This window comes from Streptomyces sp. GESEQ-4, assembly GCF_017948455.1.
Taxonomy (GTDB): domain Bacteria; phylum Actinomycetota; class Actinomycetes; order Streptomycetales; family Streptomycetaceae; genus Streptomyces.
Genome location: NZ_JAFFSU010000007.1, coordinates 227,395 through 284,609 on the forward strand (window position 1 = coordinate 227,395; position 57,215 = coordinate 284,609).

Here is a 57,215-nt window from a genome sequence, read left to right on the forward strand (position 1 = left end):
GACGACCAGACCAAGGACGTCCTCGCCCGCTGGGAAGACACCCTCAACCGGCTCGAGAACGACCCCATGAGCCTCGCCGGCGAACTCGACTGGGTCGCCAAACGAGAACTCATGGAGGGCTACCGACGCCGGGACGACCTGGACTGGGACGCGGCGAGGCTGCATTTGGTCGACCTCCAGTACGCCGACGTACGAGAGGAGAAGGGCCTCTACAACCGCCTCGTCGCCCGTGGCCGCATGAAGCGTCTCCTGGACGAGCCGGACATCGAGCGGGCCCGCACCAAGCCGCCGGAGGACACGCGGGCGTACTTCCGCGGCCGGTGCCTGGAGCAGTACGCGGACGACGTCGCCGCGGCCTCCTGGGACTCCGTGATCTTCGACCTTCCCGGGCGGGACTCGTTGCAACGCGTCCCAACCCTGGAACCACTTCGCGGAACGCGTAATCACGTCAAGGAACTCCTGGACCGTTGCCGCACGGCAGAAGACCTGGTCAGGGTCCTCTCCGGCGGCTGAACGAACACCCGGGCAGAAACGGCCCGGCAGGGTGGAAACCCCGGCGTCCGGGAATCATCGAGGTGGTCCCCGGACGTTGAGGAAACTGCGGGGCCGATGTCGGACCCTGCTTGTAGGGTCTGATCAAGAACGTCGAACCGAGCGGGGTGAGGGTTATGGCGACCAAGGACACCGGCGGCGGCCAGCAGAAGGCGACGCGCTCCACCGAGGAGGTCGAGGAGGCGCCCGAGGCGCAGGCATCCGAAGACCTCAAGGAGCGCCAGGAGAAGCTGAGCGACGACGTGGACTCCGTCCTGGACGAAATCGATGATGTGCTCGAAGAGAATGCAGAGGACTTCGTGCGCTCATTCGTCCAGAAGGGCGGCGAGTAGCCTTCGAATCGAAGGTTTCGGCGGTGCTCGGCTTGCGAAGCGAAGAAGCTGTGAAGCGCTGCGTGCGGTGCGGTGAGTACAGGCCGCGCGCAGCCTTCGCTCGCAAGCGGTCAAACCTTGATGGCTTGCAGCGCCACTGCCGGGACTGTGTAACCCGCTGTCGCTGCCCACTGGGCACAAGCATCTGTTGCGCAAGTACGGCCTGACGGAGGTCGAGCGTAACGAGCTGATCGCCTCCCAAGGAGGGGTCTGCTGTGTATGCCTTTCTGCTCCTGCTGCGCATGTGGATCACTGCCATAAGACGGGTAGGGTCCGAGGCGTACTGTGCTTCAACTGCAATTCCGGCCTCGGCCTGTTGAGGGACGATCCCGAAGCGATGTACCGAGCTGCCGACTACCTGGAAGGAAACGCGTGGAAGCCAACACTCGTAGCACCGGGCGTCTACCGGCTGCCTTCCTGACGCCTGGGTCGTCGTCCTTCATGGACTTCTTGTCCGAGCATCAGCCGGACATCCTGCCCGGTAACCGGCAACTGCCGCCCACGCAGGGCGTGATCGAGGCGCCGCACGGCACGACGATCGTGGCGGCCACGTTCCCCGGGGGCGTCGTGCTGGCCGGTGACCGTCGGGCCACGATGGGTAACGTCATCGCGCAGCGGGACATCGAGAAGGTGTTCCCGGCGGATGAGTACTCGGCCGTCGGGATTGCCGGCACGGCGGGCCTCGCCGTCGAGATGGTGAAGCTGTTCCAGCTGGAGCTGGAGCACTTCGAGAAGGTCGAGGGCGCGCAGCTCTCGCTGGAGGGCAAGGCGAACCGCCTGTCGACCATGATCCGGTCGAACCTCGGTATGGCCATGCAGGGGCTGGCTGTGGTGCCGCTCTTCGCTGGTTACGACGTGGATCGCGGCAAGGGGCGGATCTTCTCGTACGACGTCACTGGCGGCCGTTCCGAGGAGCACGGCTTCGCTGCCACCGGTTCGGGTTCGATCTTTGCGCGTGGTGCCATGAAGAAGCTCTTCCGGAGCGATCTGGCCGAGGACGAGGCCACGACTCTTGTGGTGCAGGCCCTGTACGACGCGGCAGACGACGACTCGGCGACCGGTGGTCCGGATGTAGCGCGCCGGATCTACCCGATCGTCACTGTGATCACCGAGGACGGTTTCCGTCGGCTGACGGAGGAGGAGTCCTCCGAGATCGCCCGCTCGATTCTGGAGCGGCGTCTGGAGCAGCCGGACGGCCCGCGGGCCGCGCTGCTGTAGGCGGCGGGCTCTTGTTGCAAGGTGGTCCAGTGACTTCGACAGAAAGGGATGGGTAGCCGGTGTCGACGCCGTTCTATGTCTCACCTCAGCAGGCGATGACCGACCGTGCGGAGTTCGCCCGGAAGGGCATCGCGCGTGGCCGCAGCCTGGTCGTGTTGCAGTATGCCGATGGCATCGTGTTCATCGGGGAGAATCCGTCCCGAGCGCTGCACAAGTTCAGCGAGATCTATGACCGGATCGGGTTTGCGGCGGCCGGTAAGTACAACGAGTACGAGAACCTCAGGATCGGTGGCGTGCGCTATGCCGACCTGCGTGGTTACACCTATGACCGTGATGACGTGACCGCTCGTGGCCTGGCCAATGTGTACGCACAGACGCTGGGCACGATCTTCTCGAGTGCGGCCGAGAAGCCGTACGAGGTGGAGCTGGTCGTCGCCGAGGTGGGGGAGACGCCGGAGGGCGATCAGATTTACCGGTTGCCGCATGACGGGTCGATCGTCGACGAGCATGGTTCGGTCGCGGTCGGTGGCAATGCGGAGCAGATCAGTAGTTATCTCGATCAGCGTCACCAGGACGGTATGTCTCTGGCGGGGGCGCTGAAGCTGGCCGTGCAGGCGCTGTCCCGGGACACCAACGGTACGCAGCGGGAGATTCCGGCGGAGCGGCTGGAGGTCGCGGTGCTGGACCGTACGCGTCCGCAGGCGCGGAAGTTCAGGCGGATCACGGGTCCGCAGCTGGGCCGGCTGCTGGAGGCGGACGGTGCGGAGACCGCGGCGGAGGCCGAGAGTTCCGAGGACGAGGAGTAGGTCCGCCCATGTAGGCCCGCTGCTCGCTGTGCCTTGCCTTGTGTGCCCCGGCCGCTGTCGTGCGGACGGGGCACAGGCGTGTCAGGGGGCGCTGGGCGGCGCTGTGGAGCCTCGTACGACGAGTTCGACGGGGATGTCGCCCGCGTCCGGTGTGCGGCCGTCCAGGACCGCCAGCAGCGCTTGCATGCCGCGTTCGCCGAACAGCTCGGCGTCCAGGCGTACGGTCGTCAGCTCGGGGTCGATGGCGGTGGCGAGGGCGAGGTCGTCGAGGCCGGTGACGGAGATGTCGTCGGGGATGCGCAGGCCCAGGCGGCGTACGGCCTTGTAGGCGCCGGCGGCGAGTTTGTCGTCGTCGCAGACCAGTGCGGTGGGCCGGGGGGCGCCGGGGGCGGAGAGCGCGGTTTCGGCGGCGATGCGGGCGTCTTCGATGGAGATGGGCGCGTGGGTCGTGCGTACGGAGGTGCCGGGGACCTCGCCGACTCGTGCGGCCAGTTCTCGTTCGCGTACTTCGAAGGTCCAGGAGGGGATGTCCGCCGCGAGGTGGAGGAAGTGGCGGTGGCCGAGGCCGAGGAGGTGTTCGGCGACTTGGCGGACGCCGTCGGTGATGTCGAGGTTGACGGTGGCGGCGCCGCGGCTGCCGTTCGGGTCGCTGTCGAGCATGACGAGGGGGAGTTGGTCGCCGCGGATGGCGGTGAGGGCGTCGGCGGCCATGGAGGAGGCGATGACGCCGTCGAGGGCGGCCTGGGCGGAGGCGAAGGGGTCGCGGGCCGGGCCGATGCCTTCGGGGGAGGGGTAGAGGACGACGCCGAAGCCGTGTTCGGCGGCGATGCGGGCCGCTCCGGTGTAGACGCCGGCGAAGAACTCGGTCGTCAGTGCGGGGACCACGAGCAGGACGGTGCGGGTGTGGCCGAGGCGGAGGTTGCGGGCGGCGAGGTTGGGGCGGTAGCCGAGGTCGCGTGCGGCTTGTCGTACGCGTTCGGCGGTGGTTTCCGAGACCCGGCCGCGCCATTTGTCGCCGAGGACGAGGGAGACGGCGGCCTGGGAGACTCCGGCGGCCTGGGCGACGTCGCGGCTGGTTGGGCGGGTGCTGCCTTGTGCCACCGTGCGACCTGCTCTTTCGTCTGGACGGGTGGACAGCGCACATGGTACGTATGACTGGGCACGTTATACGTAAAACTTCAGTGGGGTCGGCGAGCGGAAGGGCGGGACAAGGCCGTGGGATACCTGGAGATCCTCAGGGCGAGGCACGCCACCCGGCTGCTGGTCGGCACGCTCGTGGGCCGGCTGCCGAACGCGACCGGCGCGATCGCGATCGTGCTGTTCGTGCGGGCGGAGGGCGGCACGTACAGCCTCGCGGGGGCGCTGGCGGCCGTGTACGGGGTCGCGAACGCGGTGGGGCAGCCGGTGCTGGGACGGCTGGTGGACCTTTACGGGCAGCCGCGTATACAGCTGCCGGCCGCGGTGCTGTCGGCGCTGGCGATGGCGGTGTTCGCCTTCGCGGGCACCGGCCCGTTGCCGCTCGCCTGCGCGGCCGTGGCGGCTGCCGGGCTCTTCACGCCGCCTCTGGAGGGCGGTCTGCGGGCGCTGTGGCCGAGCGTGCTCCGTAAGGAGGGCCAGGTGCACACGGCGTACGCGATGGACGCGGTCGCGCAGGAAGTCATGTTCACCGTGGGGCCGTTGCTGGTGACCGTGTGTGTGTCGCTGTGGTCGGCGCAGACCGCGCTGCTGGTGCTGAACGTCATCGGGGTCCTCGGCGCGCTGTCCGTGGTCGTGTCGCCCCCATCGCGCGCGTGGCGTTCGGCGCCGCGTGAGGCGCACTGGCTGGGTGCGTTGCGTTCGCCGGGGCTGCTGGCGCTGCTGGGGGCGTTTCTGTTCGTCGGTATCGCGCTGGGTTCCATCACGGTGGCGGGGGTGTCGTACGCGGACGACAACGGCGGTGACGCGGTGTACGGCTGGCTGATGGCGGGGCTGGGGCTGGGTGCGCTGGTCGGCGGCACCGTGTACGGGGCACGGCAGTGGACCGGTGAGCCGGCGCGGCGACTGTGTGGGCTGGTGGCTCTTCTCGCGGTGTGTTATCTGCCGCTGATGCTCATGCCGGGCGCGGTCGCCATGACGTTGCTCAGTGTGCTGTCCGGGGTGTTCCTCGCGCCGTGCATCGCGTGTGCGTTCGTGCTCGTGGACCGGCATGCGCCGAGGGGGACGGTCACGGAGGCGTTCTCGTGGCTGGTGACGACGTTCACGGTCGGGGCGTCGGTCGGAACGGGCCTCACGGGTCCGGTCATCGAGGGCGGCGGGGCGCTGTGGGGCTTCGCCGTGCCAGGCGCCGCGGGCGGGGTGTCGCTGCTGGTTGTGCTGGTCACCCTGCGGGTGCTGGCGGCGCCCGGAGGGCGGGCCGTGGTGGCGGCCGCATCGGAAAATGATCGCAACCGTGCGGTCGAACCCCGTTTCAGCTCAGGGGATCGGGCGTAATGTTCACTCATGGACCGCCGCATTTTCGGGCTGGAGAACGAGTACGGCGTCACGTGTACGTTCAGGGGACAGCGACGCCTGTCTCCCGACGAGGTGGCGCGGTACCTCTTCCGCCGTGTCGTGTCATGGGGCCGCAGCAGCAATGTCTTTCTGCGAAACGGCGCCCGCCTCTATCTCGACGTGGGCTCACATCCGGAATACGCGACACCCGAGTGTGACAACGTGACCGAGCTGGTCACCCACGACAAGGCCGGCGAGCGCATTCTCGAAGGACTCCTGGTGGACGCCGAACGACGCCTGCACGAGGAAGGAATCGCGGGCGACGTCTACCTCTTCAAGAACAACACCGACTCGGCAGGCAACTCCTACGGCTGCCACGAGAACTATCTGGTGGCGCGGCACGGGGAGTTCTCCCGGCTCGCGGACATTCTGATTCCGTTCCTTGTCACCCGCCAGCTGCTGTGCGGTGCGGGCAAGGTGTTGCAGACCCCGCGTGGCGCCGTGTACTGCGTCAGCCAGCGGGCCGAGCACATCTGGGAGGGCGTGTCCTCGGCGACGACGCGTTCCCGGCCCATCATCAACACCCGCGACGAACCGCACGCGGACGCCGAGCGCTACCGCCGCCTGCATGTCATCGTGGGCGACTCGAACATGTCCGAGACGACCATGCTGCTGAAGGTCGGCGCGACCGACCTGGTGCTGCGCATGATCGAGGCGGGCACGGTGATGCGGGACCTGACCCTGGAGAACCCGATCCGGGCGATCCGCGAGGTCAGCCATGACATCACGGGCCGGCGCAAGGTGCGTCTGGCCAGCGGGCGCGAGGCCTCGGCGCTGGAAGTGCAGCGTGAGTACTACGAGAAGGCCGTGGACTTCTGCGAGCGCCGCGGGATCCGTACCGGCACCGTGGAGCAGGTCCTGGAGCTGTGGGGCCGCACCCTGGACTCGATCGAGGCCGAGGACCTCGACCGGATCGGCACCGAGATCGACTGGGTGATGAAGTACAAGCTCATCGAGCGGTACCGCGCCAAGCACAACATGACCATGTCGCATCCGCGCGTGGCGCAGATAGACCTCGCCTACCACGACATCCATCGCAGGCGAGGTCTTTACTACCTGCTGGAGAAAAAGGGGCAAGCCGCCCGGATCTGCAACGACTTGAAGATCTTCGAGGGCAAGTCGGTTCCGCCGCAGACCACTCGGGCCCGGCTGCGCGGTGACTTCATCCGCAGGGCTCAGGAACAGCGCCGTGACTTCACGGTCGACTGGGTGCACCTGAAGCTCAACGACCAGGCACAGCGCACCGTGTTGTGCAAGGACCCGTTCCGTTCCGTGGACGACCGGGTGGAGAAGCTCATCGCCGGAATGTGAGCATCGCGGTTCGGCTTGATCGCCGGAACGCAACGCGGGCGCCGTACGTTTTCCGTACGGCGCCCTTCTCACGCCGTAGAGTTGCGCGCACGCCATCAACAAGATCGACCGATTACGAGGCCCCCACCGTGCGCCGACGCTCACTGCTCATCGCTGTTCCCGCTGGACTGGTCACGCTCGCCGGATGCGGCGACGACGACTCGGCCGACTCGGCCCAGGCCTCCGACAGCGCGTCGCCCTCGGCCTCGGCATCCTCGGCGCCGCCACCGAAGCTCGTCGACGGCCCGCTGCCGGCGATCACGGCGGGCACGAAGTTCGAACAGAAGCCGACTGTCGCCAAGGGCAGCGGGGACCCGTCGAAGGATCTCGCGGTGAAGACGCTCATCGCGGGCAGCGGCCAGACCGTCGCGGAGAACGACTACGTCCAGGCCCACTACCTGGGTCAGATCTGGGACACGGCGAAGGTCTTCGACAACTCCTACGACCGCAAGACCCCGCTGATCATCCAGCTCGCCCCGGGCAGCATCATCGACGGCTGGCGGTATGCGCTGGCCGGCAAGAAGGCCGGGAGCCGCGTCCAGATGGCGGTTCCCCCGACGTGGGGGTACGGCACGCAGGGCAACCCGCAGGGGGGCATCAAGGGCACGGACACGCTGGTGTTCGTCGTCGATGTGCAGGACACGTTCAACGGCAAGAGCTCCGCCAAGGGCAGCACGGTCGCGCAGGACAACATCGACCTGCCCAAGGTGAGCGCCAACACCGACGGCAAGGCGCCCTCCATCGAGATGCCCAAGTCCGATGCGCCGAAGAAGCTGGTGGCGAACTACGTCCTCGAGGGCGATGGCGCCGAGGTCGCCGCCCAGGACACCGTGCTGGTGCAGTACAAGGGCGTGGTGTGGGACGGCGGCAAGGAGTTCGACTCGACGTACAGCCGCAAGTCGCTCACGTCGTTCTCGCTGCAGCAGGTCGTCCCGGGGTGGGCGCAGGGTCTGACGGGCAAGAAGGTCGGCAGCCGGGTACTGATCGTCATTCCGCCGGACCTGGGGTACGGCGACAAGCCGCCGGCCGGCAGCGGTATCGAGAAGGACTCCACGCTGGTCTTCTCGGTCGACATCCTGGCGAAGATGTGACGTCACCGAGATGTAAGACTGTGACCGTTCGCCTTTCCGCAGACAAGCAGGAGCTAGAGACGTGAGCATCGACAAGCCCGAGATCGACTTCCCGGGCGGCGAGCCCCCGGCGGACCTGGAGATCAAGGACATCTGGGAGGGCGACGGCGCGGTGGCGCAGGCGGGTCAGACCGTCACGGTCCACTACGTGGGTGTCGCCTTCAGCACCGGCGAGGAGTTCGACGCCAGCTGGAACCGTGGCACGCCCTTCCGTTTCCCGCTGGGCGGCGGCCGGGTCATCAAGGGCTGGGACCAGGGCGTGCAGGGCATGAAGGTCGGCGGCCGGCGTCAGCTGACCATCCCGGCCCACCTCGCCTACGGCAATCAGAGCCCCACCCCGGCGATCAAGCCCGGTGAGACGCTGATCTTCGTGGTCGACCTCCTCGGGGTCTGATCGACGTACGACCACACCCGATCACCTGGGGTCCATGCCTGCGCGGGCATGGGCCCTCGGCTTTTGCCGCGCCACCACTGAGCGGTACGGTCGTCGTTCGTAAGCACCATAGGGAGGCGAAGGGCGTCGATGGCCATTGCCAAGGCCGAGCGGCTGATGAACCTGGCGCTGTGTCTGCTGGGGACGCGGCGGCCGCTCAGCAAGCGCGAGCTGCGTGAGTCCATCGAGGCCTATCTGGAAGCCGGGTCGGACGACTCCTTCAACCGGATGTTCGAGCGCGACAAGGACGATCTGCGCGAACTCGGCCTGGTCATCGAGACGGTGGAGAATCTCGACGGTGAGGTCGGCTATCTGGCCCGCCGCGACAGCAACCGCCTCCCGCCCGTCACCCTCGACGCCGAGGAGGCCGCCGCCCTGGGGCTGGCCGCCAAGGTGTGGCAGCAGGCGCGGCTCGCGGGCGCGGCCAGCGGCGCGCTGCAGAAGCTGCGCGCGGCCGGGCTGCTCGAGGACATGGACCCGTACGAGGCGCACGGCGCGCTGGAGCCGCGGATTCCGGTGCACGAGGCGGCGTTCGAGCCGTTGATGCTGGCCTGCCGCGACCGCCGGCCGGTCGCTTTCGACTACCGCAAGGCCACCGCCGCCCATCCCGAACCCCGGCATGTGGAGCCGTGGGCGCTGGAGTGCTGGCGCGGCCACTGGTACCTGGCGGGCTGGGACCGTGACCGCGGTGCCGAGCGGGTGTTCCGGCTGTCCCGCATCACCGGCCGGGTGCGCACCCGCAGCGGCCGGTTCACCGTGGAGGTCCCCGATGTCGTCACCGTCCGGGAGACCGTCGCGAGCTGGGCGGGGGAGACCGCCGACCGCAGTGCGCTGATCCGGCTGCGTACGGACGCGGGGTACCCGTTGCGGGCGAAGGCCACGTCGGTGCGGGAACTGGGCGACGGCTGGGACGAGTTGGAGATCCCGTACGGGCACGGTCTGGACGCCTGGCTGGTGGAGTTCGGGCCGGACGTGGTGGTCCTGGAGCCGGCCGAGCTGCGCGCCGACGTGGTGGACCGGCTGCGTGCCGTGGCCAAGGGCTGAGGGGGAGCGAGAAAGACAGTGGCCGGCAAACCGATCAGGCCTGTGAACGCCATCGACCAGACTCGCCGGATGCTCTCCCTGGTGACGTACCTGAGGGAGCGCCCCGGCGCCCGGCTCGAGGACGTCGCCCGCGCTTTCGGGATCACCGAGGACGAGCTGGTCTCCGACCTCGATGTGCTGCCCATGTGCGGCACCAGCTTCCGCGGCGGCGATCTGCTCGACATCGACACCGACGGCGAGCGGATCTGGTGGCACAACCCCGCCGCCCTCGGGGCGGAGACGGCGGATCCGCTCAGGCTCGCCGCCGACGAGGCGACCGCGCTGCTGGTGGCGGCCCGTGCCGTTGCCACGCTGCCCGGTCTGCGGGAGAGCGACCGGCAGGCGCTGCTGCGGGCCACCGCCAAGGTGGAGGCCGCGGCCGGTGAGGCGGCCGGCGCCAGCGCCCGGCTGTCGGTGACCTTCGAATCGGAGGGCGGCGTCTTCGCGGACGTCGACCGGGCGATCTCCGAGCGCCGCCGTCTGTGGATCCGCTACTACTCGCCCGCCCGGGACGAGGTCACCGAGCGCGAGATCGACCCCATCCGCCTGGTCAGCGTGGGCCACACCTATGTGGAGGCCTGGTGCCGCCGCTCCGAGGCACGCCGCACCTTCCGTCTCGACCGGGTCGCCGAGATCAAGATCCTGGACGAGCCGTCTGCGCCCCCCGAGGTGGAGCTGCGAGACCTGTCGGAGGGTCTGGTGCAGCCCGCCGCCGAGGACCCGGAGGTCGTCGTCGAGGTCGGCCCGGGCGGGCGCTGGGTCGCCGAGTACTACCCGCACGACAGCGCGGATGAGCTTCCCGACGGCGGGCTGCGTATCACTCTGCGCACCCCCGACCCGGCGTCGCTGCGCCGCCTGGCGCTCCGGCTCGGGCGCGACGGCCGGATCGTGTCACCGCGCGAGCTGGCCGACAGCGCCCGGCACGCGGCCCGTGAGGCGCTGGCGGCGTACGACGGCATCGAGGCGCAGGCTCCCGGGGAGCACGGGGTGCGAGGCGGGCGGGACGACGGGCCGGAGTGAGCCGCACCGGGCGTGCCGGAGGCGAACGACCAGGAGAAGAGGAGCAGGGGCTTTGAGCGAGTCCGCGTCCGGGGTGCAGGGAATGTCGGTGGCGTCGGCGTTCGCCGGCATGAGAAGCGTGACTCCCGTGGTGTTCAGGGCGGGCTGCCCGGACTGCCGGGGCCGCTTCGAACTCACCGCGAACGCCCTGCGCCTGGCCATCGGCGCGAGCAGCCGCACCACCTTCTACTCCTTCACCTGCCCCGACTGCGGCGCGTCCGTGCGCAAGCCGGCGGGGGAGCGCATCGTCGAGCTGCTCACCGGTGGCGGGGTCAGCACACTGCGGCTGCACTCGACCCTCTAGGCTCGGCGTCATGTTCTGGCCGATGTTCGCCGTCGCTGTGGGTTTTGCCTCTCTCGCCGTCCTCGGCGTGCTCGCGGTGCGGGTCTTCCTGGAGGCACAGCGCCTGGGCAGGCAGGTTTCGGACTCGGCGGCTCGTATCAACCGGGCCGCGGAGGAGCTGGAGCGTGCGTCTTTGAGCGCGGCGCGCACTGTGGACTCGCTGTAAGTCCGGCTGAGGATGCCCTGTGAGTCCTGCGTCTGATGCGCTTTGGGCTGCTTCGCCCTGTCACCCTGGTGGCTCCGGCAGGTACGCTGCTGGTCGCGGCCCGGAAAACGAGGCTCGGGTCGCGGACCGGGAGTACGCACAGGGATTGCCACCCGTTTACCCCTGAGCGTTACGATCGCTGTCAAGCACGATCGATCGGATGAGTGTTCGACCGATCGGACAGCACCCCACCCCAGCCGCCTCGGTGAGAAGGTAAAGACTTATGTTCGGAAGGCTCGGAGCCCCCGAGATCATTCTCATCCTCGTCGTCATCATCCTGCTGTTCGGCGCGAAGAAGCTTCCGGACATGGCGCGCTCGCTCGGCAAGTCCGCGCGCATCCTCAAGAGCGAGGCCAAGGCGATGAAGACGGAGGGCCAGGACAACGCCTCCGCTCCCGCGGCCCCGCCGCAGACCGACGAGCAGCCCCCCGCTCAGCGCACCATCCAGGCCGCCCCCGGCGACGTGACCAGCTCACGGCCGGTCACCGAGCCGACGGACACGTCCAAGCGCTGACGCAGGGCCGGTGACCACCGGCCCGCTGCACGAGATGGGAATGTGGGTTGCTGAAGTCTGCCCGCAAGCAGGAGAGGGATCCCGAGGGGCGGATGCCCCTCGCGGAGCACCTTCGCGAGCTTCGCAACCGGCTCGCGAAGGCGCTGTTGGCCATCGTCGCCATCACGGTCGTCGCCGCCTTCTTCTACAACGACATCATCAACATCCTCACCAAGCCGATCCTCGACTCGGTCGGCTGTGGCAAGACGTTCGAGCAACTGGCGAACACGTCCAAGTCCACCGAGCCGTGCGCGCAGATCACCATCAACGGTCTGCTCACTCCCTTCACGCTCGCGCTGAAGGTGTCGTTGATGGCCGGTGTCGTTCTGGCCTCGCCGGTCTGGCTGTTCCAGCTGTGGGCCTTCGTCGCGCCCGGTCTGCACCGGCACGAGAAGAAGTACGCCTACGCGTTCGTCGGCATGGGCGCTCCGCTCTTCCTCTTCGGCGCCTACTTCGCCTACTCGGTGCTGCCCACCACGGCGGAGGTGCTGCTCCAGTTCAGCCCGGAGAACACCGACAACCTCCTGCCGCTGGACGACCTGCTCGATCTGGTCACCCGCATGGTGATCGTCTTCGGCCTCTCCTTCGAGCTGCCCCTGCTGCTGATCTTCCTCAACCTGACCGGGGCGATCACCGGCAAGCGCATGCTCGGCTGGTGGCGAGCGATGATCATGGGCATCACGGTCTTCGCGGCGGTCGCGACGCCCAGCACCGACCCGCTGACGATGCTCGCGCTCGCCGGACCGATCTGGATCCTGTACTTCGCCGCGACCGCCTTCTCGTTGATCAACGACAAGCGCCGGCGTCGCCGCGATGCCCTGGGCCCCGCCGACGACGAGGCCTCCGACCTGGACCTCACCCCCGAGGACATCGGCGAGGTCGAGACGGTCTCCGCCAACCGCGCGCTGCCGGAGCAGGCGGGCACGGACCGGGTCAACGGATACGACGACGTGACGTAGCCGCCTCCACGAACAGAACACACAGGGCGCCCCCATCACTACGCGTGGTGGGGGCGCCCCGCGTTCGCGGCAGGCCCCGAGGGCAGGGACTGCGCAGATCCGGATATTGATCGTCCTGTTGTCAGTGGGGCCCGGTACGCTCGAAAGCACGATGACAGAGGACCTCTCACCGGCCGAGCGGTATGCGGCGGCGCGTAAGCGCGCTGTCGAGCAGGCCACCGCGCTCGCCTCCTTCCGCGAGATGTACGACTTCGGCCTCGACCCCTTCCAGATCGAGGCCTGCGAGGCGCTCGAATCGGGGAAGGGCGTGCTGGTGGCCGCGCCCACCGGCTCCGGCAAGACGATCGTGGGCGAGTTCGCCGTCCACCTCGCCCTGATGCAGGGCAAGAAGTGCTTCTACACCACCCCCATCAAGGCGCTGTCGAACCAGAAGTACGCCGACCTGTGCCGCCGTTACGGCACGGGCATGGTCGGTCTCCTCACCGGTGACAACAGCGTCAACTCCGACGCCCCAGTGGTCGTGATGACCACCGAGGTGCTGCGGAACATGCTGTACGCCGGATCGCAGACCCTCCTCGGACTCGGCTATGTGGTCATGGACGAGGTGCACTACCTCTCCGACCGGTTCCGGGGCGCCGTATGGGAAGAGGTGATCATTCACCTCCCCGAGTCGGTGACCCTGGTGTCGCTGTCGGCGACTGTGTCGAACGCCGAGGAGTTCGGCGACTGGCTCGACACGGTCCGCGGTGACACCGAGGTGATCGTCTCCGAGCACCGGCCCGTGCCGCTGTTCCAGCATGTCCTCGCCGGACGCCGGATGTACGACCTGTTCGAGGAGGGCGAGGGCCACAAGAAGGCCGTCAACCCGGACCTCACCCGGCTCGCGCGCATGGAGGCGACCAGACCGTCGTACCAGGACCGCAGACGCGGGCGGGCCATGCGGGAGGCCGATCGGGAGCGGGAGCGCAGATCCAGGTCGCGGGTGTGGACACCCGGACGGCCCGAGGTTATCGAGCGGCTCGAGGCCGAGGGGCTGCTGCCCGCCATCACCTTCATCTTCAGCCGCGCCGCCTGCGAGTCCGCCGTTCAGCAGTGCCTGTACGCCGGGCTGCGGCTCAATGACGACGAGGCACGGGAGCGGGTCCGCTCCCTGGTCGAGGAGCGCACGGCCTCGATTCCCACCGAAGACCTGCATGTGCTCGGGTACTACGAGTGGCTGGAGGGACTGGAGCGCGGGATCGCGGCCCACCACGCGGGCATGCTGCCGACGTTCAAGGAGGTCGTCGAGGAGCTGTTCGTCCGCGGCCTCGTCAAGGCCGTGTTCGCCACCGAGACGCTGGCACTGGGCATCAACATGCCCGCCCGGTCCGTGGTGCTGGAGAAGCTCGTCAAGTGGAACGGCGAGCAGCATGCCGACATCACCCCCGGTGAGTACACCCAGTTGACCGGTCGTGCCGGGCGCCGCGGCATCGATGTCGAAGGACATGCCGTGGTGCTGTGGCAGCGCGGGATGAGCCCGGAGCACCTGGCGGGACTGGCCGGTACGCGCACGTATCCGCTGCGGTCCAGCTTCAAGCCGTCGTACAACATGGCCGTCAACCTCGTCGAGCAGTTCGGGCGGCACCGTTCGCGGGAGCTGCTGGAGACGTCCTTCGCGCAGTTCCAGGCCGACAAGTCGGTCGTGGGGATCTCGCGGCAGGTGCAGCGCAACGAGGAGGGGCTCGCGGGCTACAAGGAGTCCATGACCTGCCACCTCGGGGACTTCGAGGAGTATGCGCGGCTGCGGCGTGAGCTCAAGGACCGGGAGACCGAACTGGCCAAGCAGGGCGCGGCGGAGCGGCGTGCCGAGGCCGCCGTCGCGCTGGAGAAGCTCAAGCCGGGTGACGTCATCCATGTGCCGACCGGCAAGTACGCGGGGCTGGCACTGGTGCTGGATCCGGGACTGCCGGCCGGGCGGTCCAACGGCCACCGCGGCTTCGAGCACCACGACGGGCCGCGCCCGCTGGTCCTGACCGCCGAGCGGCAGGTCAAGCGGCTGGCGTCGATGGACTTCCCGGTGCCCGTCGAGGCGTTGGAGCGGATGCGGATCCCGAAGTCCTTCAATCCGCGCTCACCGCAGTCGCGTCGCGACCTCGCCTCCGCGCTGCGGACCAAGGCCGGGCACATCCCCCCGGAGCGGCATCGCAAGAAGCGGTCGCAGGCCGCCGACGACCGGGAGATCGCCCGGCTGCGGACGGCGATCCGGGCGCATCCGTGCCATGGGTGCAACGACCGTGAGGATCACGCGCGTTGGGCCGAGCGGTATCACCGGCTGATGAGGGACACCTCGCAGCTGGAGCGGCGCATCGAGGGCCGCACCAACACGATCGCCCGTACGTTCGACCGGATCGTCGCGTTGCTGACCGAGCTGGACTATCTGCGCGGTGACGAGGTCACCGAGCACGGCAAACGGCTCGCCCGGCTGTACGGCGAGCTGGATCTGCTCTCGAGTGAATGCCTGCGTGAGGGGGTGTGGGAGGGGCTCGGTCCCGCCGAACTCGCCGCCTGTGTCTCGGCGTTGGTGTACGAGGCGCGGGTCGGGGACGATGCGATGGCGCCCAAGCTGCCGTCCGGGAAGGCGAAGGCCGCGCTCGGTGAGATGGTGCGGATCTGGGGGCGGCTGGACGCGCTGGAGGAGGAGTTCCGGATCACCCAGTCCGAGGGTGTCGGGCAGCGTGAGCCGGATCTCGGGTTTGCTTGGGCCGCGTACATGTGGGCGTCCGGGAAGGGCCTCGATGAGGTGCTGCGTGAGGCGGAGATGCCGGCGGGGGACTTTGTGCGGTGGTGCAAGCAGGTGATCGATGTGCTGGGGCAGATCTCTGCGGCGTCTGCGGCGGAGGGGTCGACCGTGGCGAAGAATGCGCGTAAGGCGGTTGATGGGTTGCTGCGGGGGGTTGTGGCTTATTCGTCGGTCGGGTAGCGGGGGTGCGCCGTAGGGGTTGCCTTGGTTTGCCGGGTGCGGGTCGTCTGTGGCTTGTCGCGCAGTTCCCCGCGCCCCTGTCGGGGCGCTGCCGAACCGCCCTACGTGCTGAGATACGCGCGCCAGCCGCCGTACGACGTGATGTCCGCCGCCCCGTCCAGTGCTCCCGGTTCGCACAGGAAACCGGGGACGTGGGTGCCGTCGGCCAGTTCGACGGTGCCGAGGGTCATCGGGCGGGGGAGTGTGGCCAGCAGGCGGCCCAGGCCTTCGGCCGGGAGGCGCCATACCTCGGCCTCGATGGCGGCGCCGGTTTCGCCGGCGTGGACGAGGCCCGGCTTGGGTGGGGTGGTGGCGAGTGCGTGCAGGCGGTAGACGGGGGCGGTGGTGGTCGTACGGTCCAAACGGGCGCCCAGCGCGAGGAGTTGCGGGTTGAGGGGTTGGCCCGACAGATGGGCGCCGACGACCGCGAGCCTGGTCTCCGGCTGCAGCAGCCCGGCGATCCGGGTCAGCCGCTCGTCGGTGAACGCCGGGCCGATCAGCATCACGCCGAAGGGGAGGCCGTTCACCTCGCCCGCCGGGACGGCCACCGCCGCCAGGTCGAACAGGTTGGTGGAGTTGGTGAAGCGGCCCAGGCGGGCGTTGGCGCCCAGAGGATCGGCGGCGACCTCGCCGAGGGTGGGGTGGCCGGGTGTGGTGGGCAGCAACAGGGCGTCGGCGTCGGCGAGTTCGGCTTCGGCGCGGGCGCGCAGGGCGGCGAGCCGCTCCTGGTCGGCGTAGAGCTGGTGGGCCGGGATGTCGCGGGCGCGGGTGATGATGCCGGTGACGGTGGGGTCGAGGCCGGCGCCGCCTTCGGAGAGCGACTTGTCGATAAAACTCCCCACGGCGGTGTAGCGCTCGGCCACGAAGGCACCCTCGTAGAGCATCGCGGCGGCATCCGTGAACGGGGTGAGGTCGATCGTCCGCACCTCCGCACCCGCCTCGGTGACCTGCCGTACCGCCGCCTCGTACGCCTCCGCCCAGCCCGGATCCAGCGCGCCGAGCTGCCGCGGCGAGGCGACCGCGATCCGCCAGGGGCCCGGCGGGCGTTGGGGGAGCTGCTGGTCCACCGTGACCATGTACGACATCGCCTGCTCCGCTTCCGGGAGCGTCCGCGCGAGCACAGTCACGCAGTCGAGCGAGGCACAGGCCGGGACGACCCCCTCCGTCGGGACCAGGCCACGGGTGGGCTTGAGGCCGACGATGCCGTTGAAGGCGGCCGGCACCCGGCCCGAGCCCGCGGTGTCCGTGCCGAGTGCGAAGTCGACCAGGCCCAGCGCCACGGCGACCGCCGATCCGGAACTGGAACCGCCGCTGATCCGCGCCGGGTCGTACGCGTTGCGCACGGCGCCGTAGGGGGAGCGCGTGCCGACGAGACCCGTCGCGAACTGGTCCAGGTTCGTGGTGCCCAGCACCAGCGCACCGGCCGCACGCAGCCGGGCGACCACCGGAGCGTCCGCCTCCGGCCGGTAGGCGTACGACGGACAGCCCGCCGTGGTCGGCAGCCCCGCCACGTCGATGTTGCCCTTGGCGGCGAACAGCCGCCCCGCGAGGGGGAGCCGCTCACCGCGGGCCACGCGTTCGTCGAGCGCCGCGGCCTCCGCCTCGACCTCCTCCCGCGGCCGCAGGTCGATCCACACCTCGGGACGGTCCACGGCCTCGATACGGGCGTAGGCGGCACGGACACGGGACACGACGGTCGACATTGCTTGTGCTCCTCAGTTTGCTGCGGGCGCGAGGACGACCAGGGCCGTCCCCGCCTCCACCTGGTCCCCCGGCCCGACCAGGATCTCGGTCACCACGCCGTCGGCCGGTGCGTGGACCTTGGACTCCATCTTCATCGCCTCCAGTGCGAGCAGTGGCTGCCCGGCGGTCACCTCGTCTCCCGGCCCGACGCTCAACTGCCATACGGACGCGGCGAATTCGGCCTCTATGAGACGGCCGCCCGCAGGCACCCGCACCTCGGCCGCCGGTGCCGCGGGCGCCGTCAGGGTCTCCGCCCGCGTGAACTCGCCCGCCGCCTCCCACGCGTCCCGCTCCGCCGCGAACGCGGCACCCTGCCGGGCCCGGAACTCGGCGATGGAAGCGGCGTTCTCGGCGAGGAAAGCCTGGTACTCGGCGAGGGAGAAGGTGCCCTCCTCGATGCGGGGCACAAAGCGCCCGGACTTGATGTCGGCGCGCAGCTCCAGCAGTTCCTCGGCACCCACCGGATACCACTTGATCCGGTCGAAGAACCGCAGCAGCCACGGCGACCCCGGCTCGAACGCCCCGCGCTGCTGCCACGGCGACCACACCTGGGTCGTACGGCCAACGAACTGATAGCCGCCCGGGCCCTCCATGCCGTAGATACACAGATACGCGCCGCCGATGCCGACCGAGTTCTCGGCCGTCCAGGTGCGTGCCGGGTTGTATTTCGTCGTCACCAGCCGGTGCCGTGGGTCGAGCGGGGTCGCCACGGGTGCGCCCAGATAGACGTCTCCCAGGCCGAGTACGAGGTACTCCGCGTCGAACACCGTGCGGTACACGTCCGCCACCGAGTCGAGTCCGTTGACGCGGCGGATGAACTCGATGTTCCACGGACACCAGGGCGCGTCGTCGCGCACGCCCGCCATATAGCGGGCGATGGCCTCGCGCGTCGCCGGATCGTCCCAGGAGAGGGGGAGGTGGACGGTGCGGGAGGGGACGACGAGTTCGTCGGAGGGCGGGAGCGAGGAGACCGTTTCCCTTACGGCGGCGAGGAGTTCGTGCTGGGGGAGCCGCCGCGGGTCCGTCCGGATCTGGAGGGAGCGGATGCCCGGTGTGAGGTCCGTGATCCCGTCGAGGGATTCCTCGGCGATCGCTTCCATCAGCGCGTGGACGCGCATGCGCAGGGCGAGGTCCAGCTGCATCGGCCCGAATTCGATCAGCAGGCTGTCGTCGCCGCTCCGGTGGTAGGTCACGTCGTGGTCCCGCGCCAGCACCCCACCGTCCACGATCTCCGCCCGACTCGCCCCGTCCACATCCACCGGCACGAACCGCACCGTATCGCCCGGCCGCAGCTGCCCCAGCTTCCACCGCTCCGCGCTCAGCACCACGGCCGGGCACACGAACCCGCCGAGCGAAGGCCCGTCCGGACCCAGCAGCACCGGCATGTCGCCCGTGTAGTCGACGGAGCCGACGGAGTACGGCGTGTCATGGATGTTGGACGGATGCAGGCCCGCCTCACCGCCGTCCGTGCGGGCCCAGCGCGGCTTCGGACCGACCAGCCGCACACCCGTCCGCGCCGAATTGAAGTGCACCTTCCAGTCGGCCGCGTAGAAGTCCCGGATGTCCTGCTCGGTGAAGAACTCCGGTGCCGCATGGGGGCCTTCGACCGCGCCGACGTGCCATACGGTGCCGAAGTCGGGGCGGTCGTCGAGCGGTACGGGCGTGCCGTCCGCGCCCGTCCCCCCGTGCAGCACATCGCCCGTCCGCAGCTCCCGTCCCCCGTGCCCGCCGAACCGGCCCAGCGTGAAGGTGCTCGCGCTGCCCAGGAACCCGGGCACGTCGAGTCCGCCCGCGAAGAGTACGTACGTCCGCAGTCCGTGCTCCGTCGGCGTCCCGACCTCCAGTACGGCCCCCGCCGGCACTGTCACCGGCTCCCACTGCGCGACCGGCGCGCCGTCGACGGTCACCGGCGCGGGAGCACCCGTCACGCACACCGTCGTCGGCCGCGTGACCCTCAACGCCGGTCCCTGGAGGGTGCATTCGAGTCCGGGCGCCCCCTCGGGATTGCCCAGCGCCCGGTTGCCCAGCCGGAACGAGCGGTCGTCCATCGGCCCGCTGGGCGGCACGCCGACCTGCCAGTACCCGGTGCGGCCCGGCCAGTCCTGCACCGTGGTGAGCAGTCCGCCGGAGACGACCTCGATGCGCGGGGTCGGATCGCCCACCCGCGTGAGGGTGGCCGTCGAGTGCAGGGCCGCACCGAACTCCCGGTCCGTGAGCGCCGCCCGCACCAGCCCCAGGTTCGTCTCGATGCCGTCGATCCGCGTGCGGGCCAGCGCCGCGTCGAGCCGCCGCAGCGCGTGCTCCCGGTCCGGGCCGTACGCGACGACCTTCGCGAGCAGTGGGTCGTACGACGTCGTCACCTCCGTGCCCGTCTCCACCCAGCCGTCGACCCGGACGCCCGGCGGGAACTCGACCCGAGTCAACAGGCCCGCGCCTGGCCGGTGTTCACGGCTCGGATCCTCCGCGTACAGGCGGGCCTCGACGGCGTGACCGTGCGGCGGACCCGGGTCGCGTACGACGTCGGTCTCGCCGCGGGCCAGCCGCAGCATCCAGGCGACCAGGTCGACGCCGTAGATCTCCTCGGTGACCGGGTGTTCGACCTGGAGGCGCGTGTTGACCTCCAGGAAGCAGGCCTCCTCGCGGGCGGCGTCGTAGACGAACTCGACGGTTCCGGCGGAGCGGTAGCCGACCGAGGCGCACAAGTCACGTGCGGATGAGACGAGTTGGTCCCGCACATGATCCGGCAGCCCGGGCGCCGGCGCCTCCTCCAGCACCTTCTGGTTGCGCCGCTGGAGCGAGCAGTCCCGGTCGCCGAAGGTGACGACCTTCCCCGTGCCGTCGCCGAAGACCTGCACCTCGACATGGCGGGCGTTCTCGACGAGCCGTTCCAGGAAGACACCGGCCGAAGAGAAGGACGCGGCGGCGACGCGCTGCACTCGTTCCCAGGCCTCGGTCAGTTCATCGGCGGAGCGACAGGCCGACATGCCGATACCGCCGCCCCCGCCGGTCGCCTTGAGCATGACCGGATAGCCGATCGCCCGGGCCGCGTCCAGGGCCTCCTCGACCGAGCCAAGGAGCCCCGTGCCCGGCGCCAGCGGCACCCCCGCGGACCGCGCCGCCGCCCGTGCCGTGTGCTTCGCACCGAACAGCTCCAGCTGCTCCGGCGTCGGGCCCACGAACACGATCCCGGCGTCCTCGCAGCGCCGCGCGAAGGCCGCGTCCTCGGACAGGAAGCCGTACCCGGGATGGATCGCGCCCGCGCCGGTGTCCTTGGCGGCGTTCAGCACCAGGTCCACATCGAGGTACGACTCCTTCGCGGGCGCGGGGCCCAGCCGTACCGCCTCGTCGGCGAGCCGGACGTGCGGCGCCGAGCGGTCCGGGTCGGAGTACACGGCGATGGTGCGCAGCCCCAGTTCGCGGGCCGTGCGGATGATCCGTACGGCGATCTCGCCGCGGTTGGCGACCAGCAGCGTCTCGAAGCTCACGCGCTCTCCCCGATCGTCATCTCCACCGCCGTCGGATCGAAGCCGTTGCAAGGGTTGTTGATCTGCGGGCAGTTGGAGACGAGGACCAGCACATCGCGTTCGGCGCGAAGGGTGAGGGAGAGGCCGGGGGCCGAGATGCCGTCGACGATGCCGAGGGTGCCGTCCTTCTCGACCGGCACGTTCATGTACCAGTTGATGTTGGAGACCAGATCTCGCTTGCCCAGCCCGTACTTCGAGCCCTCCGCCAGGAAGTTGTCCACGCACGCGTGCTGCGACCAGGTGTGGTGGCCGTACCGGAGGGTGTTCGACTCCTTGGAGCAGGCGCCGCCGACCGTGTCGTGCCGGCCGACGTCGTCGGCGACCACCGTCATCAGCGGCGTGTGCTCGTTGGACATCAGCACACTGCCGGTGGTGAGGAAGAGGGCGCCCTGCGCTTGGATCGTGTCGGGCGCGCTGTAGCGGACCGACGTGTCCTGGGCGTCGTACACCAGGAAGTCGACGGCCTGGTTGCCGTGCAGGTCGGTGATGGTGAGTGTCTGGCCGGAGCGGACGACCGACGACCAGGCGGCGCGTGCGGGAACGACGGTCTTCATGCGAGCCCCCTCGCGGCGAGGAATTCGGCGGTGTTGAGGAAGGCGCGGTGGCCCTCGGGGGAGGCGTCCCACAGCGGGTCGCCGGCCTCGGTCGGCTCGCCGCGCCAGGCGAGGACCTCCAGCGGGGTGCTGACGTAGTCGTCCCGTGGGTCGACCGGATGGGGCACGTTGGCGATGAGCACGGTGACGTCCTGCTCGGCGCGCAGTGTCACACTGCCGCCGGGGCCGGCCGAGCCGGTGAAGTCCAACGCGCCGTCCTCGCGCACCTCCACGCCCTGGAAGAACGACAGCGACGGCGGCAGGTCGCGCGGTGCGAGGCCGTGCTTCGCGGCGGCCAGCTTGAACAGCTCACGTCCGGCCGGCGAGCCGGACTGCGGGGCGCCGTCGCCGTACCGCTCGATGTTGCGTACGAGGGTGGAGGTGCCGCAGAGCGCGTCGTGCCGCCCGGAGGTGTCGGCGATCAGCGAGGCGAGGACACGACCCTGGTCGGAGAGGAGCAGCAGGCCCTCGCCGAGGTAGGCGTTCCACTGGACCTTGACCGTGTCGGCGACGTTCAGCCGCTCCCACGGCCGGTCGGCGACGTACAGCAGCAGATGCGCGCAGGCGTCGCCGCGCAGATCGGTCAGCCGCAGCTCGGTGCCGCGGGCCAGCACCCGGTGCGTGTAGTTGCCGCCCGCCACCGTCTCCGCCCACACCAGCCGGCCCGCTTCCTGGGGCGGCTCGGGCCAGTCGGTGGCCGGGACGACGGGCATGGCCTCGGTGCGCGTGCCCTCCTGGGCGCGTGCGTGCGCACGGGCTCCGTACGTGGTCGCTGTTGCCTTCCCTGGTGTCATCGCGGACCTCCGGCTCCGGTGTCTTTGATTTCTGTCGCCCGACAGAAATTAGGCACGGGGCGCATCACCGGCATTGCCCGGATGCTGCCGCCCGGTTACCGATTCCTCACAGAGATCGCGACCTGCGTCAATATGCGAGGATCGACGGATGGGCACGAGCAGGGGACGACGCGTCGGCAGACCGCGGGCCGAGCGGCGGCCCGACAGCGGGCTCGAGCCGCGTGACGAACTCCTCGCCGCCGCCGCCGAGTTGTTCACCACCCGCGGCTACGCGGCCACCACGACCCGGGCCGTCGCCGAGCGCGCGGGCATGCGGCAGGCGTCCATGTACCACTACGTCTCCGGCAAGGAAGAGCTGCTCGCCGCGCTCCTGGAGTCCACGGTCACCCCGTCGCTGGCCTACGCGCGGGAACTGCTCGCCGACGACACCGCCCCGGCCGAGGACCGGCTCTGGGAGCTGTGCCGCGCCGACGTGGAGCTGCTGTGCGGCGGCCCGCACAATCTCGGCGGCCTGTACCTGCTGCCGGAGGTGCGGGCCGAGCGGTTCGCCGGTTTCCATGCCGTGCGTGCGCATCTGAAGGACGCCTACCGGCAGTTGCTCGCCGCCACGGCCGTCGGCGGCCAACTCGCCAAGAGCGAGCTCGAATTGCGGACGGATCTGCTGTTCGGGCTGATCGAGGGCGTCATCCTGGTCCACCGCTCCGAACCCGAGCGCCCTGTCTCGGTGTTCGCCGAGGCCACGGCGGACGCGGCGCTGCGGATCGCCGGGATCTGAGCGCCGCCCACGGAAGCCGATCTTCACCCGTCACGGGGAGTGTTCTTCGTACGGCCGTACGCCGTGACACAGCGTGTGCGAAAGATCTCTGAGCGTGTAAATGAGGCCGAGATTACTCCTGCCTCACGCCCCATTTCAGGTGCTTGCTGAATATGACACAGCGATGATCCGGTCGGACTAAGCTCGCCCGCAGCGCACCGAGTTGGCACATATTCGTGCGCTTGTTCCCAAACATGCAGAAGATCCCGACACCTCCAAGACGTACCCCCCGCAAGCTCCCCCGACACCCCGCCGATTCGTTTCAGAGGGCCTACATGGTGAGCGTTCACACTCCTCCCGCCTCTCCACCTCGTCGACGTGAACTGCCGTACAAGCGCCTGCTGTTGCTGCCCGCCATAGCAATGGCCGCGGCGACCGGAGCCGCCGTCGCCCTGGTGACCGGCCCGGCCCGGCCGGCCATCGGCCTGTGCGGCACCGTCGCCACACTGCTGGTGCTCGGAACGGCAGCCGAAGCAGTGCGCCGCGGCCGCATCCTGCGGGACGTGCACGCGGAGCACGCCCGTCACGGCGCGTATCTGGAACAGCGCATCGCCTCCCACGACGACGAGGTGCGCCGCCTCGCGAAGGAGATCGTGCCCGCCGCCATCTACCGGCTGCGCTGTGGCAACGCCGTCTTCGAGGTGATGCGCGACCTCGGCAAGATCGACCCGTCCTACCGCGAACTCCCCGAATCACAGCGGCTGTTGATCAAGTCGATGCTCGAGGTCGTCGACTACGAGGAATCCCTGCGCGACTCCGCCCAGCGCTCCTTCGTCGACATCGCCCGCCGCGTCCAGGCCATCGTCCACCAGCAGAACAAGGAACTGCGGGAGATGGAGGAGGACCACGGCCGCAACCCCGAGGTCTTCGACGACCTGCTGCGCATCGACCACGGCACCGCACTGATCGGCCGGCTCGCCGACTCCATCTCCGTCCTCGGCGGTGGCCGCCCCGGCCGCCAGTGGCCCGAGCCCGTGCCGCTGTACAGCGTGCTGCGCGGCGCCATGTCCCGCATCCTCGAGTACCGGCGCATCTCGCTGGACTCCATCGCCAAGGTCAACATCCGCGGCATCTCCATCGAACCGGTCATCCACGCGGCGGCCGAACTCCTCGACAACGCCACCCGCTACTCGCCGCCCCAGACCAAGGTGCACGTCAACGCCGTCGAGGTGCAGACCGGCGTCGCCATCGAGATCGAGGACGCCGGCGTCAGCCTCAGCGAGGAGTCCCGCGCCCGGGTCGAGGGCATGCTGGAACGCGCCAAGACCGCCAGCGACCTCCAGGACCTCAGCGAGAGCCCACGCCTCGGCTTCGCCGTCGTCGGCCGGCTCTGCTCGCGGTACGACATGCAGGTCTCGCTGCGTACCTCGGCCTACGGCGGAGTCCGCGCCGTCATGATCGTCCCGCGCGAGATGATCACCGACGAGATCGCCACCGCCTACGCGCACGGCATCGGCGCGGCCGGCGCGCCCAAGCCCGAACTCGGCGCGATCGAAGGGCCCAAGCGCAAGGAGAAGCGGCGCCGCCCCACCAGCCCCAAGATCCCCGCGTCGGTCTCCATGGAGGACGACGTCCCCGTGGTCACCGAGTGGACCGCCCAGGGCCTGCCGCAGCGCCGCCGCCGGGTCCAGATCCCGCTCAGCGAGCGCCTCGCCCAGCAGGCCGCCTTCGAGCGCGCCGAGGCCGCAGCCCGCGAGGCCGGCCAGCCCACCGTCTGGTCCAGGGAGCCCGAGCCCGAACCGGAAGAGAAGGACGAGCCCGCACCCGGGCAGTGGGTGGAGGCGTTCTGGAACGGCCTCAAGCGCGACCAGGACCCCACCGCACCCACCCAGCCGAACAACGAGCCGGCCCATGCCCCGGCCGACGACGAGGGAGACCTCAAGTGATCCAATCGCGCGCCAACTTCGACTGGATGCTCAAGGATCTCGCCGACGGAGTACCGGGCATCGAGATGATCGTGGTCCTCTCCGCCGACGGCCTGCGCATCGCCCGCCACGGCGGCGACCCGGACGCGGCCGACCGCGTCGCCGCCGCCTGCGCGGGCCTGCAGAGCCTGGCGAGTGCGGTCGCCCAGGAGATCCCGGACAGCGACGGCAAGATGAAGATGGTCCTCATCGAGATCAACGGCGGCTACTTCTATCTGATGGCCGCAGGACCCAACGCCTATCTCGCGGTGCTGTCCGACACGTTCGCCGAGCCCGGACTGATGAGCAACCGCATGAGCGACCTGGTCATCCGCATCGGCGCCCATCTCACCAGTCCGCCCAGGCGCAACGGGCAGACCGTATGACTCCTCCGCAACGCCGGCGGCGATTCCCCACAGCGGCAGCACCACCCCCGCCCCTGCCCCCGATGCCCAAGGGCGGCGAGGGGAAAGGGCCCAAGAAGATCGAGCGGCTGTATGTGATCTCCGGCCAGGACGGCGCCCGCGCCGACCTCGACCTGGTCACGTTGATCGTGGCGTGCGCCGACCCGCCGCTCTCCGCCACGCCCGAGCAGACGGCGCTGCTCCGGCTGTGTACCGCCCCGCTGTCCGTGGCCGAGCTCTCGGCCTACCTCAGCCTGCCGTTCAGCGTGATGACGGTGCTGGTCACCGAGATGCTGGCGGCCGACCTGGTACAGGCGCGCGCCCCGATCGCGCGGCAGTCGATCGCCGACCGGAACCTCCTCGAAGCGGTGATGCATGGACTTCAAAAGCTCTGACACGGTCCCGGGCCCACGCACCGCGGACCACCTGCCGCACACGGCCCAGGCCGCGGTGAAGATCGTGATCGTCGGCGGCTTCGGCGTCGGCAAGACGACCATGGTCGGTTCCGTCAGCGAGATCAGACCGCTGACCACCGAGGAGACCATGACGCAGGCCGGTATCGGAGTCGACGACAACTACGGCTCCGACACCAAGACGGCCACCACCGTGGCCATGGACTTCGGCCGCATCAGCATCACCGACCAACTGGTGCTGTACCTCTTCGGCACCCCCGGCCAGGAACGCTTCTGGTTCCTCTGGAACGGCCTGTTCGAAGGCGCGCTGGGCGCCGTCGTGCTCATCGACACCCGTCGGCTCGAGGTCAGCTTCGACGTCATAGGGCGTCTCGAGGAGCGCGGCGTGCCCTTCGTCGTCGCCGTCAACTCCTTCCCGGACGCGCCCCGTTACCCCATGGCGGATCTGCGTGCCGCGCTCGACCTGCCCGACGAGATCCCCATCGTGGAGTGCGACGCACGCCGCCGGGCCTCCAGCCGGGACACCCTCATGACCCTGATGCGCTTCCTGCACTCGCTCGCGATGACGGGCGCGCTCACCTGACCGTCGTATGCGCCACTCCCCAACACATCGGAACCTTTTTCGGAGCGACCCCTGTGACGCCTGAACCCCACTCCCGGACCGGCACGCACGACCCGATCACCGGCCCGCCCCCGGGCTGCCCCGCCCACGGCACCGGTCCCCGGGGACTGCACCGGCTCTACGGTCCCGAGGCGGCGGACCTGAGTGATCTTTACGAGCAACTGCGCGACGAGCACGGCACGGTGGCACCCGTGCTGCTCCACGACGACGTGCCGATGTGGATCGTCCTCGGTCACACCGAGAACCTGCACATGGTGCGTACGCCCTCACAGTTCTGCCGGGACAGCCGCATCTGGACCCCGCTCGTGGAGGGCATGATCAAGCCCGACCACCCGCTGATGCCGCACATCGCCTGGCAGCCCATCTGCGCCCACGCCGAGGGCGAGGAGCACCAGCGGCTGCGCAGCGCGGTCACCGGCGCCATGTCGACCATCGACCACCGCGGCATCCGCCGGCAGATCAACCGCTACACCCAGCGCCTGGTCAACGAGTTCTGCGAGAAGGGCAAGGCCGACCTGGTCAGCCAGTTCTCCGAGCACCTGCCGATGGCCGTGATGTGCGAAGTCCTCGGCATGGCCGAGGAGTACGACGACACGATGGTGCAGGCCGCCCGTGACGCGCTCAAGGGCACCGAGACCGCGATCGCCAGCCACGCCTACGTCATGGACGCGCTGAGCCGGCTCACCATCGCCCGCCGTGCCCAGCCGCAGGAGGACTTCGCCAGCCACCTCATCACCCACCCGGCCCGGCTGACCGACGACGAGGTCCGCGAACACCTGCGGCTCGTGCTCTTCGCCGCCTACGAGGCCACCGTCAACCTGCTGTCCAACGCGCTGCGCATGGTCATCACCGACCCGCGCTTCCTCGCCCAGCTCAACGGCGGTCAGATGACCGTGCCGGAGGCGGTCGAGCAGTCCCTGTGGGACGAGCCGCCGTTCAGCACCGTCCTCGGCTACTTCGCCAAGCACGACACGGAGTTGGGCGGCAAGCGCATCCGCAAGGGCGACGGACTGCTCTTCGCCCCCGCCCCGGGCAACGTCGACCCGCGGGTACGCCCCGACCTGTCCGCCAACATGCAGGGCAACCGCTCCCACCTCGCCTTCGGCGGCGGCCCGCACGAGTGTCCCGGCCAGGACCTCGGCCGCGCCATCGCCGACGTCGGCGTGGACGCGCTGCTGATGCGGCTGCCGGACGTCCGACTCGACTGCGAGGAGGACGAGTTGCAGTGGACGGAGTCGATCGCCTCCCGCCACCTCGTGGAACTCCCGGTCCGCTTCGAGCCCAAGCCGCAACAGGACGTGATGCAGAAGCCGAGCCACGCGCCCATTCCGCAACAGCGGGACACGTGGCAGATCGGCACGGCGCCGCCTGCGCCCGCACCGGCACCGGTCGTCCCGCCCCCCGCCCCGGAACCCCTGCCGGTGCCTCCGCTCCCCGCCGAGCCAGCCCCTCGCCCCAGCGCCTGGCGTCGCTTCTTGCGCTGGTGGCGCGGCGACTGATCGGGCGGCGTTCGGGTTTGCTCGGGCTGCGTGCGGGCTGCGGGGCGGTGGGGGCTGGTCGCGCCCACGCGGCGGAGCCGCATATCGATACAGCCCCGCGCCCCTTCGGGGCGCTGCCGAACCGTGCCTCAAGCGGAGCACCACGTGCCGTAGGAAGCCCACGCCTCCAGCACCCGCCCACTGCGAAACGCATGCTCGACCCCCGTGACCGGATCGGTGAACTCCAGTGACCGCGCCAGGAGTTGGAGCGGGCGCCGGAAGTCATCGGCCGGCACGGGGGCGGTCACCTTCGGGTAGAGCGGATCGCCCAGGATCGGCACCCCGAGCGCGCTCATGTGGACGCGAAGCTGATGCGTCTGCCCGGTGCTGGGCGTGAGCCGGTACCGCCCCAGCCCGTCCGCACGCCGGTCGAGCAGCTCGACACGGCTGACGGCGTTCACCTCGCCCTCGACCTCCCGCGCGGCCGGTACCCCGCGCTCCTTGAGGATCCGGCTGCGTACGGTCCGGGGGAGGGCGAGCCCCGCATCGTACGGCGCCACGGCCTCGTACTCCTTGTGCACCCGCCTGTCGCGGAACAGCGTCTGATACGCCCCGCGTTCCCCGGGCCGCACGGTGAACAGGACGAGCCCCGCGGTGAGCCGGTCGAGCCGGTGTGCGGCGCCCAGCGTCTCGATGCCGAGCTCCCGCCGCAGCCGGGCGAGCGCGGTCTCGGCGACATGGCTGCCGCGCGGCGTCGTCGCCAGGAAGTGCGGCTTGTCGACGACGACGATGTGCTCGTCCCGGTACACGACCTCCAGCGGGAACGGCACCCGCACCTCGTCCGGCAGCTCCCGGTGGAACCACACGAACATCCCCGGCACATAGGGCGCGTCCGGCGCCACGGCCCGACCGTCCGCCCCCACGAACAGCCCGTCACCGAACATCCCGTCGACGACCCCGGCCCCCGCCCCCGACAGCCGCTCCACCAGATGCTCCCGCACCGTGCCCCACGACTCCTCAAGCGGCAGCCGCACCCGCACCGCATCCACCCCGTCGCGCTGAGGCAACGGCGAGGACGGGATCCGCGCCTTACGTCTCACCCGGTCAAGCGTACGAGACCTCGGCCGCCGTCCGGCTCTTGTGGATCCGGTAGGCCACACCGACCACGAGGGTCACCCCGAGGAACAGCACCGTGAACCACTGGAAGTACCAGTGCCCGCCAGCCGGGTCGTACACCGCGGCCCGCGGCCACGCCAGGTTGACCGTCATGAACAGGCCGTAGAGCAGGGCGAGCGCGTTGACCGGGATGCCCCAGCGGCCGAGGGAGAACAGGGGGCGGCCCTGTTCGTCGGTGCCGCCGGACGGGAAGTCGCCGCGCAGGCGGCGGACGAGCATGGGGCCGGTGACCATGGCGTAGGCGAGGTAGAGCATCACGATGCAGGTGGTGCCGATGGCCAGGAACGCCTCCGGGGAGCCGAAGTTGAGCAGCAGCAGGGCGGCCGCGAGGACGCCGACCACCAGGGCGGGCGCCACGGGCATGCCGGTGCGTGGGTTGACCTTCGCGAGGCGACCGGCGAAGGGCAGCTGGCCGTCGCGGGCCATGGAGAACAGCATGCGGGAGGCCGACGTCTGGATGGCCAGCGTCGCGACGGTGATCGCCACCACCACGTCGGCGAGCAGGGCCCGCCCGACTCCGTCGCCGAGGCTGCTGGTGAGGACGTAGCTCAAGCCCTCGACCCCGAGGCGGCCGTCGGTGAGGCTCGGCGCGGCCAGCAGACCGCCGAGGATGATCAGGCCGCCGAGCAGGCCGGCCGAGGCGAGCGCGGTGAGGATCGTGCGGGGCGCGGTACGCCGGGGCTGGCGCGTCTCCTCGCTCATCTCGCCCGCGCTGTCGAACCCGATCATCACGTACGCCGCCGTGAACGAGCCCACCAGCAGCGCCCCCACCAGACCCGACTCGGCCGCGGTCCCGGTCTCGAAGGTGATGCCGGGGGAGCGCTCGGAGTGGGTGAACAGCAGGACGATGATGAGGACGGCGCCGATGATCTCTGCGGTGACGCCCACGCGGTTGACCAGTGAGAGCACTCGGTTGTCGAGGACGTTCACGAAGGTCGTCAGGGCCAGCAGGAGCACACCGAAGAGCGCCGCGTTGGCCGCGCCGCTCGCCGAGGTGGGTGCCGGGTCGTCGCCGATCAGCTGGAAGCCGGACCAGATGGCGGGCAGGACCACCTGCAGCGCGAGCGCCGCCGCGGCGACCACCACGATCTGCCCGATCACCATGATCCAGCCGGCGAACCAGCCGAAGGTGAGGTTCGACAGGCGCGACGACCACTGATAGATCGCGCCCGAGATCGGATAGCGCGCCGCCAGCTCCGCGAAGCAGGCGGCCACCAGCAACTGCCCGATCAGCACCGCCGGCCAGGCCCAGAAGAAGACGGGGCCGCCGAACGCGTACCCGAACGCGAAGAACTGGAAGACGGTCGTCAGTACGGAGATGAAGGAGAACCCGGCCGCGAACGAGGCGTACTCGCCCAGGCTGCGGTGCAGCTCCTGGCGGTAGCCGAACGCGGCGAGGCCGCGGTCGTCGGAGGACTCCGGGGGATCGGAACGTACGTCGGAGGGGGTTCCAGAGGGGGAGGCCACGGCGGCACCTGCCTTCGGCGGAGAAGGGGCGGAGTTCCTGTCGGGTGACAGAAATTAGGGAGTGCCTGTTTCGGGTGCGTCACGTCGGCATGTCCACGACGAGCCCACTTACTCACGCCCTTGCCTGCTGCGCAAAATCGCGATACATCGTGTGTGTTGCGCTCTGTCTCGGGTCGCGATATGTTCGGCCACGGATATTCGGAAGCGAGGTGGTCATCATGGCGAGGAAGCGTCGCAAGCTCAGCAATCCGTTGGCGCTCGCCGTGATGACGACCCTCTGGCAGAAGCCGATGCATCCGTACGAGATCGCCCAGACCCTGCGCAGCCAGGGCAAGGACGCCAGTACGAAGACCAACTACGGCTCGCTCTACACCGTCGTGCAGAACCTCGAGAAGCACGGCTTCGTCGAGGTGACCGGTGTGGAACGCCAGGGCAACCGCCCCGAGCGCACGGTCTACGGGCTCACCGATGCCGGGCGCGAGGAGATGGCCGAGTGGCTGTCCGACCTGCTCGCCATCCCGGCGAAGGAGTACCCGATCTTCGAGACGGCGCTCTCGCTGATGGCGGCACTGCCTCCCGACGAGGTGGTGCGGCTCCTGGAGATGCGACTGAGCTCGCTGGAGGTGCAGGTGGCGAGTGGCCGGGGAGCGCTCGAGAAGCTCTACGAGACGCTGCCGAGGCTGTTCCTCGTCGAGGTCGAGTACCAACTGCACTTGGTCGAGGCGCAGGCCGAGTGGGTCCGCGGCTTCCTCGACGAGCTCAGGAAGGGCTCGATGCCCGGCGCCGAAGCATGGCGGCACTACCACGAAACGGGGGAGTGGCCACCGGAGTTCACGTAAGGACGTAACAGTTCATGTAAGGACGTAACGAAAAGGACCCCGGCCGGGCTGTTGCAGCAGCCCCGCCAGGGTCACGAACCCCGAACCGACTCCGCCGTGGGGCGCAGCCGGGCCATCGAGGTGCGGCACACCCAGGATAGCCCGGCGCTCTTCACGCGGATCGGTCGTCAGTCCGCGTTCGCGGATTCCCGTACATCCGCTCAATCAGGAGAGCTGTCGTGATGAGTAGCAGCGCTACGCGCGCGCCCGCAGTGGAGGCGCGCGAACTGATCAAGACCTACCCCGGTGACGTCACCGCCCTGCGCGGCATGGACCTCACCGTCGAGCCCGGCACCGTCTTCGGCCTGCTCGGACCCAACGGTGCCGGCAAGTCCACCACCGTCAAGATCCTCACCACTCTGGCCCGCCCCGACTCGGGCACGGCCACCGTCGCCGGGCACGATGTGCTGCGCCACCCGGACCGGGTGCGCCGCGCGATCGGAGTGGTCGCCCAGAACTCCGGCGCCGACCCGGTCGCCACCGGCCGCGAGAACCTTCAACTCCAGGGCAGGCTCTACGGCTTGAAGGGCGCCGCGCTGAGCCGCCGCGTGGACGAGCTGCTGGAGCGGTTCAAGCTCGCCGACGCCGCGCGCCGCCCGGTCAAGGGCTACTCCGGCGGTATGCGACGCCGCCTCGATGTCGCCCTCGGCCTGGTGCACCGGCCCGAGGTGCTCTTCCTCGACGAGCCCACCACCGGGCTCGACCCGGAGGCCCGCACCGCGATGTGGGACGAGATCGCCCGTCTCGCCGGCGACGAGGGCCTGACCATCCTGCTCACCACCCACTACCTCGAAGAGGCCGACCGGCTGGCCGAGCGCATCGCGATCGTCGACCGCGGCCGGATCGTCGTGGAGGGCACCCCGCACTCCCTCAAGGGCGAACTCCGCGGCGACGCGGTCCACTTGGAACTGCGCGCCGAAGTCGGCGAAGCCGGTCGTACGTTGCTGAAGGGCGCCCTCGGCTCTCTGCCGGGCGTGCACGAGGTGGTGGTCGACGGGCACCGCATCAGTGCCCGCGCCGACGACGGGGCGGCGGCGATGCCCGCACTGCTGGGGGCACTGGAACGCGCCGGGGTCGGCGTCGCCGCCGCGACGGTCGCGCGTCCCTCCCTCGACGACGTCTATCTGCGGTACGCGGGCCGCCGTTACTCCGAGGCCGACAGCGCCGGCGACCTTCTCGTGGCCGGAGGTGTGCGATGAGCGCGGTGGTATCCCACACCTGGTACATGACTCAGCGTCAGCTGATGGTGTTCGCCCGCCAGCCCGCGTACGCGATCATCACGCTCATCCAGCCGGTGATCTGGCTGTTCCTGTTCGGCGGCCTCTTCAAGAAGGTCGTGGAACTGGGCGGCTTCGGCACCACCTCGTACCTCGACTACCTGGTGCCCGGCGTGGTAGTGATGAGCGCGCTCGGCTCCAACCTGTGGGCGGGCATGGGCACGCTGGAGGAGATCCAGCGCGGCACGCTCGACCGCTTCCTGACCACGCCGGTCAGCCGGGCCGCGCTGATGAACGGCAACGTCGTCAACAACGGCCTGGTCACCGCCCTGCAGTCGGTCATCATCGTGCTGCTCGGCCTGCTGGGCGGCGCCGAATACCCGGGCGGCGTCGGCGGCATCGCGGTCCTGGTCCTCGCCTCCGTGCTGCTGGGCACGGTCTTCGGGGCGCTGTCCAACGCGCTCGGCATGCTGGTGCGGGAGCGGGAGTCGATCATCGGCATCAACACGTTCCTGCTGCTGCCGCTGACCTTCCTGTCCAGCGCCTTCATGGCGCCGTCCCAGATGCCGGGCTGGATGCGGCACATCGCCGACTTCAACCCGCTCAACTGGGCGATGGTGGCGGGCCGTTCGGCCCTGTCCGACCACCCCGACTGGGGCGACGTATTCAGCCGCGGCGGCGCGCTGCTGGCCCTGGCGGTCGCGGCGGTGTGGCTGTCGATCCGGACGTTCCGGTCGTACCAGCGGTCGGTCTGAGACCACTATCAGTTATCAGTCGGTCCGAGACACCACTACCGGTCGGTCCGAGACCGCGAAAAGCGGCCCGCGCCTTCGACGCGCGGGCCGCCCTGGTCCGTGTCCGTTGTCACGCGGCCGGCGCCGCACCCTCCTGCTCCGCCTCGATGCGCGCGTTCCACTCCCGCTTGGCCGCCTGCCAGCCGTCCTCGTTGTGACCGAGCCGCCAGTAGCCGGAGATCGAAAGGTCCTCGCGCGGGATCTGCCGCTCGACCCGCAGCAGGGCGCGCAGTTCCTTCACGAAGGCCGCCTCGCCGTGCACGAACGCGCACACCCGGCCCTCCGGGAACTCCAGCGCCCGTACGGCCTCCACCAGCGCCTCGCCGATGGGCCGGTCCCCGCGGTGCAGCCAGACGATCTCCACGTCGGAGTCGACCTTCTGCTCCTCCTCGGGGCCGGAGACCTCGACGAAGGCGAAAGTCCTGGCGCCGGCGGGCAGTTCCTCCAGGGAGCGGGCGATGGCAGGCAGCGCGCTCTCGTCACCGGCGAGCAGATGCCAGTCGGCGCCCGGGTCGGGCGCGTAGGCGCCACCAGGACCCATGAACCGGACGGTCTCACCGGGCTGCACCCGCATCGCCCAGGGCCCGGCCAGCCCCTCGTCGCCGTGGATGACGAAGTCCAGCGTCAGCTCGCGGTGCTCCGCGTCCCAGTGCCGCACGGTGTACGTCCGCGTCACCGGCCACTGCTCGCGGGGGAACTCGGCCCGGATCCGCTCCAGGTCGAAGGGCTCCGGGTAGGTCGCGCCGCCGGTCGGGAACAGGAGTTTCACATAGTGGTCGGTGCAGGTGTCCGCCGCGAAGTCGGAGAGCCCGTCGCCGCCGAGTACGACCCGCTGCATATGGGGGGTCAGCCGTTCGGTACGCACGACCTGTGCGGCGTGGGGCTTCCGCGGCTGGCGGGCCGGACGTTCTGCCATGACGGCCTCCCTGTTCCCTTAGCTTAGGTTTACCTAAGTTAGCACTTCCCCCCAGTTAACACCTCGCGCGTGAATAATTCTTGGGTGCTTCACGCCGATATGGCACGCATCACACGACGGTGCCTGTCAGGTATCGAGTGTCGTCAACAGCCGCTTCAGCGATCCACCCAGACCCCAGCGCGTCGCGAGCTTCTCCAGCGCCGCCGGGTCGCGCGGCGTCTTCGGCAGGGTCGTGTCCACGTCCGGCAACGGGACGTCGTCCGCGACCTTCACGACCGTCGGCGCCACCGCGACGTACGGCCGCGACTCGTCGAGCCGTTTGCGCTGGGACGGGGTGAGCTTCGCCTTCGGGTCGTCGACCGCGGCCATGATCCCGGCCAGGTCCCCGAACTCGGTGAGGAGCTTGGCCGCCGTCTTCTCGCCGATGCCGGGCACGCCGGGCAGGCCGTCGCTCGGGTCCCCGCGCAGCGTCGCCAGATCCGCGTACCCCCTCCCGTCGACGCCATACTTCTCGCGCAGCCACGCCTCGTCGGTGAGCTGGAGAGAGGCGACGCCCTTGATGGGATACAGCACCCGCACCCCGCGCGCGTCGTCCACCAGCTGGTACAGGTCGCGGTCGCCGGTGACGATGTCGACCGGGCCGGTGGCGCGGGCGGTGAACGTGCCGATCACGTCGTCCGCCTCGTACCCCTTGACGCCCACGCGCGCGATGCCCAGCGCGTCCAGGACGTCCTCGATGACCGGCACCTGTGGCGAGAGCGTGTCGGGCACGACCTCCTCGTCGGGGCCGACCTCACGCTCCTCTGCCACCCGGTGGGCCTTGTACGAGGGGATCAGGTCGACCCGCCACTGCGGGCGCCAGTCGGCGTCCATGCAGGCCACCAGAGCGTCCGGTCGGTGGTCCTTCACGAGTCGGTCGATGAACTCCAGCAGTCCGCGCACGGCGTTCACCGGCGTGCCGTCCGGAGCCTTCACCGAGTCCGGGACGCCGAAATAGGCGCGGAAATAGAGCGAGGCGGTGTCGAGGAGCATCAGTCGTCCCATCACGGCTCGCCATCATGCCGTACCCCACCGACAATCACCCGGATGCATCACCCGTATGCCCAGCTCATTGCGCTCACGGCGCGTAGGTAAAGGCCTTGTGAACTGGACCACTGGGGCGTTTGACCTGCCAAGGCAAGGGCAGGCGCCGCCTCGGAGCGAAGCCGGTTGCGCATTTCAACTTTTTGCGCCGACGCCGCCCCTTCATGGCCCCCGAGCAGAGAGAAACGCGTGTCATCAACCCTTGAGGCAGAGCATCTGTACAAGGTGTTCGGCAGACGACCGGACGAAGCAGTCGACCGGCTCCGGCAAGGCGCCGACCGGGACGAACTGCGGGCCGACGGCACCACCGCCGCCGTGATCGACGCGTCCTTCACCGTGGAACCCGGACAGATATTCGTTGTGATGGGCCTGTCGGGTTCCGGCAAGTCCACGTTGCTGCGCATGCTCAACGGGCTCCTGGAGCCGACTGCGGGACAGGTCCGGTTCGACGGACAGGACCTGACCGCTCTCGGCGCCCGGGAACTGCGTGAGGTCCGCGCGAAGAAGATCAGCATGGTGTTCCAGCACTTCGCGCTGTTCCCGCACCGCAGTGTCCTGGAGAACGCCGGCTACGGCCTCGCCGTCCAGGGAGTGCCGCGCGCCGAGCGGGAGAAGCGCGCCACCGAGGCGCTGGAGATGTGCGGCCTGGCCGGCTGGGAGAAGTCCTGGCCCGACGAGCTGTCCGGCGGTATGCAGCAGCGTGTGGGCCTGGCCCGCGCCCTGGCCACGGACGCCGATCTGCTGCTGATGGACGAGTCGTTCAGCGCGCTCGACCCGCTTATCCGCCGCGATATGCAGGACCAGCTCCTGACGCTCCAGCAGCGCCTGAAGAAGACCATCGTCTTCATCACCCACGACCTCAACGAGGCCATGCGCCTGGGCGACCGCATCGCCGTCATGCGCGACGGCAGCATCGTCCAGATCGGCACGGCCGAGGACATCCTCGTGCGCCCCGCCGACGACTACGTCGCCTCCTTCACCAAGGACGTCGACCGCTCCCGCGTGCTGACCGCGTCTTCCGTCATGGACACGGAGCTGCGCGGCGACGAGGCCGACTGCCAGTGCGCGACGGCAACCCCCGAGACCCCGTTCGCCGAACTCTGCGCGATCAGCGCCCGGCTCTCCCACCCCGTCGCCGTGCTCGACAAAAAGGGCAAGCTGGTCGGCGTCGTACCGCGGCAGCGGCTCGTCGGCTTCCTCGGTGACGAGAGCGGGGCCCCAACGCCGTGCGACTCCCCGCGCGACAAGGGCGGAGAGAAGGTGATGGCCGGTGCCTAGGATCGAGTTCGGCTCCTGGGTCAACGACGCCGTCGACTGGCTCACCACCCACCTGGGATGGCTCTTCGACTTCCTCGAAGAAGTCTTCCGCGGCGCCTACGAGGGCGTCGACTCCGTACTGCAGGCGCCCGAGCCGCTGCTCCTTGCGGGCATCTTCGCGGTGATCGCCTTCTGGCTGCGCGGCGCGCTCGCCGGCGTCCTCACCTTCGCGGGATTCGCCTTCATCATCTCCCTGGAGTTGTGGGAGAACGCGATGATGACGCTGTCGCTCGTCTTCGTCGCCACCGTCATCGCGCTCGTCCTCTCGGTGCCCGTGGGCATCTGGGCGGCCCGCTCGAACCGGGTCAGCGCGGTCGTACGGCCCGCTCTGGACCTGATGCAGACGCTGCCGGCGATGGTCTACCTCATCCCGGCGATCCTCTTCTTCGGCAGCGGCGCCGCCGCGGGCATCGTCGCCACCCTGATCTTCGCGCTCGCCCCCGGCGTCCGCATGACCGAGCTGGGGCTCCGCCAGGTCGACAAGGAACTGGTCGAGGCCGCCGAGGCGTTCGGCACCACCCCGCGCGACACCCTGATGCGGGTCCAGTTCCCGCTGGCGCTGCCCACCGTCATGGCCGGCGTCAACCAGGTGATCATGCTCGGCCTGTCCATGGCCGCGATCGCCGGCATGGTCGGCGCCGACGGCCTGGGCGGTGACGTGAACGAGGCGATCGGCCAGCTCAACGTCGGCCTGGGCGCCGAAGCGGGCATCGCCATCGTGATCCTCGCGATCTACCTCGACCGCATGACCAGCGCGCTGGGCACCCAGGTCTCGCCGCTCGGCCGCCGGGCCGCCGCCCGGCTGCGTGCCGCGCAGGGCCTGAAGATCTGGTCGTACCGTCCCCGCCCGGCCGTCGCCATGGTCGGCGTCGTCGTCCTCGCGCTCGTCGCGGGCGGCATGGGCGTCTTCGGCGGCGGCGACAAGTCCGAACCGGTCGCCTCCAGCACCAACGTCGGCCAGGGCAAGAAGCTCAGCATCGGCTACATCCCCTGGGACGAGGGCGTCGCCTCCACCTACCTCTGGAAGGAGGTGCTGGAGCAGCGCGGCTACGAGGTGGAGACCAAGCAGTTCGAGGCCGGACCGCTCTACACCTCGCTCGCCCAGGGCGACATCGACTTCCAGACCGACTCCTGGCTGCCGGTCACGCACGAGCAGTACTGGAAGAAGTACGGCAAGCAGCTCGAAGACCTGGGCTCCTGGTACGGCCCCACCTCCCTCGAGCTGAGCGTGCCCGCCTACATGAAGGGCGTCGACTCCCTCGACGACCTCAAGGGCAAGGCCGCGGAGTTCGGCGGCAAGATCACCGGCATCGAGTCCAGCGCCGGCATGATGGGCCTGCTCAAGAGCAAGGTCCTCAAGGAGTACGGCCTCGACAAGGAGTACAAGGTCGTCGACAGCTCCACGCCAGCGATGCTGGCCCAGCTCAAGCGCGCCTACGACAAGCAGGAACCGATCGTCGTCACGCTCTGGTCGCCGCACTGGGCGTACAGCGACTACAAGCTGAAGAAGCTCAAGGACCCGAAGGGCGCCTGGGGCTCGGGCGACGGCGTGCACACCCTCGCGCGCAAGGGCTTCACCCAGGAGAACCCGGTCGTCGGCCAGTGGCTGAAGAACTTCAAGCTGACCGAGGAACAGCTCACCAGCCTGGAGTCGGAGATCAACAAGGCCGGCCAGGGCAAGCAGCAGCAGGCCGTACGCACCTGGCTGAAGTCCAACCCGGGTGTCGTCGACAAGATGGCCCCGGTGCAGAGCACCGCGAGCCCGGCCGAGGCGAAGCGTCCCCTGGACGTGGCCTGGTTCCCCTGGGACGAGGACATCGCCGTCACGTACCTGTGGAAGAACGTCCTGGAGCGGCGCGGCTACAAGCTGAACCTCAAGCAGATGGACGTCGGCCCGGTCTACACCGGCCTGGCCTCCGGCGACCTCGATCTCAACTTCGACGCGTGGCTGCCGTACGCCCAGGCCCAGTACTGGGACAAGAGCAAGGACAAACTCCACGACCTGGGCACCTGGTACGAGCCGACGTCACTGGAAGTCTCCGTCCCCTCGTACGTGAAGGGCATCGACTCCCTTGAAGACCTCAAGGGCAAGGCCGACACCTTCGACGGGAAGATCATCGGCATCGAGCCGGGCACCGGCGAGATGAACCTCCTGAAGACGAAGGTCCTGCCCGGGTACGGCCTCGACAAGGAGTACGACGTCGTCGACGGCTCCACGCCCGCGATGCTGGCCGAGCTCAAGCGGGCCTACGCCAAGCAGGAGCCGATCGCCGTCGTCCTGTGGTCGCCGCACTGGGCGTACAGCGAGTACAAGCTGACCAAGCTCGCCGACCCGGAGAAGTACTTCGGCGAGGGCAACACCATCCGCACCATCTCCAACAAGGACTTCCCCGAGCGGTACCCGCAGCTCACGAAGTGGATCAAGAACTTCAAGATGAGCGAGGACGAGCTCGGCACCCTGGAGCAGGAGATCAAGGACCGCGGACAGGGCCACGAGGAGGAGGCTGTCGCCGCCTGGCTCAAGGAGCACCCGGACATGGTGGACCGGATGACTCCGGCCGCCTAGCCGCGGACTCGAACCCGGCGCGCGCCCCGGCACCTGACGGACCGGGGCGCGCGCCGTTCTCTGTCTGTCTCCCCCCGGGCCCGGGAACACCCGGGGCCGCGCGCGCATTGAACTGCACAGCACCGCACTCTTCGCCCCTAAGGAGGAATCCGCGCCCGGAGAATCCGCAGAGCTGATCTACTGGCGAGAACTGTCGGGTCGCCTGGCACTCTGTGTGTCGGTGATGTGACAGGCGCATGAAACGGTTTGCCGAACATGCGTAGGGTGCAGAGAACTCATCAGAAGGAGTGCGCCCGGATGGCGGTGCACCGGCAGCGGACCGACGAGCCAGGGCGAAGGAGGGAGCCGGAGCTATGGGCGACCACAAAGAACAACCGCTTCGCGTGGGCGCGGCCGTACGGCGGCGGCGCCGGGCGCTGGACCTCACGCTCGCCGTCGTGGCCGAGCGCAGCGGACTGTCGGTCCCGTTCCTGAGCCAGGTCGAGAACGACCGCGCGCGCCCCAGCAGGAGCTCCCTGGAGAAGGTGGCCGACGCCCTGCGCACCACCGCCGTGGAACTCCTCGCCGCCGCCGACCCGGCGTGCAGCGTCGACGTCGTCCGCGCGGAGTGCGAACCGGGCCCGGAACCCAGCACGCGTTCCCTGGTGCGCGGTCACCACCAGATGCACGCCTCCGAGTTCACCGGCGACCATGACGCCGGCCGCGAATTCCAGTACCGCAATGACCAGTTGATGTACGTGGCAGACGGAGCGGTGGAGATCGAGGCGGAGGGCCGCGCCTACCGCCTGGGCCGTGGCGACACCTTGTACCTCACCGGCGGGGTGCGGCACCGCTGGCGTGCCACCGAGCCGGACACCCGGGTGGTCGTCGTCGCCGTGGCCGAGCACATCGAGGCGGTCCGGGACCGGCCGCGCCGGTGAGGGTCGTCTCCCTCGTCCCGTCGCTCACCGAGGCCGTGGCCCTGACACTGCCGGGGACCCTCGTCGGTGCCACGGACTGGTGCACCCGTCCGGCGGACCTGGACGTGCCCCGCGTCGGCGGCACCAAGAACCCGGCGATCGGCCGGATCACCGCGCTCCGTCCCGACCTGGTCGTGGCCAACGAGGAGGAGAACCAGGCACCGGACCTCCAGGCCCTGCGCTCCAGCGGCATCGCCGTCCTGGTCACCGAGGTGCGGAGCGTGCCGCAGGCCTTCAGCGAACTGGACCGGATGCTGACCGCCTGCGGTGCGAAGAGCCGCCCGCGCTGGCTGGACGAGGCGGAGACGGCCTGGTCCGCACTCCCGGCCCCGCAGACCCGCACGACGGCGGTCGTCCCCATCTGGCGCCGCCCCTGGATGGTCCTGGGCCGGGACACCTTCGCGGGCGACGTACTGTCCCGTCTCGGCGTGGACAACCTGTACGCGACCCACCCCGAGCGCTATCCCCGCATCCCGGTGGCCGAACTGTGCGCGGCGGCCCCCGACTTGGTGGTGCTTCCGGACGAGCCGTACCGCTTCACGCCGGACGACGGCCCGGAGGCATTCCCGGACCTGCCCTGCGCACTGGTCGACGGACGCCACCTCACCTGGTACGGCCCGTCGCTGACCGAGGCCCCACGCGTGCTGGCCGAGGCCCTGCGAGCAGCGCACCGCTGACCAGCCCGCGCGCCGTACACACGGCGGCCGTGCCCCAGGCGACGACAAGGACGACGTACAAGCCAATCGCAAGCCACTCGAAGGCGACGAGCCCCGTGCGCCGCGACAGCGCCTCCGCGCCGGTGACACACGTGCCGACCGGAAAGGTGAACGCCCACCAGGTCATCGCGAACCTCATCCCGTCCCGCCGGGCACGCACCACACAGGCGGCGGCGAAGACCAGCCAGAGCAGGGCGAAGCCCATCACCGGCACGCCGTACACAACCTCGAGGATCCCGAACCCGTCGCTGTACGGGGCGGGCACGACCCCGGGGGCCACGTCCGCGAAGTGGCCGACGGCGGTGGTGGACTGCCCGAGCGGCCCCAGCACGAGAAAGAGCGTGGGCGTGAGCGCGAGCGGCAATGGCCCCCCGCTGATCAGCCGCCCGAAGACCAGCGGCAGCATGAGCAGCGTCCCGAGAAGACTGACCCCGAACAACCCGACGCAGCCGAGCAGCAGCGCCTCCTGAGCCTGCCCCGCCGGCAGATACGGCACGAGGAGCGGCCCGAGCGCGGCGGACACCATGGGCGCGACGACGGGCAACAGCCATACGGGCGTGGCCTGATGCGGCTCCACCCGATGTCGTACGGCCATCAGGTACGGCACGGCGACAGCAGCCGCGAGCCCCACCACCGTCCCGGCGGTGAACAGCACGGCATCGAGCGCGACCGCCGCGTCCGTCCCGATCCAGTCCCGTCCGACGGTGAGGGCACCGCCGCCGACGGCCAGCAGGGCCATGGCGAGGCAGCCGTAGAAGGGCGCGACGGCGGGGTCGAGGAGATGGGCGCGGGCCTGATCGCGGTGGTGAACCCAGTGGAGGGCGCGGGCGCAGAGCAGGACGGCGAGCAGGAGAAAGGAGAAGACCCAGACGGCGGCGCAGAGGGTACGCAGGCCAGGGATGCCGGAGAGGGGAGCGGGCAGGGCGGCGCCGGCGGTGGCGACGATGGCGGTGCCCATGACGGTGGCGTACCAGTTGGGTCCGAGGTGACGGACGGCCGGGACGCGCGGGGGCCGTGCGGTGGCACGGGGGAGGGGCTGGACAGCGGTGACCATGCTGTCACCGTGCCGCCGCGGACGGCCGCCGACCAGAGAGCACGCACCTATGAGGGCATAAACTGACCTTATGAGCAGCGTCACGGAAGAACCCCACCGCCCTCCGGCCCTCCTCGCCCACCGCGTGCCGGACCTGGGAGCCCTGGAGCTGCTGCTGGCGGTCGCACGGCTCGGCAGCCTGGGCGGGGCGGCCCGCGAAATGGGCATCACCCAGCCCGCGGCGAGCAGCCGGATCCGCTCGATGGAACGCCAGCTGGGCGTGGCGCTGGTGGACCGCTCCCCACGCGGCTCCCGCTTGACCGACGCCGGCGCACTGGTGACGGACTGGGCACGCAGAATCGTCGAGGCGGCCGAGGCCTTCGACGCGGGCGCCCAGGCACTGCGCGACCGAAGGGACTCCCGCCTCAGGGTCGCGGCGAGCATGACGATCGCCGAATACCTGCTGCCGGGCTGGCTCCTGGCCCTGCGCGCCGCCCGCCCAGACACGGCAGTATCCCTCCACGCGGGCAACTCCGCAGCGGTGGCACAACGCCTGCTCTCTGACGAAGCCGACCTGGGCTTCGTAGAGGGCCTGTCCGTCCCGACCGGCCTCGACTCGGTGGTCATAGCCCACGACCACCTGATCGTCGTCACGGCTCCGGGCCACCCCTGGGCCCGCCGCCGAAGCCCCCTGGCGGCGACCGAACTGGCGGCAACCCCCCTCATCCTCCGCGAGAAGGGCTCCGGCACCCGCCAGGTCCTCGACGCGGCCCTCGGCGGCCTCGCCAGACCCCTGATCGAACTCTCCTCCACCACGGCGGTAAAGGCAGCAGCGGTAAGCGGCGCGGGCCCGGCGGTCCTCAGCGAGCTGGCGGTAGGCGAGGAACTGTCGATGCGCCGCCTGGTACGCGTCCCCCTGGAGAAGGTCTCCCTCGCAAGAGACCTCCGAGCAGTCTGGCCAACGGGCCACCGCCCAACGGGCCCGGCGAGGGACTTGCTGTCGCTGACGAGGGGGTAGGCAAAACTAGCCCCTCCGGCGTTTGAGGAGCGGGGGTCCGGGGGCTGGCCCCCGAACGGGGCCCAGGGGCGGAGCCCCGGTGGGGTCGAAGGGGCGAAGCCCCTGGGGGATGGGACGGGTAGGGGCGGCGGGGGCGAAAAACCAGAGCGAGGGCCCCTGGGGGCTCAACCCCCCGCCGCCCGCACCAACGCCCCCATGACCCGCAGATCCCCCCCCATCTCCGGATGCCACTGCACCCCCAGCACCCACCCCCCAGCAGGCAGTTCCACCGCCTCCACAGTCCCGTCCCCCGCATGCGCCGACACCACAAGCCCGTCCCCCAGCCGATCCACGGCCTGATGGTGATACGTCGGCACAGCCGTCTCCTCCGGCACGACACCCGCGTACAACGTCCCCGGCACAGGCTTCACCGAGTGCCGCCCGAAGACACCCACCACCTCCGCATGCCCGTCGAGATGCTGAACGAGCGTGCCACCAAGGGCGACGTTCAGCAGCTGCATCCCCCGGCAGATGCCCAGCAACGGCACGCGGTCCCGCAAGGCGGCCTCGATCAGCGCCAGTTCCCACGCGTCCCGCGCCCGCGCCGGCGGCCCGGTCCGGGCGTCGCGCTCGGCGCCGTAGCGAACCGGCTCGACATCCGGCCCACCCGCGATCACCAGCCCGTCCAGCCGCGCCACGGCCGCCGCGGCCAGCGAAGGCTCGTCCGGCGGAAGCATCACGGCCAGCCCGCCCGCCGCCTGCACGAGCCGCGGATACCCGGCGGGCAGCAGCGCGGCCTCCAGTTCCCAGACACCCCAGCGGGCCCCGGCCTCCAGATACGTACTGATGCCGATCAACGGCCTGCCGGTCATACGTCCTCCCGCTCCCTTCAATGGATCGCGCTCACACCATTGCCGTAATCATCCTCCGACCGCAAGCCCGCCCTCAGGTCAGGAACCCCCGCAACAGCGCCGCCGTCCCCCCGCAGTGCTCCCGCATCATCTCCCGCGCCCCGTCCGCGTCCCCGTCCAGCACCGCCTCGACGATCGCGATGTGCTGCCGCTGGGAGTGCTCGAGGTTGCGGACGAGGAGCGGGATGCAGTCCAGCAGGTCGTTCACCGTGGCCCGGACCGCCGCGTACTGCGCGGTCAGCGACGGTGAGCCACACAGCTCGGCCAGGGTGAGGTGGAGCAGGGTGTCCAGCCGGCGGTAGTCGGACAGCGGAGCGTCCTGCGTGCGGGCGAGGGCCTCGCGCAGCCGGGCTGTCTGCTCGTCGGTGAGGCCGTGCGCGGCGCACAGGCCGGCCGCGCCGACCTCCAGCACCTCACGGAAACGCAGCATGTCCTCGATGTCGACCTCGGCGACCCGTCGCCGCAGCTCGTCCTCGCCGCCGCCGTCCTTGCGCGGCAGCACGAACGTCCCGCCGTACCGCCCGCGGCGTGACTCGACGAGCCCCTGGTCCTGAAGCACCTTGAGCACCTCGCGCAGGGTGACCCGGCTGATGCCGAGCCGCTCCGCCAGCTCCCGCTCGGCGGGCAGCCGCTCGCCGCCGGGCACCAGGCCGAGGCGGACGACCTGGAGGATCTGCTCCAGCGCCTCCTCGAAGCCGTTGCCCGCGCGCACCGGCCGCAGCACCGGAGTCAGCCCGTCCTGCTGAGTGGTGCCGTCGGGATCGACCGACATATGGCCGTGCCCCCTTCCCAAGCAATGGTTCTCCGCAATACCTTATGGCTCTCGGCTGGCTGAAACCAGCGCGCAGAAGCCCGAAGGAGGCCCTTCCCGTGGCAGACCGCACACCCCCGCTCGGCGTCGAGGAGCTGCACGCCCTCGTCGCGGGCGGTGAGATCGACACTGTCGTCCTGGCCTTCCCCGATATGCAAGGGCGGCTCCAGGGCAAGCGGTTCGCCGCCCGCTTCTTCCTCGACGAGGTCCTCCACCACGGCACCGAGGGCTGCAACTACCTCCTCGCCGTCGACACCGAGATGAACACGGTCGACGGCTACGCCATGTCGTCCTGGGACCGCGGCTACGGCGACTTCGCCATGCACCCCGACCTGAGCACCCTGCGCCGCGTCCCCTGGAACGAGGGCACGGCCATGGTGATCGCCGACCTCGCCTGGACCGACGGCTCCCCGGTCGTCGCCGCCCCGCGCCAGATACTGCGCCGCCAGCTGGAGCGCCTCGCCGAACTCGGCCTCACCGCCCAGGTCGGCACGGAGCTGGAGTTCATCGTCTTCAAGGACACCTACGAGCAGGCCTGGGACGCGCACTACCGGGGGCTCACCCCGGCGAACCAGTACAACATCGACTACTCCGTCCTCGGCACCGGCCGCATCGAGCCCCTGCTCCGCCGCATCCGCAACGAGATGGCGGCCGCCGGCCTCACCGTCGAGTCCGCCAAGGGCGAGTGCAACCCCGGCCAGCACGAGATCGCCTTCCGCTACGACGAGGCCCTGGTCACCTGCGACCAGCACGCCGTCTACAAGACCGGCGCCAAGGAGATCGCCTCGCAGGAGGGCATGTCCCTGACCTTCATGGCCAAGTACAACGAGCGCGAGGGCAACTCCTGCCACATCCACCTCTCGCTCGCGGACACGGCCGGGAACAACGTGATGCCGGGCGAGGGGCCCGGCGGCATGTCCGAGGTGATGCGCCAATTCCTCGCCGGACAGCTGGCCGCCCTGCGCGACTTCTCCCTCCTGTACGCCCCCAACATCAACTCGTACAAGCGCTTCCAGCCCGGCTCCTTCGCCCCCACCGCCGTCGCCTGGGGCTACGACAACCGCACCTGCTCCCTCCGAGTCGTCGGCCACGGCCGCTCGATGCGGTTCGAGAACCGGCTGCCCGGCGGCGACGTCAACCCGCACCTCGCGGTGGCCGGGCTGGTCGCGGCCGGGCTGTACGGCGTCGAGCAGAAGCTGGAGCTGCCCGAGCCCTGCCCCGGCAACGCCTACACCGCCGACTTCGAGCACGTATCCACCACCCTGCGCGAAGCCGCCGAGCTGTGGGAGAACAGCCCGATCGCCAAGGCGGCCTTCGGCGACGAGGTCGTCGCGCACTACCGCAACATGGCGCGCGTCGAGCTGGACGCCTTCGACGCCGCGGTCACCGACTGGGAGCTGCGCCGCTCCTTCGAACGTCTGTGAGGCCCTTCTTGTCCGCCGAGCACGAACTCGAAGTACTGAACCCCGCGACCGAGGAGGTCGTCGCCACCGTCCCCGCCGCCGACGCGGCCGACGTGGACCGTGCCGTCGCCCGCGCGGCCGTAGCCCAGCGGTCCTGGGCGGCCGCCGCCCCCGCCGACCGGGCCCGGCTGCTGCGCCGCTTCGCCGACGTCGTCGACACGCACATCGAGGAGCTGGCCCAGCTCGAGGTCCGCGAGGCGGGCCACCTCCTCGGCAACGCCCGCTGGGAAGCCGGCAACGCCCGCGACCTGCTGCTGTACGCGGCCGGCGGCGCCGAACGACTCCTCGGCAAGCAGATCCCCGTACCGGGCGGCTGGAACGTCACCTTCCAGGAACCCCTCGGCGTGGTCGGTGTCATCGCACCCTGGAACTTCCCGATGCCCATCGCCGCCTGGGGCTCCTTCCCGGCCCTCGCCGCGGGCAACGCCGTCGTCCTCAAACCGGCCGAGACCACCCCGCTCACAGCGCTGCGCCTGGCCGAACTCGCCCTGGAGGCAGGCCTGCCCGAGGGGCTGTTCCAGGCCCTCCCCGGATACGGCCACATCGCGGGCCGCGCCCTCGTCGACCACCCCGACGTGGCGAAGATCGTGTTCACCGGCTCCACCCGCACCGGCCGCGAAGTCATGGAGCGCTGCGCCCGCCTGGTCAAGCCCGTCACCCTCGAACTCGGCGGCAAGAGCCCCAACATCGTCTTCGCCGACGCCGACCTGAAGCGCGCGATCGACCCCTTCTCCTTCCTCGACAACAGCGGCCAGGACTGCTGCGCCCGCACCCGGATCCTGGTCCAGGAGTCCGTCTACGACGAGGTCCGCGACCTGCTCGCCGACGCGCTGTCCACGGTGGTCGTGGGCGACCCCGCCGACGAGCAGACCCAGATGGGCCCGCTGATCAGCCGTCAACAGCTGGACCGCGTACGGTCGTTCGTCCCCGAGGGCGCCCCCGCCCTGCGCGGCAGCGCACCCGACGGCCCCGGCTTCTGGTTCGCGCCGACCGTCCTGACCGGCGAGCGGCACGACTCCGCGGCGGCCTGCGAGGAGATCTTCGGCCCGGTCGCCGTCCTGCTGCCCTTCACCGACGAGCAGGACGCGGTCCGCCTCGCCAACGACACCCCGTACGGCCTCGCCGGTTCCCTCTGGACCCGCGACCTGGGCCGCGCCCTGCGCGTCTCGCAGGCCGTCCGGGCGGGCAACCTGTCCGTCAACTCCCACTCCGCGGTCCGCTACTGGACCCCCTTCGGCGGCTTCAAGCAGTCCGGCGTCGGCCGTGAGCTGGGCCCGGACGCCCTGGCCGCCTTCACGGAAACCAAGAATGTCTTCATCAGCACGGAAGGCTCCGCACAGTGACCGAAGAGAATGTGTGCCGCCGACTGGTCGGCCGTACCGCCGTCATCACCGGAGCCGGCAGCGGCATCGGCCTCGCCACCGCCCGCCGCCTCGCCTCCGAGGGCGCGCACGTGGTCTGCGGCGACGTGGACGAACAGCGCGGCAAGGCGGCCGCCGAGGAGGTCGGCGGAATCTTCGTGAAGGTCGACGTCACCGACCCCGAGCAGGTCGAGGCGCTGTTCAAGACGGCGTACGACACCTACGGCAGTGTCGACATCGCCTTCAACAACGCGGGCATCTCGCCGCCCGACGACGACTCCATCCTGGAGACCGGCCTGGACGCCTGGAAGCGCGTCCAGGAGGTCAACCTCACCTCCGTCTACCTGTGTTGCAAGTCGGCCATCCCGTACATGCGGCGCCAGGGCAAGGGGTCGATCATCAACACGGCGTCCTTCGTGGCCCGGATGGGCGCGGCCACGTCGCAGATCTCGTACACGGCGTCCAAGGGTGGCGTCCTGGCCATGTCCCGCGAACTCGGCGTGCAGTTCGCCCGCGAGGGCATCCGCGTCAACGCGCTGTGCCCCGGACCGGTCAACACCCCGCTTCTACAGGAGCTGTTCGCCAAGGACCCGGAGCGGGCGGCACGCCGGCTCGTCCACATCCCCCTCGGCCGGTTCGCCGAGGCCGACGAGATCGCCGCCGCGGTCGCCTTCCTGGCCAGCGACGACTCCTCCTTCGTGAACGCCACCGACTTCCTCGTCGACGGCGGAATCTCGGGGGCGTACGTCACGCCGCTGTAGGCCTCGCCCTACAGTGCCGGGATATGAGCATGACGCCCCCGCCCGGCTGGTACCGGGACCCGTCCGGCCCGCACCTGGAGCGCTGGTGGGACGGAACGGCCTGGACCGAGCACCGGCGCCCGCCCGAGATCCCCGCGCCGCCGGTGCCGGTCGTGCCGTCCCCCGACGGGGCCTCCGGACGCGCCAAGGCCATCGCCGTCACCAGCGCGGCCGTCGTCCTCGTCGTCGCGATCGTCACCGGCGCGGTCGTCCTCGGCCGGGACGACGGCGGCGGTGGCGCGGACCCGATCGCCGACCCGACGATCGCGACGCCCACCGCCGAGGCACCGACCAGCCAGACTCCGTCCCCGTCGACGAGCGAGCCGTCCGCCGACGACCCCGCCGTGGTCGTCGACCAACTCAACGGCCTCACCCTGCCGTTGATCGACGGCTGGGTCCGCCCCCAGTACGTCGCCGATCCCGACGTCCTGATGACCACCGACGGCACCTACGAGTGCCCGGCCGACGCCGGAGTCTGCCGCCACGGCGTCGTCATCTCCCGCACGGTCACCGGCACCGACGAGAAGTCCCCCGAAGCCCTGGCCAAGGGGGACATCGAGGATGCGGCCGGTGACGCCTACGACCGCGACCGCATCGGACGGCACCCCTTCGGCGGCATCGAGTCACACAAGCTCGTCGGCTCCGGGCAGGTCGCGGTGGCGGGCCGCGCCGGGTACTACGTGCGCTGGCAGGTCAGCACGGCCAAGGGGCCCGGCGGTTACGTCCAGTCGCTGGCCTTCCCGGGCGGCGTCGGCCCGGAGTCCCGGGTCATCGTCCGCTATGTGTTCGACGCGGGCGCGGACGGGCCGCCGCTGTCCGACATGGACCGGATCACCAAGGGAATCAAGGTGACCGGGGACGAGGACGGCGGCGGAGGGGCCGGCAGCAGCATCGGCCCGAGGGGCTGACGAGCTGCACGAAGGGCTACATGACGGGCTATAGGAACGTCAGCCCCTCGCCGCGATACGTCGGTACGGTCGCCGTCACCGCGTCCCCCTCGATCAGCTGCAGCGCGTCGAACCGCTCGCACAGCTCACCGGCCTTGGCATGCCGGAACCACACCTTGTCGCCGATCAGCAGATCGTCGGCGGGCGGCCCGAGCAGCGGCGTCTGGACCTCGCCGGGCCCCTCCTGCGGGTCGTAGCGCAGCCCCTCCGGCAGATACGGCACGGGCAGCCGGTCGAGCCCGGCCGCACCGGACGCCGGATACCCGCCGCCGAGGACGGTCACGACCCCGACGCCTGGCCGGCGCACCACGGGCTGGGCGAACAGCGCGGCCGGACGCCCGCTGAACGAGGTGTAGTTGTCGAACAGCCGCGGCACATACAGCCCCGACCCGGCCGCGATCTCCGTGACGGCGTCCTCGGCGGCGGTGTGCTGCACACTGCCGGTCCCGCCGCCGTTGACGTACTCCAGATCGGGCGCCACGGCCCGCACCGCCCGCACCACCTCGGCCCGCCGCTCGGCGAGTTCACGGCGGGCGGTGGCCTGCATCAGCCGGACGGCACGCGAGCGCAGCGGCCGCCCGGCGATCGCGTCACCGACGCCGGCGATGTGCCCCTCGTAGGCCATGATCCCCACGAGCTTGAAGCCGGGGCGGCGGGCCACCGTGCGGGCCATGTCGGCGACTTGGGCGGGGGAGTGCAGCGGAGAGCGCAGCGCCCCGATCCGCACGCGCCCGCCGAGCAGCTTCAGGGACGTGTCCAACTCCAGGCAGACCCGCACCACTTCACGCCCGCCGTCTCTGGACGCGTCGATGAGCGCGAGCTGCGCCGGGTCGTCGACCATCACGGTCACCGCGGAGGCGAGCTTGGGATCACCGGCCAGCTCGGCGAATCCGGCGCGGTCCGCCGACGGGTAGGCCAGCAGGATGTCGTCGAAGCCGGACCGTGCCAGCCACAGGGACTCGGCGAGGGTGAAGGACATGATGCCCGCGAAGCCGTCCCTGGCGAGGGCGCGTTCGAGCAGGGCCCGGCAGCGTAGGGACTTGCTGGCGACCCGGATGGGCTTTCCGCCCGCTCGGCGGACCAAATCCTCCGCGTTGGCGTCGAAGGCATCCAGGTCCACGATCGCGAGAGGGGCGTCGAGATGGGCGGTGGCCCGGTCGTATCGGGCCCGGTCGGGGGCGCGCGCAGTCATGAACGAAGCCTGCCAGACTGGATTACCGCAGGGTAGGGGGACGTTCCGGGCAGATGCCCCGGCGTCGTGGACCGGTTCCCGTTCGACCGGGGGCAACCCGTAGAGTTGCGCGCACGCACGCAGGAACGACTCCGGCCCGCGGAAGGCCCGGGCACGAGGAAACGGGGGGTGCATGAGCACGGAAGCGAGGCACGCCTCCGTACCCCCACGCCCACCTCAGCCGCCCACGGTTCCCTCGGATTACGACCACCCGGGGACCGGCGGGCAGTCATCCCCTGAGCAGCCGATGAACGGTACGTCTGCAGAGGCGCCGGCCAACGGCACGTCTGCAGAGGCGCCGGTCTCGCCGACGCACGGCGCACCGCGCGGACGCGGCGCATCCGCCCCCGCCAGCACCGAGCCCCACCTCACCGACCTGCGCGGCCCGTCCCACCAGGACTCCGACCCCACCACTCCACCGCCCCCACCGAGTGCCTCCGCCCGCTTCCCGGACACCCCACCCCCCACCGCCCACCCGACAGACCCGGAGCCCTCCGCACCGCAACGGTCGGCACAGCAACCGCGGACGCCCCATCCGGGCGTACCGGCACCGAACGCCGAGCCCACGCACCGACCCAGCGGATCTGCGGCGCCTGCCGAGCCTGCGCACCGTCCGGGTGCACCCGCGGCTCCCGCACAGCCCGCGCACCGGCCGGGCGTACGGTCGCCGAATGCCGAGCCCGCGCACCGTCCGAGTGGATCCGGGGGGCCTGCCGAGCCCGCGCACCGCCCGGGTGCCCCCGCGGCTCCCGCACAGCCCCCGCGTCGTCCGGCCGCCCAACCCCCCGCGCCCGCAGAGGCGCTGACGCGTCCCGTCGCGCAACCGTTGCCTGCCGAGACGTCGCGGCGCCCGGGTGCACCCGAGACTCCCGCCGCGCCGCCGCGCCATTCGGCCGCCGCGCCCCCGGCCCCCGCCGAGTCCCCGCGGCGTCCCGGCGCCCAACCGCTGCCTCCCGAGGCCCCTCGGCACCCCGACGTGCCTCCGGCGCCTGCTGACAGCTTGCGGCGGTCGGTTGTGCGACCGCGGCCTTCCGAGCCCCCGCGGCGTCGCGACGTAGCCCCGGCGCCCGCTGAGGCCCCGCGGCCTCCGGTGGCGCCCCCCATGCCTGCCACCGAGACCGTTTCCGAGCGGACCACGCGTCTGCGGCCGGTGCCGGCGGGTCCGGGGTCCGCTGGGGAGTCCGGTCGGAGCGGTGTGCCGCCGCGGCCCGACGCGCCGCCGGTGGCTGGGTGGGGCTTCTCGCCCGACCCGGCGTTCTCCTGGGGCGCGCCGGCGGGGCGGCCGTTCGTGTCGTTGGGGGAGCCGGAGGGATATGACGACCGGGCGCGGCCGCGTCCGCTGGGGGGCCGGGTGCGGAATCGTACCGTCGTGGCGGCAGCCTGCCTCGTGCTCGGGCTCGGGCTGATCGGCGGTGCCGTGACCGGGAGTTGGCTCCTCACCGACGGAGGCGAGGGCGGCACGGGCGGCGCGTTCGCCGCGGCCGGAGGCCTGTGGCACAGCGTGCCGGTCGATCAGCTGTTCCCGCCCAGCGTCGAAGGCCAGGGCGCCGGACCCGGCGGAGCCGACCGCACCTGGACCCGCGTAGCCGTCGCCCCGGACACCGGCTGCGCCGACGCCTTCGACCCGCTGCTGCGTAAGGCCCTCGCCCCGGTCGGCTGCCAACGCCTCCTGCGCGCCACCTACACAGACGCGACCCAGAGCTACGTCACCACTGTCGGCCTGCTCTTCACCAAGGGCGACTCCGCCGCCATGGCCGCCCTGCGCACCCGGTTCAAGAACGAGAGCCTGGACAGCCGTACCGACCTGATGCCCCGCCCGTACGCCGCGAAGAACACCGTCGCCGCGGGGTTCGGCAGCGAGCAGCGCGCCTCGTGGACCGTCTCCGTCCTCACCGACGCCCCGGTCGTCGTCTACGCCGTCTCCGGCTGGGCCGACGGCCGCACCGTCGACGAACCCGATCCCGCCGCCAAAGCCATGGCATCCGGCGCCACCACGGCCGTCGCCCAGGCAGGCCTGGGCCAGGAGGCGCGAGGCCTCGCCGACCGCGTCGAACGGGCGCTGCGCAAAACCGTCGACTCGGCCACGGAGCAGCCGTCATGACCGCAACCCGCCGCGTCGGCATCGTCAGCGTCCTGCTCGCCGCCTCTGTCGCCCTCGTGCCGCCCACCGCCGCCCACGCCGACGGCATACGCGCCCAGCAGTGGGCCCTGGAGGCCATGCACACCGACGAGGCCTGGCAGACCACCAAGGGCGCGGGCGTGACCGTCGCCGTCCTGGACACCGGCGTCGAGTCCGACCACCCCGACCTCGCCGGCAACATCCTCCAAGGCAAGGACATGATCGGCTTCGGCGCCGACCGGGGCGACCGCGCCTGGGCCCGCCACGGCACCGCCATGGCCGGCATCATCGCCGGTCACGGCCATGGCGCGGGCAACGGCGACGGCGTCATGGGCATCGCCCCCGAGGCCAAGATCCTCCCCGTCCGCGTGATCCTCGAAGACGGCGACTCCGCCCGCGCCAAGGCCCGCAACACCCGCGGCAACGCCCTCGCCGAAGGCATCCGCTGGGCCGCCGACCACGGCGCCGACGTCATCAATCTCTCCCTCGGCGACGACTCCAAGTCCGCCCACCCCGAACCCGCCGAGGACGAGGCAGTCCAGTACGCCCTCAGGAAGGGCTCCGTCGTCGTCGCCTCCGCCGGCAACGGCGGTGACAAGGGCGACCACATCTCCTACCCGGCCGCCTACCCGGGCGTGATCGCCGTGACCGCCGTCGACCGCTACGGCACCCGCGCCGCCTTCTCCACCCGCCGCTGGTACGCCACGGTCAGCGCCCCCGGCGTCGACATCGTCATCGCCGACCCCGACCGCAAGTACTACGAGGGATGGGGTACGAGCGCCGCCGCGGCCTTCGTCTCCGGCGCCGTCGCCCTCGTCAAGGCGGCCCACCCGGGACTGACCCCGGCCCAGATCAAGAAGCTGCTGGAAGACACCGCCCGCAACGCCCCGGCGAACGGCCGCGACGACTCCCGCGGCTACGGCCTCGTCGACCCGGCCGCCGCGATCAAGGCCGCCGACCGCCTCGAACCGCAGCGGCTGCGCGCGGCGGCCTACGGGGACAAGTACTTCGGCTCGGGCCCCGATGCCGCCGAGGCCGAGGACACGACGTCGAGTTGGGCCGCCCCGCTGGCGGGCAGCTTCGGCGGGGTGCTGCTGGTCGTCGCGGTGGTGGTGTGGCGCGGGCGTCGGTACGACTAGCTCCGCTGGTGGTGCCGCGATGTGCCGTCTTTCGTCTGCGGCGCCGTCGTGGCTGGTCGCGCAGTTCCCCGCGCCCCTACGGGGCGCTCAGGAAATCACCGAGATCGCGGTCCTTGCCGCCTCCTCGACCAGTGAAATCCCCTTCGCCTGTGTCGAGTTGCCGTCGGACAGCACCGCCACCAGGCACCCGTGGCCGTCGACGGTGATCCGCCCGATGCTGTTGATGTCCCACAGTCCGGTGGCGGTGCGCGGCAGCCAGCCGTTCTTCAGTGCCCAGGTCGAGCCGTCGGCCGCTGCCGAGACGCCCCACTGCTGCCCGGCGGCTATCCGAGCCATCAGCCCCTGGATGTACGACCGCGAGGCCTCGGTCAGTTCCGAGTTCTTCTCCCCGAACACCTGTTGGAGCAGCACGAGTTGATCTGTTGCCGTGGTCTGCGTCAGCCCCCACAGCATGTTGTCGCCGCCCTCGGTGTCGGTGAGCCCGAGACGCTCGTTCGCGGCGTCGAGCCCGGCCGCCTTCCCGATGGTGCGCCACAGGGCCGACGCGGAGGCGTTGTCGCTGTGCTCGATCATCGCCGTGGCGTACGACTTCTCCGCCGCGGTCAGCGCGCGCCCCGCGTCCTGCGCCTGGAGCAGCAGCGACGCCAGGATGTCCACCTTGACGATGCTCGCGGTGTCGAAGAGACCGTCCCCGTACGAGGCGCTCGTGCCGGACGCCAGGTCCAGCACCGCCACCGACACCTCGGCACCGTCCTCGACGGTCACCGACTCCATCGCCTCGGCCAGCAGCTCGTCGTGGTCCACCACCGGCTGCGCCACCGCTTCCACTGATGCCATCGGTGCCTCCCCGCTCGCCGAGGCCGACGGCGACGCGGAGACCGACGATACGGCCCCCGCACCGGAGTGCGCCTGCGCCGTCACGTACGCGGTCCCCCCTGCCGTACCGCCCACGACGGCGACCGCGGCGAGGGCGGCGTACACCAGCGTGCGGCGGCGGGACGGAGCACGGTGGGCGGCGCTGGAAGACTCCATGGCCGCGATGGTCGGCCAGCCGGCTGTGCTCTCTGTTAGACGGATGTTAGATGTCTGTCAGGGATGTCTGAGAAAACGCTGAAGGCGTCACGGCCGGGTTTCCGGGGCCGCACAACCGCAGCAGCATCCCCCCGGTAGGGTCGGTGACCGTGGCGAACAAGAACATTCCCGACTCCGGCTTCTCCGACGACGACGGCTCCGCCGACCCCCGGCTGAGCGCGGCGCTCGCCGCCTGGGCCGAGGACCGCACCGCCGTGGAGCCGGTGCTCGAGGCCCTGAAGGGCGCCCGGCTCCTCGTCCCCGTCGTGGCCGTCCTCGGCGAGGTCGAGGAGGACGAGAACGGGTTGCGCCGCGAGAAGACCAGCGACATGGCCGTACCGACCCTGAAGGCCGGCACCCGCACGGCCCTGCCCGCCTTCACATCCACCGACTCGCTGGCCCGCTGGGACCCGGAGGCCCGCCCCGTCGCCGTACCGCTGCACCAGGCGCTGCAGGCCGCGGCGCACGAGAAGGCGGACACGATCGTGCTGGACCTGGCCGGACCCGTGCCGTACGAGCTGACGCGGCCCGCGCTGCTCGCGCTGGCCGAGGGCCGAACGACCACCGATCCGCTCGCCGACCCCGCCGTCACCGGAGCCGTACGCGCCGCCGTGGCCGCCGAGCCCGCCGTACTCCGTGCCTACCTCGGCCCCGGACAGGCCGACGGCACGCTCGCCCTCGTCCTGGACCCCGACGCCACCCCGGGCCCGGCCGCCCACACCCTGGCCGAACGCCTGGCCGCCGACGAAACCCTGCGGGCCCGCCTGGTGCAAGGCCTCGACCTGGCGCTCCTGCCGGCCGGGGCGACACCACCGGGCGAGCCCCTGTACGTGCGCCCCGAATACGTGCGCCCCGAAGGGGCGCGGGGAACTGCGCGACCAGCCACGACGAGCCCGCAGACGACAGACGGCCCATTTCAGCCGTAAATGGGGCCCGTGTACTTCTCGCCCGGTCCCTGCCCCGGCTCATCGGGGACGACCGACGCCTCGCGGAACGCCAACTGGAGGGACTTCAGCCCGTCGCGCAGCGGAGCCGCGTGGAAGGAGCTGATCTCGGTCGCGCTCGCGTCGAGGAGACCGGCGAGGGCGGACACCAGCTTGCGGGCCTCGTCCAGGTCCTTGTGCTTCTCGCCCTCCTCGGTCAGACCGAGCTTCACCGCGGCGGCGCTCATCAGGTTCACGGCGACCGTCACGATCACCTCGACCGCCGGGACCTCGGCGATGTCACGGGTCATGGCGTCGAAGTCGGGCGTCTCAGGAGGGGTGTCACTCATGCCGGACACGATAGGCCCCGGTGCACGCCGGTTCGCACCACCCCCGGGATGCTGCTAACCTTGTGTAACGACCGGTCGGACGCGCATGCCTCACGGCACCGGGCCCGACCTACAAGTGGAGGCTTTCGAACTCCCACCTGACCGCCCCCCGGGCGGCGGGTCACCGGTCAGGCGGTCCCGTCCAGCGACGGGCATCCGCCCGAAAGTGCGCCCCGCGATCCTTGCGGCGGTCGCTCCGGTAGTTCGAGGAGCCCCGCCTGTGATCGTCCGGGGCATTTTTTGTGCTTCGGCGCGGTTAGGTCTATCGAAAAGAGACGTTACGCGGCTGTCCTCCAGACAGTCGTGTGGTGCTACCGAGGAGGATCCATCAGCGCCGAGCCCCGCATCAACGACCGGATTCGCGTTCCCGAGGTGCGACTTGTCGGTCCCAGTGGCGAGCAGGTGGGCATCGTCCCCCTGGCCAAGGCACTGGAGCTTGCGCAGGAGTACGACCTGGACCTGGTCGAGGTCGCGGCGAACGCCCGTCCGCCCGTGTGCAAGCTCATGGACTACGGGAAGTTCAAGTACGAGTCGGCCATGAAGGCCCGTGAGGCGCGCAAGAACCAGGCGCACACGGTCATCAAGGAGATGAAGCTCCGGCCGAAGATCGACCCGCACGACTATGACACCAAGAAGGGTCACGTCGTCCGGTTCCTCAAGCAGGGCGACAAGGTCAAGATCACGATCATGTTCCGTGGTCGCGAGCAGTCCCGGCCCGAACTGGGCTACCGACTGCTGCAGCGTCTCGCGGAGGACGTCCAGGACCTCGGTTTCGTGGAGTCGAACCCGAAGCAGGACGGCCGAAACATGATCATGGTTCTCGGTCCGCACAAGAAGAAGACCGAGGCGATGGCCGAGGCTCGCCAGGCGCAGGAAGCCCGCAAGGCTGAAGCGAAGGCCAACCCCGGCAAGTCGCAGAACGCCGCGGAGTCTGAGAGCGACGAGGTAGCCGAGGCACCTGCCGAGGCTTCCGCCGACGCGTGATCCCGGGGGACGCGAGTCCCCAGGCCATAACCGATACAAGAGACGCTCCACCGTGCCCGGTTTCACGAC

At 70.4% G+C, this 57,215-nt stretch carries 53 protein-coding genes (1 of these 53 running past the window's edge); 38 read left to right on the forward strand and 15 right to left on the reverse strand.

The genetic code is table 11. The features are described 5' to 3' along the window. From dop to prcA, 5 genes are all read left to right on the forward strand, one after another. A protein-coding gene (gene dop / locus KCH48_RS16580) for a depupylase/deamidase Dop (RefSeq protein ID WP_210574860.1) crosses the window boundary here: on the forward strand, window positions 1-513 show its end. It extends 999 nt beyond the left edge of the window; the window shows 513 of its 1,512 coding nt (coding positions 1,000-1,512); its start codon lies off the left edge, out of view; the stop codon is at window positions 511-513. A 155-nt stretch (window positions 514-668) separates the two neighbouring features. Continuing rightward, window positions 669-884 carry a ubiquitin-like protein Pup gene (locus KCH48_RS16585; RefSeq protein WP_123544333.1) on the forward strand — a complete coding sequence of 72 codons (216 nt, stop codon included), beginning with the start codon at window positions 669-671 and terminating at the stop codon, window positions 882-884. A gap of 187 nt (window positions 885-1,071) precedes the next feature. Next, the gene (locus KCH48_RS42255) at window positions 1,072-1,344 is read left to right on the forward strand and encodes an endonuclease VII domain-containing protein (protein ID WP_246885379.1); all 273 of its coding nucleotides are present in this window, start codon (window positions 1,072-1,074) and stop codon (window positions 1,342-1,344) included. Next, the gene (prcB, locus tag KCH48_RS16595; RefSeq protein WP_210574862.1) at window positions 1,296-2,141 is read left to right on the forward strand and encodes a proteasome subunit beta; all 846 of its coding nucleotides are present in this window, start codon (window positions 1,296-1,298) and stop codon (window positions 2,139-2,141) included. The genes KCH48_RS42255 and prcB overlap by 49 nt, the downstream gene beginning before the upstream one ends. A 59-nt stretch (window positions 2,142-2,200) precedes the next feature. Continuing rightward, window positions 2,201-2,947: a proteasome subunit alpha gene (gene prcA, locus KCH48_RS16600; RefSeq protein ID WP_210574864.1), complete on the forward strand. Its 747-nt coding sequence runs from the start codon at window positions 2,201-2,203 to the stop codon at window positions 2,945-2,947. Between the two features lie 81 nt (window positions 2,948-3,028). Here prcA and KCH48_RS16605 read toward each other — a convergent pair whose 3' ends face one another. Beyond that, entirely contained in the window at window positions 3,029-4,048 is a 1,020-nt protein-coding gene (locus KCH48_RS16605) for a LacI family DNA-binding transcriptional regulator (RefSeq protein ID WP_210574866.1), read from the reverse strand. Window positions 4,049-4,162: 114 nt separating this feature from the next. On the opposite strand from KCH48_RS16605, the gene KCH48_RS16610 reads away from it, so the two are divergent. The 11 genes from KCH48_RS16610 to KCH48_RS16660 all read left to right on the forward strand — a co-directional run bounded on the left by KCH48_RS16610 (window position 4,163) and on the right by KCH48_RS16660 (window position 15,550). After that, window positions 4,163-5,416 carry an MFS transporter gene (locus tag KCH48_RS16610; RefSeq protein ID WP_210574868.1) on the forward strand — a complete coding sequence of 418 codons (1,254 nt, stop codon included), beginning with the start codon at window positions 4,163-4,165 and terminating at the stop codon, window positions 5,414-5,416. 9 nt (window positions 5,417-5,425) lie between these two features. Further along, on the forward strand, window positions 5,426-6,787 hold the full coding sequence (gene pafA / locus KCH48_RS16615; RefSeq protein WP_053192758.1) for a Pup--protein ligase: 1,362 nt from the start codon (window positions 5,426-5,428) through the stop codon (window positions 6,785-6,787). A 128-nt stretch (window positions 6,788-6,915) separates the two neighbouring features. After that, on the forward strand, window positions 6,916-7,917 hold the full coding sequence (locus KCH48_RS16620; protein WP_210574870.1) for an FKBP-type peptidyl-prolyl cis-trans isomerase: 1,002 nt from the start codon (window positions 6,916-6,918) through the stop codon (window positions 7,915-7,917). Window positions 7,918-7,978: 61 nt separating this feature from the next. Next, window positions 7,979-8,350, forward strand: a complete 372-nt coding sequence (locus KCH48_RS16625) for an FKBP-type peptidyl-prolyl cis-trans isomerase (protein ID WP_030053355.1) — start codon at window positions 7,979-7,981, stop codon at window positions 8,348-8,350. 129 nt (window positions 8,351-8,479) lie between these two features. Beyond that, window positions 8,480-9,433: a YafY family protein gene (locus tag KCH48_RS16630; RefSeq protein ID WP_210574872.1), complete on the forward strand. Its 954-nt coding sequence runs from the start codon at window positions 8,480-8,482 to the stop codon at window positions 9,431-9,433. An 18-nt stretch (window positions 9,434-9,451) separates the two neighbouring features. Then, the gene (locus KCH48_RS16635; RefSeq protein ID WP_210574874.1) at window positions 9,452-10,492 is read left to right on the forward strand and encodes a YafY family protein; all 1,041 of its coding nucleotides are present in this window, start codon (window positions 9,452-9,454) and stop codon (window positions 10,490-10,492) included. Between the two features lie 52 nt (window positions 10,493-10,544). After that, complete coding sequence (locus tag KCH48_RS16640) at window positions 10,545-10,835, forward strand: hypothetical protein (protein WP_210574876.1); 291 nt, start codon at window positions 10,545-10,547, stop codon at window positions 10,833-10,835. A 10-nt stretch (window positions 10,836-10,845) separates the two neighbouring features. Next, a complete protein-coding gene (locus KCH48_RS16645) occupies window positions 10,846-11,040 on the forward strand; it encodes a hypothetical protein (protein ID WP_210574877.1) in 195 nt (64 codons plus the stop codon). A 262-nt stretch (window positions 11,041-11,302) separates the two neighbouring features. After that, a complete protein-coding gene (gene tatA / locus KCH48_RS16650; protein ID WP_210574879.1) occupies window positions 11,303-11,593 on the forward strand; it encodes a Sec-independent protein translocase subunit TatA in 291 nt (96 codons plus the stop codon). 47 nt (window positions 11,594-11,640) lie between these two features. Continuing rightward, complete coding sequence (tatC, locus tag KCH48_RS16655; protein ID WP_210574881.1) at window positions 11,641-12,591, forward strand: twin-arginine translocase subunit TatC; 951 nt, start codon at window positions 11,641-11,643, stop codon at window positions 12,589-12,591. A 106-nt stretch (window positions 12,592-12,697) separates the two neighbouring features. Then, complete coding sequence (locus KCH48_RS16660; protein ID WP_210574882.1) at window positions 12,698-15,550, forward strand: RNA helicase; 2,853 nt, start codon at window positions 12,698-12,700, stop codon at window positions 15,548-15,550. 101 nt (window positions 15,551-15,651) lie between these two features. Here KCH48_RS16660 and atzF read toward each other — a convergent pair whose 3' ends face one another. The 4 genes from atzF to KCH48_RS16680 are packed head-to-tail and all read right to left on the reverse strand — an operon-like array spanning window position 15,652 to window position 22,243. Continuing rightward, window positions 15,652-17,292: an allophanate hydrolase gene (gene atzF / locus KCH48_RS16665; RefSeq protein WP_210574883.1), complete on the reverse strand. Its 1,641-nt coding sequence runs from the start codon at window positions 17,290-17,292 to the stop codon at window positions 15,652-15,654. Between the two features lie 12 nt (window positions 17,293-17,304). After that, window positions 17,305-20,817 (reverse strand): 5-oxoprolinase/urea amidolyase family protein, encoded by a 3,513-nt coding sequence (locus KCH48_RS16670; RefSeq protein WP_210574884.1) that lies wholly within the window; start codon window positions 20,815-20,817, stop codon window positions 17,305-17,307. Beyond that, window positions 20,814-21,410: an urea amidolyase associated protein UAAP2 gene (locus tag KCH48_RS16675; protein ID WP_210574885.1), complete on the reverse strand. Its 597-nt coding sequence runs from the start codon at window positions 21,408-21,410 to the stop codon at window positions 20,814-20,816. The genes KCH48_RS16670 and KCH48_RS16675 overlap by 4 nt, the downstream gene beginning before the upstream one ends. After that, window positions 21,407-22,243, reverse strand: coding sequence for an urea amidolyase associated protein UAAP1 (locus tag KCH48_RS16680; RefSeq protein WP_210574887.1), 837 nt, complete (start codon window positions 22,241-22,243; stop codon window positions 21,407-21,409). The genes KCH48_RS16675 and KCH48_RS16680 overlap by 4 nt, the downstream gene beginning before the upstream one ends. A 148-nt stretch (window positions 22,244-22,391) precedes the next feature. Here KCH48_RS16680 and KCH48_RS16685 point away from each other — a divergent pair, with 148 nt between their 5' ends. The 6 genes from KCH48_RS16685 to KCH48_RS16710 all read left to right on the forward strand — a co-directional run bounded on the left by KCH48_RS16685 (window position 22,392) and on the right by KCH48_RS16710 (window position 27,899). After that, window positions 22,392-23,018 (forward strand): TetR/AcrR family transcriptional regulator, encoded by a 627-nt coding sequence (locus tag KCH48_RS16685; protein WP_210574888.1) that lies wholly within the window; start codon window positions 22,392-22,394, stop codon window positions 23,016-23,018. Window positions 23,019-23,332: 314 nt separating this feature from the next. Next, on the forward strand, window positions 23,333-24,943 hold the full coding sequence (locus KCH48_RS16690; RefSeq protein ID WP_210574889.1) for an ATP-binding protein: 1,611 nt from the start codon (window positions 23,333-23,335) through the stop codon (window positions 24,941-24,943). Then, window positions 24,940-25,347 carry a roadblock/LC7 domain-containing protein gene (locus KCH48_RS16695; protein ID WP_210574890.1) on the forward strand — a complete coding sequence of 136 codons (408 nt, stop codon included), beginning with the start codon at window positions 24,940-24,942 and terminating at the stop codon, window positions 25,345-25,347. Before KCH48_RS16690 ends, KCH48_RS16695 begins: the two co-directional genes overlap by 4 nt. Further along, window positions 25,344-25,760 carry a DUF742 domain-containing protein gene (locus KCH48_RS16700; RefSeq protein ID WP_210574891.1) on the forward strand — a complete coding sequence of 139 codons (417 nt, stop codon included), beginning with the start codon at window positions 25,344-25,346 and terminating at the stop codon, window positions 25,758-25,760. Before KCH48_RS16695 ends, KCH48_RS16700 begins: the two co-directional genes overlap by 4 nt. Then, on the forward strand, window positions 25,741-26,361 hold the full coding sequence (locus tag KCH48_RS16705; protein WP_210574892.1) for an ATP/GTP-binding protein: 621 nt from the start codon (window positions 25,741-25,743) through the stop codon (window positions 26,359-26,361). Before KCH48_RS16700 ends, KCH48_RS16705 begins: the two co-directional genes overlap by 20 nt. 53 nt (window positions 26,362-26,414) lie before the next feature. Further along, the gene (locus tag KCH48_RS16710) at window positions 26,415-27,899 is read left to right on the forward strand and encodes a cytochrome P450 (protein ID WP_210574893.1); all 1,485 of its coding nucleotides are present in this window, start codon (window positions 26,415-26,417) and stop codon (window positions 27,897-27,899) included. 128 nt (window positions 27,900-28,027) lie between these two features. On the opposite strand, the gene KCH48_RS16715 is transcribed toward KCH48_RS16710, so the two are convergent. Next, entirely contained in the window at window positions 28,028-28,978 is a 951-nt protein-coding gene (locus KCH48_RS16715) for an RluA family pseudouridine synthase (RefSeq protein ID WP_210574895.1), read from the reverse strand. 4 nt (window positions 28,979-28,982) lie between these two features. Continuing rightward, window positions 28,983-30,521: an amino acid permease gene (locus KCH48_RS16720; RefSeq protein WP_210574896.1), complete on the reverse strand. Its 1,539-nt coding sequence runs from the start codon at window positions 30,519-30,521 to the stop codon at window positions 28,983-28,985. A 218-nt stretch (window positions 30,522-30,739) separates the two neighbouring features. On the opposite strand from KCH48_RS16720, the gene KCH48_RS16725 reads away from it, so the two are divergent. The 3 genes from KCH48_RS16725 (at window position 30,740) to KCH48_RS16735 (ending at window position 33,371) form a co-directional block, all read left to right on the forward strand. Continuing rightward, complete coding sequence (locus tag KCH48_RS16725; RefSeq protein ID WP_210574898.1) at window positions 30,740-31,360, forward strand: PadR family transcriptional regulator; 621 nt, start codon at window positions 30,740-30,742, stop codon at window positions 31,358-31,360. A 221-nt stretch (window positions 31,361-31,581) separates the two neighbouring features. Beyond that, on the forward strand, window positions 31,582-32,598 hold the full coding sequence (locus KCH48_RS16730) for an ATP-binding cassette domain-containing protein (protein ID WP_210574900.1): 1,017 nt from the start codon (window positions 31,582-31,584) through the stop codon (window positions 32,596-32,598). Beyond that, window positions 32,595-33,371, forward strand: a complete 777-nt coding sequence (locus KCH48_RS16735; protein ID WP_210574901.1) for an ABC transporter permease — start codon at window positions 32,595-32,597, stop codon at window positions 33,369-33,371. The genes KCH48_RS16730 and KCH48_RS16735 overlap by 4 nt, the downstream gene beginning before the upstream one ends. A 109-nt stretch (window positions 33,372-33,480) precedes the next feature. Here KCH48_RS16735 and KCH48_RS16740 read toward each other — a convergent pair whose 3' ends face one another. Continuing rightward, complete coding sequence (locus KCH48_RS16740) at window positions 33,481-34,326, reverse strand: siderophore-interacting protein (protein WP_210574902.1); 846 nt, start codon at window positions 34,324-34,326, stop codon at window positions 33,481-33,483. Between the two features lie 126 nt (window positions 34,327-34,452). Next, entirely contained in the window at window positions 34,453-35,370 is a 918-nt protein-coding gene (locus KCH48_RS16745; RefSeq protein ID WP_246885438.1) for a 5'-3' exonuclease, read from the reverse strand. A gap of 228 nt (window positions 35,371-35,598) precedes the next feature. Here KCH48_RS16745 and KCH48_RS16750 point away from each other — a divergent pair, with 228 nt between their 5' ends. The 4 genes from KCH48_RS16750 to KCH48_RS16765 all read left to right on the forward strand — a co-directional run bounded on the left by KCH48_RS16750 (window position 35,599) and on the right by KCH48_RS16765 (window position 40,928). Next, the gene (locus tag KCH48_RS16750; RefSeq protein WP_210574903.1) at window positions 35,599-36,687 is read left to right on the forward strand and encodes a glycine betaine/L-proline ABC transporter ATP-binding protein; all 1,089 of its coding nucleotides are present in this window, start codon (window positions 35,599-35,601) and stop codon (window positions 36,685-36,687) included. Then, window positions 36,680-39,292 (forward strand): ABC transporter permease/substrate binding protein, encoded by a 2,613-nt coding sequence (locus tag KCH48_RS16755; protein ID WP_210574904.1) that lies wholly within the window; start codon window positions 36,680-36,682, stop codon window positions 39,290-39,292. The genes KCH48_RS16750 and KCH48_RS16755 overlap by 8 nt, the downstream gene beginning before the upstream one ends. Before the next feature lie 353 nt (window positions 39,293-39,645). After that, window positions 39,646-40,212 (forward strand): helix-turn-helix domain-containing protein, encoded by a 567-nt coding sequence (locus KCH48_RS16760; RefSeq protein WP_210574906.1) that lies wholly within the window; start codon window positions 39,646-39,648, stop codon window positions 40,210-40,212. Next, the gene (locus KCH48_RS16765) at window positions 40,209-40,928 is read left to right on the forward strand and encodes a helical backbone metal receptor (protein ID WP_210574908.1); all 720 of its coding nucleotides are present in this window, start codon (window positions 40,209-40,211) and stop codon (window positions 40,926-40,928) included. The genes KCH48_RS16760 and KCH48_RS16765 overlap by 4 nt, the downstream gene beginning before the upstream one ends. Here KCH48_RS16765 and KCH48_RS16770 read toward each other — a convergent pair. After that, entirely contained in the window at window positions 40,855-42,021 is a 1,167-nt protein-coding gene (locus KCH48_RS16770) for a TDT family transporter (RefSeq protein ID WP_210574910.1), read from the reverse strand. The genes KCH48_RS16765 and KCH48_RS16770 overlap by 74 nt on opposite strands. 70 nt (window positions 42,022-42,091) lie before the next feature. Between KCH48_RS16770 and KCH48_RS16775 the strand changes: the two genes are divergently transcribed. Beyond that, complete coding sequence (locus KCH48_RS16775) at window positions 42,092-43,018, forward strand: LysR family transcriptional regulator (RefSeq protein ID WP_210574912.1); 927 nt, start codon at window positions 42,092-42,094, stop codon at window positions 43,016-43,018. A gap of 164 nt (window positions 43,019-43,182) precedes the next feature. On the opposite strand, the gene KCH48_RS16780 is transcribed toward KCH48_RS16775, so the two are convergent. Both KCH48_RS16780 and KCH48_RS16785 read right to left on the reverse strand, forming a co-directional pair. After that, window positions 43,183-43,869, reverse strand: a complete 687-nt coding sequence (locus KCH48_RS16780; protein WP_210574913.1) for a gamma-glutamyl-gamma-aminobutyrate hydrolase family protein — start codon at window positions 43,867-43,869, stop codon at window positions 43,183-43,185. A 73-nt stretch (window positions 43,870-43,942) separates the two neighbouring features. After that, window positions 43,943-44,680, reverse strand: a complete 738-nt coding sequence (locus KCH48_RS16785; RefSeq protein ID WP_210574914.1) for a FadR/GntR family transcriptional regulator — start codon at window positions 44,678-44,680, stop codon at window positions 43,943-43,945. 98 nt (window positions 44,681-44,778) lie between these two features. On the opposite strand from KCH48_RS16785, the gene KCH48_RS16790 reads away from it, so the two are divergent. From KCH48_RS16790 to KCH48_RS16805, 4 genes are read left to right on the forward strand one after another with little or no spacing between them, the layout of a single operon-like run. After that, window positions 44,779-46,143, forward strand: coding sequence for a glutamine synthetase family protein (locus KCH48_RS16790; protein WP_210574915.1), 1,365 nt, complete (start codon window positions 44,779-44,781; stop codon window positions 46,141-46,143). An 8-nt stretch (window positions 46,144-46,151) separates the two neighbouring features. Continuing rightward, window positions 46,152-47,525, forward strand: a complete 1,374-nt coding sequence (locus tag KCH48_RS16795) for an aldehyde dehydrogenase (RefSeq protein ID WP_210574916.1) — start codon at window positions 46,152-46,154, stop codon at window positions 47,523-47,525. Beyond that, window positions 47,522-48,304 (forward strand): 3-oxoacyl-ACP reductase, encoded by a 783-nt coding sequence (locus tag KCH48_RS16800; protein WP_210574917.1) that lies wholly within the window; start codon window positions 47,522-47,524, stop codon window positions 48,302-48,304. Before KCH48_RS16795 ends, KCH48_RS16800 begins: the two co-directional genes overlap by 4 nt. Before the next feature lie 29 nt (window positions 48,305-48,333). After that, complete coding sequence (locus KCH48_RS16805) at window positions 48,334-49,251, forward strand: DUF2510 domain-containing protein (protein WP_210575050.1); 918 nt, start codon at window positions 48,334-48,336, stop codon at window positions 49,249-49,251. A 28-nt stretch (window positions 49,252-49,279) separates the two neighbouring features. Here KCH48_RS16805 and KCH48_RS16810 read toward each other — a convergent pair whose 3' ends face one another. After that, complete coding sequence (locus tag KCH48_RS16810) at window positions 49,280-50,482, reverse strand: amino acid deaminase/aldolase (RefSeq protein WP_210574919.1); 1,203 nt, start codon at window positions 50,480-50,482, stop codon at window positions 49,280-49,282. Between the two features lie 1,408 nt (window positions 50,483-51,890). Between KCH48_RS16810 and KCH48_RS16815 the strand changes: the two genes are divergently transcribed. Both KCH48_RS16815 and mycP read left to right on the forward strand, forming a co-directional pair. Then, window positions 51,891-52,622, forward strand: coding sequence for a hypothetical protein (locus tag KCH48_RS16815; protein WP_307840894.1), 732 nt, complete (start codon window positions 51,891-51,893; stop codon window positions 52,620-52,622). Beyond that, the gene (gene mycP, locus KCH48_RS16820) at window positions 52,619-53,779 is read left to right on the forward strand and encodes a type VII secretion-associated serine protease mycosin (RefSeq protein WP_210574920.1); all 1,161 of its coding nucleotides are present in this window, start codon (window positions 52,619-52,621) and stop codon (window positions 53,777-53,779) included. Before KCH48_RS16815 ends, mycP begins: the two co-directional genes overlap by 4 nt. 87 nt (window positions 53,780-53,866) lie before the next feature. On the opposite strand, the gene KCH48_RS16825 is transcribed toward mycP, so the two are convergent. Further along, a complete protein-coding gene (locus tag KCH48_RS16825) occupies window positions 53,867-54,811 on the reverse strand; it encodes a serine hydrolase (protein WP_210574921.1) in 945 nt (314 codons plus the stop codon). A gap of 149 nt (window positions 54,812-54,960) precedes the next feature. On the opposite strand from KCH48_RS16825, the gene KCH48_RS16830 reads away from it, so the two are divergent. After that, window positions 54,961-55,776, forward strand: coding sequence for an SseB family protein (locus KCH48_RS16830; protein WP_210574922.1), 816 nt, complete (start codon window positions 54,961-54,963; stop codon window positions 55,774-55,776). On the opposite strand, the gene KCH48_RS16835 is transcribed toward KCH48_RS16830, so the two are convergent. After that, on the reverse strand, window positions 55,767-56,123 hold the full coding sequence (locus KCH48_RS16835) for a DUF1844 domain-containing protein (RefSeq protein ID WP_210574923.1): 357 nt from the start codon (window positions 56,121-56,123) through the stop codon (window positions 55,767-55,769). The two genes, KCH48_RS16830 and KCH48_RS16835, sit on opposite strands and share 10 nt — an antisense overlap. A 342-nt stretch (window positions 56,124-56,465) precedes the next feature. Between KCH48_RS16835 and infC the strand changes: the two genes are divergently transcribed. Continuing rightward, entirely contained in the window at window positions 56,466-57,146 is a 681-nt protein-coding gene (infC, locus tag KCH48_RS16840; protein ID WP_210574924.1) for a translation initiation factor IF-3, read from the forward strand. Window positions 57,147-57,215 lie beyond the last annotated feature (69 nt).

What these genes read in the sequence shown, in the direction of transcription:
- KCH48_RS16690 (WP_210574889.1), top strand. Translation starts at nt 23,333, where the DNA reads ATGGTGAGCGTTCACACTCCTCCCGCCTCTCCACCTCGTCGACGTGAA.
- KCH48_RS16685 (WP_210574888.1), top strand. Translation starts at nt 22,392, where the DNA reads ATGGGCACGAGCAGGGGACGACGCGTCGGCAGACCGCGGGCCGAGCGG.
- mycP (WP_210574920.1), top strand. Translation starts at nt 52,619, where the DNA reads ATGACCGCAACCCGCCGCGTCGGCATCGTCAGCGTCCTGCTCGCCGCC.
- KCH48_RS16775 (WP_210574912.1), top strand. Translation starts at nt 42,092, where the DNA reads ATGAGCAGCGTCACGGAAGAACCCCACCGCCCTCCGGCCCTCCTCGCC.
- KCH48_RS16735 (WP_210574901.1), top strand. Translation starts at nt 32,595, where the DNA reads ATGAGCGCGGTGGTATCCCACACCTGGTACATGACTCAGCGTCAGCTG.
- KCH48_RS16705 (WP_210574892.1), top strand. Translation starts at nt 25,741, where the DNA reads ATGGACTTCAAAAGCTCTGACACGGTCCCGGGCCCACGCACCGCGGAC.
- KCH48_RS16740 (WP_210574902.1), bottom strand. Translation starts at nt 34,326, where the DNA reads ATGGCAGAACGTCCGGCCCGCCAGCCGCGGAAGCCCCACGCCGCACAG.
- KCH48_RS16785 (WP_210574914.1), bottom strand. Translation starts at nt 44,680, where the DNA reads ATGTCGGTCGATCCCGACGGCACCACTCAGCAGGACGGGCTGACTCCG.
- KCH48_RS16805 (WP_210575050.1), top strand. Translation starts at nt 48,334, where the DNA reads ATGACGCCCCCGCCCGGCTGGTACCGGGACCCGTCCGGCCCGCACCTG.
- pafA (WP_053192758.1), top strand. Translation starts at nt 5,426, where the DNA reads ATGGACCGCCGCATTTTCGGGCTGGAGAACGAGTACGGCGTCACGTGT.
- KCH48_RS16780 (WP_210574913.1), bottom strand. Translation starts at nt 43,869, where the DNA reads ATGACCGGCAGGCCGTTGATCGGCATCAGTACGTATCTGGAGGCCGGG.
- KCH48_RS16585 (WP_123544333.1), top strand. Translation starts at nt 669, where the DNA reads ATGGCGACCAAGGACACCGGCGGCGGCCAGCAGAAGGCGACGCGCTCC.
- KCH48_RS16760 (WP_210574906.1), top strand. Translation starts at nt 39,646, where the DNA reads ATGGGCGACCACAAAGAACAACCGCTTCGCGTGGGCGCGGCCGTACGG.
- KCH48_RS16725 (WP_210574898.1), top strand. Translation starts at nt 30,740, where the DNA reads ATGGCGAGGAAGCGTCGCAAGCTCAGCAATCCGTTGGCGCTCGCCGTG.
- atzF (WP_210574883.1), bottom strand. Translation starts at nt 17,292, where the DNA reads ATGTCGACCGTCGTGTCCCGTGTCCGTGCCGCCTACGCCCGTATCGAG.
- KCH48_RS16770 (WP_210574910.1), bottom strand. Translation starts at nt 42,021, where the DNA reads ATGGTCACCGCTGTCCAGCCCCTCCCCCGTGCCACCGCACGGCCCCCG.
- KCH48_RS16630 (WP_210574872.1), top strand. Translation starts at nt 8,480, where the DNA reads ATGGCCATTGCCAAGGCCGAGCGGCTGATGAACCTGGCGCTGTGTCTG.
- KCH48_RS16700 (WP_210574891.1), top strand. Translation starts at nt 25,344, where the DNA reads ATGACTCCTCCGCAACGCCGGCGGCGATTCCCCACAGCGGCAGCACCA.
- KCH48_RS16810 (WP_210574919.1), bottom strand. Translation starts at nt 50,482, where the DNA reads ATGACTGCGCGCGCCCCCGACCGGGCCCGATACGACCGGGCCACCGCC.
- KCH48_RS16745 (WP_246885438.1), bottom strand. Translation starts at nt 35,370, where the DNA reads ATGGGACGACTGATGCTCCTCGACACCGCCTCGCTCTATTTCCGCGCC.
- KCH48_RS16675 (WP_210574885.1), bottom strand. Translation starts at nt 21,410, where the DNA reads ATGAAGACCGTCGTTCCCGCACGCGCCGCCTGGTCGTCGGTCGTCCGC.
- KCH48_RS16645 (WP_210574877.1), top strand. Translation starts at nt 10,846, where the DNA reads ATGTTCTGGCCGATGTTCGCCGTCGCTGTGGGTTTTGCCTCTCTCGCC.
- tatA (WP_210574879.1), top strand. Translation starts at nt 11,303, where the DNA reads ATGTTCGGAAGGCTCGGAGCCCCCGAGATCATTCTCATCCTCGTCGTC.
- KCH48_RS16825 (WP_210574921.1), bottom strand. Translation starts at nt 54,811, where the DNA reads ATGGAGTCTTCCAGCGCCGCCCACCGTGCTCCGTCCCGCCGCCGCACG.
- KCH48_RS16730 (WP_210574900.1), top strand. Translation starts at nt 31,582, where the DNA reads ATGAGTAGCAGCGCTACGCGCGCGCCCGCAGTGGAGGCGCGCGAACTG.
- KCH48_RS16835 (WP_210574923.1), bottom strand. Translation starts at nt 56,123, where the DNA reads ATGAGTGACACCCCTCCTGAGACGCCCGACTTCGACGCCATGACCCGT.
- KCH48_RS16680 (WP_210574887.1), bottom strand. Translation starts at nt 22,243, where the DNA reads ATGACACCAGGGAAGGCAACAGCGACCACGTACGGAGCCCGTGCGCAC.